The organism is Peribacillus sp. NPDC094092, assembly GCF_050279365.1.
In the GTDB taxonomy this organism is placed as follows: domain Bacteria; phylum Bacillota; class Bacilli; order Bacillales; family DSM-1321; genus Peribacillus.
Map to the genome: position 1 here is coordinate 170657 of NZ_JBNNUC010000004.1, position 57671 is coordinate 228327.

The window sequence follows — 57671 nt, forward strand, 5'->3', positions numbered from 1 at the left end:
CATAATGATCGCTAAAAGTCCTGAAATGAATTCACCTGTTAAAAAATCCAACACTATTTCCTCCTTTATACAAAAATAAAGAGACCTCTGCCAAAAATGGCAAAGGTCTCGCTAAGCACTAAATGAATTTAGGCCAATAAAGCCGGTGGGATCTCCACGTAATGACGACTTTATTTCAGGTTATCCCTGACGCTACTCCCCTTCACGGGAATAAAGAATATGTAACTCTTTTAATATATTTCCGTTAGGAAACTACCAAGAAAAAATATTACTAATTCAGTATACCAAAAATACAAATAAAATAAAGAAAAAAATGAGAGATAGGCAGGAGATTCATGAACTTTGCTTGCCCATATCCTTTCAACGGAATAGTTCAGTCAACCATCCCTTCTAAATATTGGCATATTTCGTTACCTAGGTTCGGGATTTCACCCAAATCCTTCCCCCATAGATATTGATTCTTTAAGGTGGCCTCTATCAATTGTCTAAGAGGGATTTCTTGCTTATCATAACGAAGCCATTGTTCCTTGAAAAATTCAATTGTCTTTATATCATCTTTAACGAGATAGGCTTTACCCGCAAAGCTTTTACCAATATAACTCCCCTTCACTTCGCGAACCTTATAAAATCGGATCAAGCCTGAAAAACCTCGAACGATACAGGCAGGCAGCCTGCCTTGCGCCTTATGATATTCCTCTAAGGTAGGCAGGAGACGGACCTTGAACTTGGATATGCTGTTCAGCGAAATATCGGCCAGTTGGTGATGTACAAAAGGATTCTTAAATCGCTCAAGAACACTTTCCCCATACAGCATCATCTCATTATGATCAAAAGGTAATGAAGGTATTATTTCCTTCTCGATGGCATTGCTCAGGAATTGGTTGAATTCCGGATCGTCGACTGCCTGTTTTACTTCTTCCAATCCAGTTAAAATGCCTAAAGGAGCCAACAAGGTATGTGAACCATTAAGAATCCGGACCTTCCTCATTTGATAAGGTGTTAAATCTTTTACCCATCGAACATTTAAGCCGGATTGTTGTAAAGGAAGACGTTCATCTATAGTAGGATCTCCTTCAATGGCCCATAAATGGTAGGGTTCTGCCGTATTCAGTAAAGTATCCTTATATCCCCATTCCGTAAAAAGTTTTTCCGACTCACTGGCTGGGAATCCTGTAACGATACGGTCAACAAGCGAGTTTAAGAATAGGTTGGCGCGGTCCACCCACTCCATGAATGGCTTTGGTAAATCCCAATCCCTGCTATGCTTAAGAACGCATTGCTTCAATGAATCACCATTTCTCTCTAAAAGCTCACATGGCAGCATGATCAGTCCTTTTTTCTCATCTCCGTTGAAATGCTGATAACGATGATACAAAAATGCAGTCAGTTTTCCTGGAAAGGATTCAATTGGCACTCCTTCTTCCAAAGGAATCGGCTGGTATTTGAGACCTGCTTCAGTCGTGTTGGAAACTACAAATTCCAATTCAGGATTTTCTGATAGAGCTAAAAATCCCCCCCATTCTTCATATGGATCAATTACCTTCGAAAAAACGGAAATGATCTCTGTTTGTTCCACTTTCTCCCCTTGGTGAAAGCCACGTAACATTAATGTATACAGCCCATCTTGGCGCTTCACTTCCTCTATTTTCACTTTTCCTGCGCGGCGAGGCTGGGTAACTGCAATACTTCCCATGAAATGACCTTGTTTATTACATTCATGAATCATCCAATCAAAGAAGCCTCGAAGAAAATTCCCCTCCCCAATCTGCAATACTTTTATGGGAAAATCCATCATATGTGAATATTGGTGAGCTTTTGTATCTTTACTCAGGCTCGTTAGCTGACACTTATTTATGTTCATGATCAAAGAACTCCTTTCTTATTGAATTATCGAATTCGGAGTGCGCTTTAAGAGGTTGCCCATGCGAAAGCATACCTGATGCTTAAATCTCGACGATAGCCTTGATCACTTTAGCTTCAGGAGTTAACCACCCTTCAAACTGATCGATCATTTCTTCCAATTGTGTGCGGTGTGTAATATACTGGTCCATATCCAGCTTGTCATTCTTCAGCGTATTCACGACATAATCAAAGTCATCCCTTGTTGCATTACGGCTTCCCATTAATGTAAGCTCTTTACTGTGGAATTCAGGATCATTAAAGGAAATATCCGCTTTTACTAAACCTACATATATCAATCTTCCGCCGTGAGCAGGATATTTAAATGAATCCATCATTGACTTGGCATTACCTGTCGCATCAAATACCACGCTTGGCATATCTCCATTCGTCAATTGGGCCAATTCCTCCATTGGATTCTCCAAAACATTCAAAGTATGATCGACATTTGCCCATTTACTTGCAAACGCAAGGCGTTCATCATTTACATCCATTGCGATCACCTTTGCACCCTGTTCTTTAGCGAATGCCATGACTCCCAAGCCAATTGGACCAGCACCAATTACCAGTGCAAATTCCCCTTTATTAATAGCAGCGCGCCTAACTGCGTGAGCCCCTATACTTAAAGGCTCTATCATTGCGGATTGGTCAAGTGTAAGACCCTCTGTCCTAACCAAATGATCATAAGGAACAGTAATCCACTCACTCATGCCGCCTTCAGCATGTACTCCCAAAACTCTCATATCCTTACAGCAGTTCGTTTTTCCACTTCTGCAAGCCAGGCATTTTCCACATTCCATATAGGGGATGATCGATACTTGATCCCCGACATTCAGCCCCGATTCATTCTCCGGTATGGATTCAATATAACCGGATAATTCATGTCCAAGTATTCGAGGATAGCTAAAAAAGGGTTGATTACCACCATAGGCATGAATATCCGTACCGCAAATTCCTATTCGCCGCACACGAACCAAAGCTTCGCCAGAATTTGGAACCGGCTTATCCGACTCGATCAGCTTAAATTCAAAAGGTTGTTCACAAACAATACTTTTCACTGACTAACACTCCTTTTTAATATTTTAATAGATATGTACACCTGTTAGAGAATGACGCCTTCTTTAAAGATGCTTATCTCCCTATAACCGAATTTTTCATTATTCGTTTTCTGTTTACCTGATGAAAGTTCAAGAATGTATTGGAATAAATCATCCTTTAATTCATCGATCTTTTGACCTTCAATCAACTGCCCTGCGTTATAATCAATCCAGTGTTTTTTACGCTCGGCTAAATCTGAATTTGTTGCTATTTTCAAAGTTGGCACAGGTCCGCCAAATGGTGTTCCCCTTCCAGTAGTGAATAGAACGATATGTGCACCCGCTGCAGCCAAAGCCGTCACCGAAATCAAGTCATTTCCAGGGGAATTGATTAAATTCAAACCATGCTTCACTACCCTTTCACCATATGGGCTAACATCCACTACAGTGGCATGGCCGCCTTTTTGCGTGCACCCAAGTGATTTTTCCTCCAGCGTACTTATGCCGCCTTCCTTGTTTCCAGGTGAGGGGTTTTCATAAATTTCCTGATCATGGCGGATGAAATACTGTTTGAAATCATTAATAAGGCCAACGATTTTATTAAAGGTTTCTTCATCTCTTGCCCTGTTCATCAATATCGTTTCCGCTCCAAACATTTCAGGGACTTCTGTCAATATCGTGGTCCCGCCATTTTCTACAATAAGATCGGAAACAGCACCAACCAATGGATTAGCGGTAATGCCTGAAAAACCATCTGAACCCCCGCACTTCAAGCCTATTTTCAGCTTTGAAACCGGTACGGGCTTGCGTACGAAACCTTCGGCATATTCCACTAATTCCCCCATTAAACGTAGTCCGCTCTCCAATTCATCTTGAACCTCCTGGGCTTTTAAAAATTTTATGCGATTTGGAGGAAATGCGCCTATGACTTCTTTAAATGCTTCGATTTGGTTGTTCTCACATCCTAACCCTACAACTAAAACCCCTGCTGCATTCGGATGTTGAGCCAAGGCAGCCAAAAGTTTCTGTGTATGTGTCAAATCATCACCCAATTGAGAACAACCGTATGGGTGGGAAAAGTGATGAACCCCATCGATTTGTCGATCTTTAAACTGTTCATTTCCCAATTTAGCGAGAACTTCACATGTTTTATTGATGCAACCAACCGTGTTGATGATCCAGATTTCATTTCGGATACCCACTTCCCCATTTTCACGGATATATCCTTGGAAGGTATGATTTTGACTTGGCTCTTTTGGATTTTGACTGCTAGGTTGATAGGAATAATCCAATATACCATGCAAACCGGATGCTAGATTATGGGTGTGAACCCAATCTCCAATGGAGATATCCTTTTTAGCTTTTCCGATCGAGTAGCCGAATTTGATTATGTTCTCCCCTTTTTTTACCGGTTTCACTAACATTTTATGCCCTTTAGGAATGTCATCACTTGCCTTTATATGAATCATTCCCCTGTCTTCCGTTTGAATCTGGAGGCTCTGTCCTTTAAGTATCCCCTCCAAGGAAATAACAACATCATCATTTGAATGCAATTGAACAAATTTATTCACTTTGTCCCCTCCTTATCATTAGTGAAGACGTTCAAAACCAAACGTCAATCCATTCGGAAAGCCCTTTCATTTTCAGCTTGAACTTTTCTAATTTTTAAATATATTTTAATTTTAACATCAATTTTTGAAATATAAATTGCGTATTTTGCTATAAATATACTGATTTTTGTTGTATTATACTTTCAGGAGCTGAACGTAATGAAAAAGATTCATAATGCATTAAACCATGATTTACTCTTCCCATTTTCATTTGTCTATCAAGATACGAAAAGTCCACAGAATGAATTGTCCGATCATATGCATGACTATTATGAAATTGTTTATGTTTACAGCGGTAAGGGGACATTTTTTATCGGTGATGTGTTTTATGATATGCAGCAAGGGGATGTATTCCTGATCCCTAATAATACGATTCATAGGGCTTTACCCAATAAGGATGACCCTGTTACCTCCACCATCATCTTTTTCAGTCCCACATTGATATATAAAGATATGGTTGATGATTCTTTTTCATATTTACATTTATTTGACCTGACAAAAAAGAGTAAGAATTATAAAATATCACTGCCGAAAAAGAAACAAGTAAAGATGGAGGAACAGCTACAACTCATCCTGCAAGAAACCACTAGCCAATCAACGGGCTCGAGGCATGCCTGTTTGCTGACCGTTCATCAAATCATACTTGATTTATACCGTACTCGGATAAATGGCAAAGAAGATTTACCAGAGGGCAATAACTATCGTTCAGAATGGATTAAAGATATCTTAATCTATATTAATGAACATATTGATGATGCATTGACTTTGACAGCTCTTGCACAAAAAGCTTTGGTCAGTCCCGCTCATTTCAGCAGAGTTTTTAAGGAAACGACTGGAATTGGCTTAATAGTATATTTAAATACGAAAAGAATCATCAAGGCAAAGGAACTTTTACTGGAGACGAATCACACCATTGCCCATATTGCTGAAATGTGTGGTTTTGAAAGCATGCCCCAATTTTTTCGCACTTTTAAAAAATACAATGAAAAGACTCCAGCAACATTTCGAAAAGAAAATCGGAAGCGTTAAACATGCCTAGTAAACATATGAAAAATATGAATCCAATAAAAAAGGAAGTGTCTTCCCTTGATATTTCCTTTGGGAGACACTTCCATTCTAACAATCTATTACGCAGGCTTTACTATCGGTCTTACAAAACGGATGACTGCAAGCGATGCGACGATGGCCAATCCACCTGCTAGCAAGAATGCAACTGTGTATGTGCCTGAAGTATCAACAATATATCCTGTTAACGTCGGTCCGATGATTCCTGCAGTATTTGCCAAGAAGTGCATAAAACCTCCTACAGATCCAACATTACCAGGGTCGACAACATCGTTGACGATTGCCCAGTAAATGGCACCAGTCAAATATAGGAAGAAAACGGATAGTGCGACAAGCGTTACGGCACTGATCGTTGTGGATACAAGTCCGGCAAAACCGATACATACTGCCGATAAGAACAAACATGTTACAAGCACGAGCTTACGTGAGAATAAAACACCTTTTTGAGCGAATTTTTTAAAGAAGAAATCCGACACGAATCCCCCCAAAGCAAGTCCGATGAATCCAAAAATCCACGGAATCACAGTAATGATGCTCATATTTTCTACACTTAGGCCGCGTGCATCCACCAAATAGCTTGGGAACCAAGTTAAGAAAAAGAAGAGAATATAGTTGTAAGAAAAAAAGGCTAGAGCTGTAAACAAAACCGTTTTTTGTTTTAAATAAAAGGTGAACTTCAACTTCCCTTCCGATGTTGCCGCTACATAAGATTTCCCCGTATGCTTCTGTTCTTTTGTATCTTCTGGTTTTTCTTTCACGAACTTCCACCAGCAAATCGCCCAGATAAGACCAATCACCATTATGGCAATGAAAGAAACCCTCCATCCATATGAGATGGCAATAAATCCAACAATCGGACCTGCTATGGCGCCGCCAAGCGGCGTCCCGCTATTCGTCAAACCAACGACAGATGCCCGTTGATTCGCTGGGAACCAGTTATTCACCATTTTATTGATGGTTGCCGAAAGAGGGCCTTCGCCCATCCCAAACAAGATGCGGATGACTATCATACTGGCAAAACCGACAGCCAGTACAAGTGCACCACTGAATAAAGACCAAACGATCATCGCCACGAATAGCGTAAGTTTTGCACCCCATTTATCGGACGCCATTCCTCCAAGGAAATTAAAAATGGCATAACCAACTGAAAAGCTACTAAAGATAATCCCCATTTGTGTTGCTGTTAAGGATAAATCATCTTGGATGAACGGAGCTGCAATGGACAGTGCAGATCGGTCCAGATAATTTATTACCCCTGCCAAGAACAAGAAAACGATAACCATTCCTCTACCATTTGAAAACATAAAGTACCCCCCTATACGTTCCTATAAATGCAACAGCACTTTGGAAACGTTTCCATTTAATAACCAAGAGTAAAGCCTATATGACCGTTAACTAAATCGGTTTAGAATTCCCTTAAAAAAGCACTTTCTTTTTCACAGGAATTCTTACAACCGGTTCTAGCAAGAATTCCTTGAAAGCAAAGTCGGTTTCAAGCGATGCACGCTTGTATCCTCTTTTCCTGTTTTATTGATTTGACTAAGCAGTAACTCTGCTGCCAAGTTGGCCATTTCAATGGCTGGCTGATTGACCGTTGTGATGGTCGGTGTATAGAAACTGGCATAAGGTACATCATCAATCCCTATGACCGCTATGTCATCAGGTATACTGATTTCATGCTGTTTCATATAACGCAACACTTCATTGAGTACGATATCATTTCCTGCCAAAATGGCTTGAGGCGGCTTTTCCAATTCGAAAAATTCTGAAAGTGCAATCTGAATTTCATCTGCGTTCACTGTTTTAATATATTCAGAATTGAATGGTATCCCATGTGACTCCAGTGAATCCCTGTACCCTTGGATCCGTTCGATACGAGGACTGATATCGCGTATTATTGAAGTGGTTATGATTGCAATGGTTTCATAACCCTTTTCAATAAACCTGTCGATCGCTAACTTGGAAGCAAGGTGATTATCGAGCATGACTGTTGCAATATCCAATTCTTCGATCGTCCTATCCATGAAAACAATCGGGAAATGATCACTCTTCATACGTTGATATAAATCAAGATTGTCCCCTGTGGGAAAAATGATGATCCCATCCACTTGTTTTGCTCTTAGCATTTCAATATAATTCTTTTCCTTTTCAGGATTGTCATCTGCATTGCATACGATAATATGGAACCCTTGTTCATAAAAGTAGTTTTCTATGGCCCTAATAACTTGCGTTGAAAACGTGTGAAGGATATTCGCAACCACCACCCCAACGGTAAAAGTGGATTTTTGTTTTAAACTGCGAGCTATTATATTAGGCTGATAGTTTAATTCTTCTATTGTTTCTTCAATCTTTTTCCTGGTTTTTTCACTCATATATTCGTAACGTTTGTTCAGGTATTGGGAAACTGTGCTTTTTGATACTTTCGCGTGATTGGCGACATCGGTAATTGTAATGGTTTTCAATTCATTCATTCCTGTCGTGTGGTTTCAAATTCTCTAATACCAAAATGACTTAGATTTATAAGGAATATTCTATAATAATAAGGAAAGCTTTACAATCACCTTCTGATGAAGTAAAAAAGTCAATTTCCCATACCGTGAATATAATCTAATCACGTTCACTTGTTTGCCTTTTTATTGGGCCTGACTTCAGACACCTGAGTATGCCATGAAACCACCATCGACTGGCACCGTAATTCCTGTGACAAAGCCCGAATAGGATTCATCAACAAGCCAAAGCAAGGTACCAAGTAAATCTTCAGGCTGCCCAAAGCGCTTCATGGGTGTTGAAGTAATGATTTTATTAGATCTTGCCGTCGGGCTGCCATCTTCATTAAGCAGAAGATCCCGATTTTGCTTCGTCAAAAAGAATCCGGGAGCAATGGCATTCACCCGTAAACCTTCTTCGGCAAAATGAACAGCCATCCACATGGTAAAATTATTTATCGAAGCTTTGGCAGCACTATATGCTGGTACTTTAGTCATTGGAGCGTAGGCGCTCATGGAAGATACATTTACGATAACTGGTGCTTCCACTTTCAATAACTCTTTCCCAAAAACCTGACTGGCCAAAAATGTACCGGTGAAATTACTGGCAAAAACCTGAGAGAAACCATTTTCATCTAAATCAAAAAAGGATTTTCCTTCCGCTTCTTCCCCATATTTCTCTGGAGCTGTTATGGCATCAGGGTGATTGCCTCCCGCACCATTTATTAATAGATCCACTCTTCCGAACGATTCTATTATTTTACCTTTTGCATTTTCCAATGAAGTCCTATCCAAAACGTCAGCAGCGATGGAAATCGCAGTCCCCCCAGTTTGTTCTATGAGTTCGACCACTTCTTGCCCTTTTTCCGCCGTTCTGTTCAATATAGCTATCTTGACACCATGACGGGCCAATTCCACCGCCATTTTGGAACATAAAACACCACTTCCGCCAGTGATCACAGCCACCCTGTTCGATAAGTTTTCATGAATGGGAATCATGACTTTTCACCTAATTTAGTCGCTTCATATGCATCCCATAATCCGAGCAAATACATGATTCCCAATGCTCGGTCATATAAACCGTAACCTGGGCGGCAAACTTCACCCCATATATGGCGACCATGATCCGGTCTGACATAACCAGTATAATTTTGCTTATTCAATTCTTCCACGACGCCCTGAATATTGATCGATCCATCCTGGGTATAATGTGATGTTTCCACAAAGTCTCCGTTTTCATAAATCTTCACATTGCGAATATGGGAGAAAGGCGAACGGTTTGCATACTTTTTAGCCACCTGGACCATATCATTTTCAGGGTTTGCCCCCATCGATCCTGTACATAAGGTAAACGCATTCGATGGTGAATCCGAAATCGAGATCAGTTTTTCATAACTTGACTCTCCGGTGATGATTCTTGGCAAGCCAAAAATGGACCATGGCGGATCATCCGGGTGTATTGCCATTTTTATACCGCAAGCCTCGGCAACAGGTAATATTTCTTTTAGGAATATTTCAAGATTTGCCCATAGCTGCTCTTCGTCCACAGTTTTGTAAGCTTCGAATAATTCAGAGATTCTGTCCATCTTTTCTGGTTCCCAACCTGGTAAAGTTAAATCTGAAGCTTCCGTTACAGTACGAATTAAATCTTGCGGATCTAATGTATCCACTTTCGCTTTTTCATAAAACAGGGCAGTTGAGCCATCTTCCAAAGGATGGAACATTTCCGTCCGGGTCCAATCAAAGATCGGCATGAAATTATAACAAATGACTTTCACTCCAGCTTCCGAAAGATTCCGGATCGTCTCTTTGTATTTCTCTATATATATCGTGCGGTCTTCGTTACCCAATTTAATCGATTCATGGACATTTACACTTTCTACGACATCCGTGTGAAAACCAAATGATTGAATATACTCGATTTCTTCTTTAATTTCTTCTTTTTCCCAAACCTCACCAACAGGTTTTTGGTGAAGTGCCCATACAATCCCTTTCACTCCAGGAATCTGTTTAATGTGATCTAATGTAACGGTATCATTGTCTTTCCCATACCATCTAAATGTAATGTTCATCATGCACCTCCATCATTCTGCAATTTTCCGCATGTATTTTCCGCTTAATTCCACTGCGGCTTCATAGCCGCCATTTTGATAGGCTTTGTTCAAGTCACTGCCGATCCCGATTGCAACCGCGCCCGCATTCACCCATTCCTTCATGTTATCCAAATTTATTCCCCCGGTTGGCATGATCCTTACATTGGGCAGTGGACCATTAACCGACTTGATGAAAGAAGGTTCAAAATGGTTGGCCGGAAATAACTTCAACACATCACAACCGGCTTCCAATGATGTAGCCATTTCTCTAATTGTCATGCATCCAGGCATATAGGGAATGCCGTATCGATTGCAAAGTTCGGCTACGCCATTGACAAAGTAGGGGCTGACGATAAAATTGGCGCCAGCTAAAATCGCATGCCGAGCCGTTTCAGAATCAAGTACCGAGCCTGCTCCTAATAGTGCATCCGTATTTTGCAGTTCTTTGAAAGCATCTTCAATTCCCGGAGTAGTATAGGTCAATTCGATTGCCTGAATACCGCCTTCTACAGCTGCTTTAGAAAGTTGTACCGCCTCCTTTGCATCCTGCCCCCGGATAACAGCCACAACTTTCGTTTCCGTTATTCGACGTATGATTGAATGTTTATCCATAACACCTACCTCCTTAATTAAAAACGATGATCGCTTTTCGAACTTGCTCGGGATGATTTTCAACAAAATTAAATGCTTCCTGGATATCATCTAGCGAAAATGTATGGGTAACTAAACCTTCATGTCTGAGCTTTCCTTCATTTAAAAGTTTAACCACTTTCGGGAACTGATCGGTTTGCAATCTAGACCCTTTCACCGATACTTCCTTTTTTGTGATTGGCAGCTGGGAAACCGATGAAGGACGTTCATCAAAACCGAGTACGACAATCCGCCCCGCCGTTGACACGACATCGAAGGACAATTCGAATGTCATCGGCAAGCATACTGCATCAATGACGACGTTGGCCCCTTGGCCATTCGTCCATTCTTCCACTCGTTTTTGAACATCTTCTTTTCCAGCATGGACGGTGATATCGGCGCCGCTTTCTTTAGCGAATTCCAAACGCTCATCACTTAAATCCGTGATCATTACTGTTGCTCCTTGAAGCTTTGCCATCTTTAGTATGCAAATTCCAATAGGCCCGGCTCCCTGGATAAGGACTGTGTCCCCTTCCTCCACTTCGCCTCTCCAAACGGCCTGTGCGCCGATTGTGTATGGCTCTGCCAACACTATTTCTTCCCATGATAAATCGGAATCCACAACATGTAATTGTTTTTCCGGAAGGACGAACCATTCCCTCATCCCACCATCTTCGTGCACCCCAAAAACGGAAAGTTTTTCACAAACATTTTGGCGGCCTTTACGGCAGGCATAACACTCCCCGCAAAAACTGATGGGCTCAATGACAACGTGGTCCCCCACTTTCATGCCCTTGACACCTTGACCTATCTCCATAACTTCCCCCGCAACTTCATGCCCAACGACTCGCGGCAGTGTAGCAAGAGGATTCGTACCATGATAAATATGCATATCCGATCCGCAAATGCCGACTCTTTTTACTTTCACAAGTACATCCGTCGCGTTTGAAATCCGAGGTTTTTCCACTTCTTGAACGATAAGTTCATGAGCTTTCCGTACTTGAACCGCTTTCATTTTCCCACCTACTTTGTAAGAAATTCATAAACACTAGATGCTATCGTAATACCTTGTTTCAGGTTTTTTTCTTCATTGATTTGTTCAATCTCACCCGGTACATATACACGATCGAACCCTGGAGCAGGTTCAACCTGTTGCAGCTCTTCAATCATTTGATCCATTTGCTCTAAAAATATATCAGTATCCGTAAAGAACGAAGGATTAATTACACAAAAATAATGTCCCAGCTTCCGTTTCTTATCAAGGTCGTCATACATTTTCCCAATGTGCGGGCCAAATGCCGCACCGGCCAATAATCCAGAAAATACATCTACAATTACGGATAGGCCATAGCCTTTCGGACCTCCGAAAGTGGAAAGGGAAACGACTTTATTCGGGTCAGTGACATTTGCTCCATTTTCATCCACACCCCATCCTTCAGGGATTTCCTTTCCTTCTTCGCGTGCCTGGAGGATTTTCCCCAGCGCAACATTGGATGTTGCCATATCAAGAATAAAGGGTTTCTTCGTTTTGGCAGGAACTCCGTAAGCGATTGGGTTGGTACCAAGAAATGATGTTTTTCCTCCGAAAGGGACCACAATTTTATCGGTATGTGACATCGCGATGCCAATCAACTTTGCATCAGCGGCTTTTTGAACGAAATAGCTTAATGCACCGCAATGGCTGCTATTTTGAACCGTCACCATGCCCACGCCGTTTTCTCTAGCCATCTCGATTGCATGGTCCATGGCCACGTCGCTAATCACATGCCCAAATCCATCATCTCCATCAACTACACCTGTAACGGCTCCTGTCTTTTGGAAAGAAATCTGGGCATTCGGATTTATGCCTCCTGCCTGTAAACGGTTCACATAATGCTCTGTTCGCAACACACCATGGGAATTGACATTTCTGAGATCGGCATGAACCAATACTTCCGCGATTTTCCCGGCATTCCCTTCATTTAAACCCACTTTGGTCAGCTGTTGAATGACTAATCGTTTTGCTTCCTCGGCTTGTATCGTTACTGTTGCCATTTTTCCCCCTCATTTCTTTCAGTCATCTATCTTTCTATAACAGCCTCATTCTTTATGAAAGGCTTTACTTCATCCAAATATGGTAATCCTTCATTGTCCCCGGTAACAGTGGTGACAAGAGCACCTACCCCATTTGCGAATGTCAATCTTTCTTCAATGGATAAGCCATGTAGATAACCGTAAATATAACCGGCATCATAACCATCACCCGCACCGACCGTATCTACTGGTATAACCGGGAAGGCTTCTTTTTCATGCCATACACCTTTGGTATATAGTTTTGAACCATGTTTCCCGTCCTTAATAACAAGCTGGTCAATATCATTCACCATTGCGAATTCCGCCAAAGATTCTTTAGAGTCCGTTCCGATGATCAACCTTATTTCATCCAAACCTGTAAGCAAAATATCAACACATGGAAAAATATCACAATATACTGATCTTGCTTCCTCGATGGACCATAGCTTTAGGCGGATATTCGGATCAAAAGAAACTGGTATATTTTTTAGTTTTGCAATATCCATTACCCTCTTGGCAATTACCACATTTTTGGGATCTATAGCCAAAAATACTCCAGTAAGGTGGACTATATCAATCTCTTCAAACATCTTCTCTGTTATATCTCCCGGCTTTAAAGTTAAAATGGGAGATTGATAACGGTAATAAAATGTCTTTCCGGAACCATCTTCCCGGATTTCTTTAAAGTTAAGGGATGTTGGATATCCATTTACATAGGCAACATCACTCATGTCCACGCCTTCCCCGCGAGCGAAATTATATATCACTTTACCGAACTCATCCTTGCCTAAGCGGCTTATCCATTTTGCCCGCATGCCGAGCCTAGCACAGCCAATCGCAAAATTCAGTTCAGCGCCTCCTACTTTTCGCTCAAAACGGTTAACGAATCTTAAAGGTCCTGTCTCTTCCGGATTTAGCGTAATCATGGCGTCGCCAAGCGTTAAAACACCATATTTTGATGACAATACAGTACCTCCTTCTTTCGCAGTCACAAATCAAAACTAAAACATTTGATTCTATCACTTTTTAGCTAAATCGATTTAGTAAATTACTAAACCGGTTTGGTAAATCATAAGGAAATTGTAAATGAAAACCCTATCAAAGACAATAGAAAAGTTTGATAATTTTTAATTTTATTTTTATTTGTTGTTTTCTCATTTTATTTTATAGCCAAATTTTTTCTAAAAAACCTTTTTGCGGTAAAATTGAAAGAATTGTTCATGCTCTTTTTTTTTACTGTTTATGAGTTTCTGATTTTTCATTCTAGGACTTTCTATCAAATTTACTCTTTGCTATTAATTTGGAGAAAGTTGTATAATATATCAATTGTTAAATAAGTTTGAAAGGTTGTTTCGAATGAGTCTTTTGAAAATATACATCTTGCTTACCGGAATAATGATTACATGGGGGTTAAATGTCTCGGTCATTAAAGTTTTGGTTGCGAATACCCAGCCCGTAACCATAACCTCTTTGAGGATTTTTACTGCTTCTCTTATAGTCATTCTTATCCTTTTCTTTTTTGGACTAATACGGTTCCCTAAAAAAAGTGAACTTTTTTACGTTTTTGGAGGAGCACTTTTGAGCGTCGTTTTTCATCATTATTTTTTAGCTGAGGGATTGACGAAGACTTCTGCATCGAATGCTGGACTGATTTTGGGCATGGGGCCAATTTTGACTGTCATCTTGACCATGATATTTTTTCGTAAAAAGCCCACTTTAATCAGGCTGTTTGGATTTATATGCGGTGCCTTGGGTGTAAGTTTTACCGTTATGGCAGGAAGTGGAGGACTTCACTCTATTAATCTGGGGGATGTGGATATTTTACTTTCCATACTTTCACAGGCATTAAGTTTCATACTTATCAATAAAGCCTCAAAAACAATGGATCCTCGATTACTTACCGGCTACATGATGCTGATCGGGTCTTTTATTCTTTTTGCCATCAGCTTATGGAAGGAACCAGAGGGCTTATCTTCACTGGCAACTGCACCGCCCTCCATTTGGGGAGCTTTCATTTTCTCCGCCATTTTTGCCACTGCCCTCGGGCACATGAGCTATAATTATGCCATTGGTAAGGTAGGCGCAGCCGAATCATCCATTTTTCTTAATTTAAACACCTTATTCTCTTTGCTAGGGGCAGCATTTTTCCTTAATGAAGCCATTGTACCTGCACATTTCATTGGACTTATCTTCATTGTTTCGGGAGTATTGCTTGGCTCGGGTGCCATTGAAATATGGATTCTTCAAAGGAAAAATAAACGTATATCTGCCTAGCGGCAACGGCAACCCCTAGATTTCATTACAAGAATAAGAGACCCTATGACACTACCATCCCAATGGCTAGCAGTGTCATAGGGTCTTATTATAAATTGTCCACCCTCCCTTCCTTCTACAGATGATTATAAACCTTCGAAACATTTTTTCAGAATAATAATTTACGATTCATATCCGCTGCAATATACCCCTAAATTCAAATGGACATGTCCATTGAAGTGTGCCCGTTATGATAAGCTTTTTGTCGGCTGTGGCCCTTTTTTTTCTGATAAACCTCCTTGAAGACTTTTTGTTTGATGAATTAATAAATATAAAAGAGACTGTCTATGGATTACAGACAGCCTGAGATTCCGTAAATAATGAAAAAGTAAATCAATTAACCCAGATTGCAAACAATCCTTCTGTTACACCCAATTTGTATATATAATAAAGTCCGAATGCAAAACTTAAAGCTCCCGACAGTTTGATGAAGATTCGGTTTAAAACGAGGTCCTTTCCATTCAAAGCAAACGGTATGCCTAGTAAAGTTGTAAAACACAGCATGCCAATAATCGTACCTGCGCCAAATATAATGATATAGATGGATCCTTCTCCTATACCGTTTACGGTCGACATCGTTAGAATGACCATTGCAGCACTGCCCGCGAGACCATGGACGAATCCAATTAAAGCAGACACCAAAAAAGGACGAAATCCATCTTTGTCGTTCGTGATGTTAGGGCGAGCTTTAAATAAACTTTTGGCCCCTAGCATGACAAGCATAATACCAACGCCGAATTCCAGCGTCATACTTATCGACTCTGGAATTTCCCCTTTCATCCAAATGAATAGCATACCTATAAAAAACAGCGTACATGTATGGCCTATTCCCCAATACACCCCCGTTAGAGTGGATCGCGATAATTTTTTCGTTTTTCCTGCCGTGGTTGCTACTGCAATAACATGGTCCGGCTCTAAAGAATGCTTTATCCCTAATAGGAATCCTAATGTAAGAATCGACACCAAGCTCATTTCTCTATTACCTCCCCAAGACACTTCCATACTTCTTCATACACCCTTTTAAGAGGTATATTGTTCTGAACGGCAATTTTACGGCAATCTTCATATTCAGGTGCCTGCTGTATGGGTTTTCCCTCATGGAACCCTCTCTTTATCTTCACTTGCCCCCATTGTGTATCTACATGTAAAAAATTTCGTTCAAGCCTATGCACGGTTAGAGGATAGTAGCGAATACCGAGAGTAGTCGTTTCAGCAAATAATATCTTCTTGATTTTCGAAATCACCTGCTGTGAACATAGAAGTTGCAATAACACCCCCGGTCGATTTTTTTTCATGAAGATTGGCGTATAAAATACATCATTGGCCCCTGATTCAAACAACAAATCCATGACATGACCAAGCCATTCACCGGAAATATCATCTAGATTCACTTCCATTTTTACCATTTGATCATCAAGATGCTCATGATCTTGTGGGCGATTCATTGGCACTCCCCTATAATGATGCGAAGGACGTTCGGATGATTTTCAAATGTTTTTGTCCCCGCACCATAGCCAATCGATTCGACAGTCATGGCTGGAAACGAGCCGAATTTTTCGGCTAAAACCGCAGCGATGGCAGCACCGGTGGGCGTTGCTAATTCAGAACGAATACCGTTTGAGGCAATCGGTACCCCCTTTAATATTTCAAGTGTGGCAGGTGCAGGAACCGGGTATATTCCGTGATCGATATGTATATGTCCAGATCCCGTTGGAATGGCTGATGACTGAACTGATTCAATGCCTAGCTGATCGATTAAAATTGCAGTACCGATTATATCTATTATTGAATCTACCGCTCCTACCTCATGAAAGTGAACTTTATCAAGCGGAAGCCCGTGTATATGCCCTTCCGCTTCCCCAATCTTCTTAAATATGGCGAGTGACATGTTTGTTACCGATTCATTAAGGTTCGCCTCATTAATAGCTTCTACAATCTGTTTGTAGGTACGGCTACCATGATGATTGTGATGTACATGGCTATGGTTGTGTTCGATTTCATGACTGTGGCTGTGTTTATGTCCATGACTGTGGCTGTGTTCATGTGGTTGTTCGGAATGACTGGTAAGAATGACATCAAATTTAGTACTTGTAATGCCATTTTTGACGACCTTCCCCCATGACAGAGTATATTCTTCATCTATATTCAGCTTTTTTAACTCTACTTCCATTTGTAATGGGTCTGCACCTGCATCGATCAACGCACCAATAACCATATCTCCGCTTATGCCGGAAAAGCAGTCAAAATACAATGTCTTCATCATCATTGATCTCCTTTTTATGTACAAGTTTGTATATAATCGCTGCATTGTAGGCTGCACCAAACCCATTATCGATGTTCACCACACTTACACCGGATGCGCATGAATTAAGCATTGATAAAAGGGCCGATAAACCGTTAAAATTGGCCCCGTAACCGATACTTGTCGGAACAGCAATAATTGGATTCGTGACAAGGCCTCCTAACACACTTGGAAGTGCCCCTTCCATCCCCGCTACACAAACTGATACGGTAGCCCCTCGTATCTCGTCTATATTATCAAGGAGGCGGTGCAGCCCTGCAACGCCAACATCGTATATACGCCTGACTGGAATACCTAGTGTTTCGGCCGTCACGGCAGCTTCTTCAGCAACGGATAAATCTGATGTCCCGGCGCATACAATTGCAATATATGAACTCTCGGATTTGGGCTTTACTTTAACCCAAGCAAGTGTCCGGGCCATATCGTTATACTCAAATTCACTACATTCTTTTTGTACAAAAACTGCCTTTTCCCGAGAAATTCGAGTCACTAGCACAGAATCATTCCTTGTACGCAGTGATTGTACAATCGTTAATATTTGCTCAGCTGTTTTCCCTTCTCCAAACACAATTTCGGGAAAGCCTTGTCTCCTTTTACGATGATGATCAATTTTTACAAACCCTAAATTTTCATATGATGCAAGTTTTTCCTTTGCCTCAGCTGCTGTCAATGAACCCTTTTGAACCTGCTCTAAAATATCATCAATCATATCTTTTCTTCCTTTTTAAGTGCTATATTCATACTTCCGCTTGTATAACCCGTGAGATCCATTGATACATACTTATAACCAAATTGCTTCAGTCGTTTCGTGATCGCCACATGGTATTGGAGCACTCGTTGCATATCAACGGGTTCAACTTCAATTCGGGCTGTATCCTCATGCGTCCTGACCCTTACCTGATGAATATCCAATGATTTTAAGTAAGCTTCTGATTTATCCACTTTCGTCAATTTTTCCTTCGTTATGATATCGCCATATGCAATACGTGAAGATAGGCAAGCGAATGATGGTTTATTCCAGGTCGGCAAACCGGCTTGCTTGGACAACACTCTTATTTCTTCCTTGAATAAACCGGCTTCCAGAAGTGGTCCCCTGATTCCTTTTTCTTTAGCTGCTTTCATGCCCGGACGAAATTCGTTGGCATCATCAGCGATGACTCCATAAATTATATTATTGAATTCGTATTCTTCAAGAATAGGAAGCAGGTGGTCAAATAAACTACTTTTACAAAAGTAACAGCGATTCTGATTATTTTCTGAATATCCAGGAATGGCCAACTCCGAAGTTTGAATGACCCGATGGTTGGCACCAATCCATTTTGATAGCATAATGGCTTCTTTCAGCTCACTCGACGGATAAGTTTCCGAGTCTGCTGTAATGGCTAACACATTATCAGGACCCAAAGTATCAATAGCAACATTTAACAAAAAAGTGCTATCCACCCCTCCTGAAAAAGCGACTACAACCGACTCCATTTTTCGGAGAATCCCTTGAAGATTTCTATACTTTTCTAGTAACATAGCACTTTTCCCCTTTCTGGCTTGTCTGAATTTATCTACTGTCCACCAGCAATAACACCCTTGATGGACTGCTAAAAGATTGAACGAGATACATCAAATCGGTAAGAAAGGAGGAAATTAACACAATCATACTTTCATTCCCGGCACTTGTTGAACCGAAATTGATATTAGCGACGGATTGCTTTAGCTTTTTGTACGATAGCTGAAAATTTTTTTGCCGTTTCTGTCAGCCTGGTGTAATCTTCACCTGTAATCAATTTCGCAGGATTGATCAATGAACCACCAAGTCCAGCCGCGATGGCACCTGCCTTGAAAAAGGATGCGAGGTTGTCAAGGTTGACTCCTCCAGTTGGCATAAGTGGAATGTGAGGAAGCGGTCCTTTAAGATTGCTAAAGTAGTTAACACCCAGTGCATCTGCCGGGAAAACTTTAATTATGTCAGCTCCATGCTCATAAGCGGTCAATATTTCGGTTGGTGTGAGCGCTCCAGGGATACTAATAACGCCATAGCGCTTCGCCATTTTAATCGTTTTGACATTGACGGTTGGAGAAAAGATAAATTCCGCCCCTGCCATGATGACCGCACGGGCCGTTTCAGGATCCAAAACTGTACCGGCACCCGCAATGATTTCATCACCGAACTCCTCTTTCACACTTTCAATTAAATGGCACACTTTAGGAGTTTCCACTGTTATTTCTAGTGTTCGGATGCCCCCTTCTTTCAGGGCCCGGGCAATTGGTATAATTTGTTCTGGGCGTGCACCGCGAATGACGGCTACCAGCTTCCCATGTTTAAGCTTTTCCAGTTTGGTCATTTTTTCCACCTTTCTATCTCGACACATCATCAGCGGCGCCACTCATGAACAAAGCGAGGTCGGCACGGACCGGCAAACCTTCAACATCGCCACTTACCATCGTTGCCATTGCTCCCATTGCATTTCCACGCCTTGCAGCTTCAACTAGCGGCAGTCCATCAAGCAGGCCGGAAAGTACACCGGATGCAAAAGCATCACCAGCACCGATGGGATCCACGACCCGTTCCACATAGAATCCAGGAACGAATGTTTTCGGTACAGACGGGGCTGAAATTAAAGAGCCCTCTTTGCCCAATTTAAGTAAAACCGTTTCGACACCGAGTTCATGAAAATGATCGGCTAACAACTCAGGAGTATGGGGACCGAATAAAAATTCTGCTTCTGCCACCCCAGGCATGACGATATCACTTTTTGAGGCGTACTTTGTTATGATGTGACGTGCTTCATTTTCATCCGACCATATTTTCAAACGAATATTTGGATCAAAGACGATTTTTGTTCCATTTTCTTTAGCAATCCGGATCGCCTTATCCAAGAGCGACTGACACGAATTCCCTAGTGCGGGGGTAATCCCGGTAATATGGAGATAAGCTGCGTCTTGGATGGCAAGATCAGTTAGTAATTCCGCCGTCATTTTACTAGCTGCCGAATCTTTCCGGTAATAGTAAACTCTAGTATCATTCAGCCGTCTGAATTCTTTAAAAAAGACTCCGGTAGGCGCATCAGGGTCTCTTGTTACATAAGAAACATCAACGCCTTCCCCGCGAATGAACGATTGCATGGCGTCGCCAAATTCATCCTCGCCGAGACGGCTTATCCAGCGTGACCTATGACCGAGTCGGCTTAAGCCGATCGCGACATTGGATTCCGCACCGCCAAACTTCATTGAAAAAGATCGGGCGTGGCGAAGTGGACCTTCTTCATTCGGGGTAAACATTGTCATTGTTTCTCCGATGGTTACAACATCCATGTCATCACCTTCTTTCTCTTGTCATGCTATTACGTGATTAGAAAGCGTACCGATCTTCTCAATACTGACGTTCATCCGGTCACCGTTTTTCAACCAGATTTTCGGATTCCTTCCCATTCCAACGCCTGGTGGCGTGCCAGTTGCAATCAAATCACCTGGCATTAGTGTCATGGTCTGCGATAAAAATGATAAGATTTTCGGAACCGTAAAAATGAGGTTGCTCGTATTCGAATCCTGCATAATTTCACCGTTTAATTCAAGCGAAATCGCTAGATTGTGGGGATCACCCACTTCATCTTGTGTCACGATAAAAGGACCAAATGGCGCAAATGTGTCCGCCGTTTTGCCTCTCGACCACTGGCCATCCTGAAATTGCAAGTCTCGGGCACTAATATCATTCATAATTGTATAGCCAAAGATGTAGTCATTCGCCTCTTCTTCTGACACATGTTTTGCTTCTCTTCCAATGACAAACGCAAGTTCTGCTTCAAAGTCGACCGCGGTTGAATTAATTGGAATTTCAATCGCATCATGATGTCCGGTAATGGCATTTGCATATTTTGAAAAAATGACCGGTGATTCAGGAGGCTCCATCCCCGTTTCCTTGCAATGATCAAAATAGTTAAGTCCTACGCAAATGATTTTTTCCGGCTTTGAGATTGGCGGCAGGATTTTTACTTCTGACAAATTGAATATTGCTTCGTCATTAACCCGTTGCTCAATTAACTTTTCAGCACGTATTTGCAATTTGCTGCTTCGTTCTATGAATTTTTTCATGCAAGCTGGAAATTCTTCTGGAGCAAGAGCCGTTAAACTAATAATTTGATCATTTTTCACAACACCGATGTGTTGTTCGGTATTTACGGAAAAAGTCGCTATTTTCATATTTTTTCCCCTTTCTTAAGTCAAAGCGTATGGTGTTAATTCTCCTTTTAAGACCTGAACGATATTTCTCGCTGCCTTTTGACGAAGTTCAACCATTGCTTCCTCTGAATACCAGGCGCTGTGCGGCGTAATGATGACATTGTCCATTGTAAGTAGCGGGCTATTGGTGCTGACCGGCTCATTCTCTGTCACATCAAGCGCTGCACCTGCAATTATCCCTTTTTCAAGTGCATCAGAAAGTGCTTTTTCATCGATTATCGGTCCACGTGCTGTATTAATGATTACCGCATTTCTCTTCATTTGTTTAAGGCGCTCCTCATTGATCAGATGGTATGTATCATCAATTAAGGGCACATGGATCGACAAATAATCTGCTTCGGCTATAATTTCGTCGAGCTCCATTTTTTGAACCCCAACCGCAGCCATGTCTGCTGCCGATACGAAAGGATCGTAAGCAGCAGTTTTAAAGCCGAGCGGTTTCACTTTTTCAATGAAACGGCGCGGAATCCGTCCAAACCCTAGAACCCCAACAGTTTGCTCATTAAAGCGATGAATCGGGACACACACCTTAAAGTCCCAGTTACCTTTTTTCACTTCCTTGTTTAACAGTGTCACTTTCCGGGCCGAAGAAAGTAAAAGTGCCAATGCATGATTCGATACTTCTTCCATGCCATAATCCGGTACATTTGCGACAGTAATCCCCTTTTCTTTAGCCGCTTTGAGATCAATAGTATTGACGCCAACACCGTAACGGGAAATGATTTTCGTGTTTTCAAGCGAATCAATAACTCGGCGTGAGATAGGAGCATATTGATTTAAAATTGCATCCACTTCTTTCGCTTGGTCCATTACTTCTTCTTCAGTTTTGCATTGCGCTTTGATGAAATCGATTTCAAGACCGCTTTCTTTAAAAATCTCTTCTTCATATTTCAAATGTTCAAATTCATAATCCGTTAATAAAATTTTAAAGGACATTTGGGCTCAGCTCCTTTTTAGTAATAAATACGTGAATATCAGAGGGGATCCTTTACATTACTATCATTATTTCACTGCTGCCTTTTCAATTTTCGCAATTCCGAGCCCTTTCGCACCGAGTTTCGATGTTTTTGCTTCTGGATAGTATCGTTCAATCATTTGAATACCAATTGCGGCACGGCGTACACGTTCCTTTGTGAGTGAAATGTTCGTACTTTCCCATTGTTTCCCTGATGGGTATACATCTGGGTGATTTCGAAGACCGAATTTGATGTAGACTGGCGCCAATACACGGATTATTTCCGGTATTTCATAATAGCGAAGAAAGCCGCCGAAGGTATCAGGAACTTCAACGTATAAATCAATTGGAATGTCTATTGATTGTCGGATTGCTGCAAGTTTAGACAGCGTTAATGCAGGTGGCACGTTGTAGGTATCCGCACCGATGTCTTCCATTAATTTGACAGATACTGGATTGGCTGAACCCATTTGAACCGATACTTTAACAACAAAGTCTTCCGGAAGCTGTCCGTATTTTTTCATTTCTTTCGTTAAAAGAAGGAGTCCTTCATCCGCAACTAACGCACCGCGAAGACCTAGTGCCGCCCCTCTTTTCAGGTCTTCCATGGCATAAACAAGCTGATCGGAGCCCTCATGGCGAATTCCTTGAGATTTTCCTCCTGGCGTAAGCGGTGCCGCACTGACATCCCATGAACCCCTGGGGCCGACAAACAAACTCAGCTCCATGCCTCGCTCTGCTGTCATTTTGCACATTTCTATAATTTCTTCATCCGTTTGAAGCATGATACCGCTCCCTTGAGATATTCGGTGAATAGTCAAACCGAGCCGGTCAATTTCTTTCAATGTTTCTTTTAGGGCTATTGGACCTTCTACGCTTGGAAGTTCAATCCGGTATTGAGCACCGTCAGGAAATGTTTTGGTTGATGTAGGAAGTTCTTTAAGATCGGTTGATGGGTATCCTAATTGTTCAAGCAAGTCTCGTGATTCTTTCATTTTTGGACGCCTTCTTTCATATTTATATTTTTTAAAAGAACAGCTACTTTGTCACTCAATTCAGCAGGGTATACATCACAGGGTGCACGGTGTCCAGCCGCAACGTCAAACCAGCGCTGATGAACCGCTTCTTTCATGGCAGTAAAAAATGTCGGACCGTAATTATATACATCCATCAGTTTTGAAATCACTTGATGATTTTTCTGTGCTTCAGCAAGGTCACCTTTATGATACGATTGATATAAATCAACGGAAATTTCTGGTGCAAAGACAGCGCTTCCGTTAATGCTTCCCGCTGCACCAATCATTTGTGCCGGAAGCAAATGCTCGTCAAAAGCGGAGAAGACCCGGAAATCACTGCGAACTTTCTTCACTTCCGTCAGAACTTGACGAAGGTGTCCGAAATCACTGACCGTCTCTTTAATACCAGCAATGTTCGAATGATCTTCAGCTAACTTTTTAATCAATTCGATTGATAAATTTTGACCTGTCAGGAGCGGGATATTATAAATGAAAACTGGCAGATTAGTATGGTTCGCTACACTGGAAAAATATCTGTATAATTGCTCGTCAGAAAACTTCCAGTAATATGGGTTGACTACGAGAACGCCATTCGCCCCATGCTCTTCTGCATAAGAAGTCAGCTCCTGCACCTCTTTTAATGCGGTATGCCCGACTCCAACCATGACAGGCACTCGTCCGTTAATATCCTTTATCATTTCGCGTACATATAATTTTCTTTCTTCTGTTGTAAGAGATGAGAACTCACCTGAACTTCCCATCAATAAAATACCGTCTATGTTCCGTGAGATTAATAGGTCGATATAGCTTCTGTTCAGCGCCATATCTAAGTTCCCCGTTTCATCAAACAAGGTGACTACCGGTGGAATGATGCCATGAAAGTCCATTATTTTTCCTCCTTTTATTACCATTCAGCGATACTTCCGTCTTCATTACGCCAAATGGGGTTTTTCCAATCATGTCCGGTTTCTGCTGCCTGCTTCACTTTTTCCTCATCGATTTCCACCCCAAGACCCGGTTTATCCGGAATGTTCACATAACCTTTTTCATAGTCGAATAATTCTGGATTTTTCATATAGTCGAGAATGTCCATGCCTTCGTTGTAATGAATGCCAAGGCTTTGCTCTTGAATAATGAAATTCGGTGTCGTTGCGTCCAAATGAATTGATGAAGCGAGAGTCATCGGACCGAGCGGGCAGTGCGGAGCGATCGCTACATCATAGGCTTCTGCCATTGCGGCAATTTTTTTTCCTTCTAAAATACCGCCCGCATGAGATAGATCCGGCTGAATAATATCTACATAGCCATCTTGAAGAAGCTGCTTAAAGCCCCAGCGTGTATACATCCTTTCACCCGTCGCAATCGGACACGTAGTATGCCAGGCAATCTCACGAAGTGCTTCATTATTTTCCGGTAGCACCGGCTCCTCAATGAACATTGGATGGTACGGTTCAAGTTCTTTCACAATCGTTTTTGCCATCGTTTTATGAATCCTTCCATGAAAATCCACACCAATGCCAAAGTCTTTGCCAACCGCTTCCCTAATTGAAGCAACGCGTTCGATGACCGCTTCCACTTTCGAAAAACTATCAATGTAATTCATTTCTTCTGATGCGTTCATTTTGACAGCAAGGAAGCCCTCTTTCTGTTTTTCGATCGCAGCTGCCACGACATCCACTGGTCGATCTCCTCCGACCCATGAGTACACTTTAATTTTTTCGCGTGCTTTGCCGCCAAGCATTTGATATACAGGAATATTGAAGTATTTTCCTTTTATATCCCATAATGCCTGCTCAATGCCAGAAATGGCACTCATTAAAATTGGCCCCCCACGGTAAAATCCACCTCGATAAAGTGTTTGCCAGATGTCTTCAATGTCGTTCGGATTTCTCCCGATCAAATAGTCGGACAATTCATTAACTGCTGCTTTAACCGTTTCCGCACGCCCTTCAACGACAGGCTCTCCCCAGCCGGAAATGCCTTCATCTGTATCGATTTTTAAAAACAGCCAGCGGGGTGGAACTTTATATAAAGAAATTTTTATGATTTTCATCAAGCACCTCGCATTGTTTTTTGGAAGAAAGAGAGGTTTTCTAATATGGAAACCTCTCTTTCTTTTATTATGAACCTTTAATAAAAACCGTTTTTATGGCTGTATAAAATTCTTTTGCCGCTTCACCTTGCTCTCGCGAACCCGTGCTCGATGCTTTCATGCCTCCGAATGGGGCTTGCAATTCAACGCCCGCGCTTTCTGCATTAATACGGACCAGCCCTGCCTCAATTTCATCGATGAAATCCAGAATCGAGCTAATATTTGATGTGAAGATTGATGCACTCAATCCGTATTTCGTATTATTTGCCATGTCAATCGCTTCCGTAAGATCGTTCGCTTTCATAAGCGCGATAACTGGACCAAAAATTTCTGCCTGCGCTATCTCCATATCCGTCGTCACGCCTTCAAAAATCGCTGGTGTTATGAAAAAGCCCCCATCATAGTCTCCTCCAGTTAATATTTCCCCGCCATGTATGAGTTTTGCTCCCTCCTGCTTGCCTTTTTCAATGTACTCTTTCACTGTATTGAACTGGCTTTCGCTTGCACATGGTCCCATCCAAATTCCCTCTTGAAGGCCGTTGCCAACCGTTATTTTCGCTGTTGCTTCTACCAGTTTTTGTTTAAATTCATCATAGACCGTTGATTCAACAACTACTCGGCTTGAAGCTGTGCATTTTTGGCCGGATGAACGAAATCCACCATTGATGACCGCCTCGACTGCTTGGTCGATATTTGCATCATTCGCCACGATGACTGGATTCTTGCCTCCCATTTCAAGCTGATATTTTATCCCTCGGGCGGAAGCTGATTTTGCGACGCTCTGACCGACACCTTCAGAACCGGTAAATGTGATTGCATTTAAAAGCGGATGATCGATTAGGCCTTGGCCAATGATCGATCCTTTACCGGTAATAAAATTCACAACCCCCTCAGGGAAGCCTGCTTTTGTAAAACATTCCATCACTTTCGCTGCTGTTACGGCTCCTTCCGTAGCGGGTTTCCATACGATCGTATTGCCATATACAAGAGCTGGAGCCATTTTCCAGATGGGAATTGCAACCGGGAAGTTCCATGGCGTGATTATCCCGACAACACCAAGTGGGGAGCGTTTTGTAAACATTAGGGCATCTTTATCGGATGATGGTATAACATCGCCTTCTTTCCGCATCCCTTCACCAGCATAGTAACGGAGGATTGCAACACCTCGTGCAGTTTCCCCTTTTGCTTCAGGTAACGTTTTACCCATTTCGCGAGTCATGGTTTCTGCAATTTCATCTAGATTTTCTTCCAAAATATTGGCCGTTTTGAAAAGGATTTGTCCACGAGCAGACTGCCCGAGCCTGCGCCACTCCCTCTTTGCCTTATGCGCAGAGGCGACTGCTTTGTTTAAGTCATCTCCGGTTGAGCTTTGAACGTAGCCAACCGGTTCTTTGTCCGCAGGATTAATGCTTTCGATTGTATTTCCAGAAGATGCATCCACCCACTCATTATTAATGAAATTTTTATATGTCTTCGTTGCAAATGTAGTTGATATCATAATCTTTAGCCCCTTTTTCAATTTAGAATGTCGGTCCAATTCTCCAAATACCAAAGTCATGTTGCTTTAAGATCTCCGCTTTTGTTAGTTTTCCGTTTGAAACATGTTGAATTTCTTCCATGATGCGGCTTCCCACTTCATCAACGGTTTCTAAACCATCAACAATCGTACCTGCATTTAAATCCATATTTTCATTCATCCGGTCAAACATTGGTGTATTAGTCGAGATTTTTATGACGGGTGTTATAGGAGAACCTGTTGGCGTCCCTCTTCCACTTGTAAAGAGAACGATTTGCGCACCGCCTGCAACCATACCCGTCAATTGCTCAATGTCGTGGCCAGGCGTATCCATCCATACGAGACCTTTCTTTGTGGGAACATGGGCATAATCAATGACTTCTTCCAGCCTGGTTGTGCCTGATTTTGTCGCTGCCCCCAGTGATTTTTCTTCGATTGAGCTGAGACCTCCCTCAATGTTTCCCGGACTAGGATTTCCGGTTCGGATGTCAACGCCCATTTGAATCGAGCGGTCTTCCATCATTTTAATAACCGCATAAGCTTTTTTTGCTACCTGGTCGTTTGCCGCCCGGTTAGCAATCAAATGCTCTGCACCGATGAGTTCAGTCGTTTCCGCCAAGATTGCGGTTCCCCCCTGCTGGACAATCAAATCGCTTGTACGCCCGACTGCCGGGTTAGCCGATAAGCCTGAGCATGCATCCGACCCACCGCATTCCGTGCCTACAATCAGCTCGCTAAAATCACATAATTCCCGTTGCACCATCGAGGCATCCTGAACCATTTTGACCGCAATTTTAGCTACTTCGGCAATGGTTTGAAGAGTCCCGCCATGTTCCTGAATCGATACAGTTTCCACTGGTTTACCGCATTTAGCAATTTCATCTCCAATACGGTGCGCCTGATGTGTTTCACAGCCAAGGCCGAGTACTATGACACCATATACATTTGGATTCATCCCCATTCCCGCATAGGTTCTGGCCGTTTGATCAAAATCAGAGCCCACTTGCGCACAGCCATGCTGATGAATGAATGTGACGGTTCCGCTCACCAATTCTGTAACACGCTGGGCAGTTTGTGTTGCGCATGTTATCGTTGGCAAAATCAGTACATGATTCCGGACTCCGACGCGGCCATCCGGACGTCGGTAGCCCCAAAACTGCATTTTTTCATTCAGCAATTTTGTCACCCCTTCCTCTTTTTCCTTCTAAATTGTGTACATGAACATGTGCACCAGCGGGAATGAAAGCTGAGGCTGCCCCTATGACTTCCCCATATTTAATTATGTCTGATCCTTGTTCGATGGCTTTGACAGCGAACTTATGTCCAAAACGAATCGGTTCAAGAATGGGTACGACAAGTTCTTCAAGATCTGTCTTCACAACTACTGATGTGTTTGCAGGGATTTCGGATAAAGCGACAGCTACACTGTCTTTCGCACTTAAGTAAAGTGTTTTATACTCGCCCATTTTGTCACCCCTTAGATTGTTTGAACTGCTTTACTTTGAATAACCGGGTTGTTTAATACACCAATCCCTGGTATTTCAATTTCGATTCGGTCATCGCCTTTCAATGTAAATTCATTTGGCGGAACCACGCATGTACCTGTAAGTAATACTGATCCGTCAAAAACAGTGTTATCTAAGACTAAATAGTCGACAAGCTCTTCCAATTTTCGTTTCAGTTGATTTACTTTCGCTTCACCTTCAAATACTTTTTCTTCATTTCGATAAATACGGCACATGATTTTAAGCTCATATGGATCCGGAACAGCCTCTTTTAACAAGATGGCCGGTCCAATGGAGCAAGAGTTCTTCCATACTTTTGCCTGTGGAAGATAAAGCGGATTTTCACCTTCTATATCACGGCAGCTCATGTCATTACCTGCAATATATCCGAGTACCGTTCCCTCTTTATCGATGACAAGACCAAGCTCCGGCTCCGGAATCTGCCAATTTGAATCAGAACGCAAGTATACCGGATCATTCGGGCCCACGGTTCTTGCTGCAGTCGATTTAATGAAAATCTCAGGACGCACTGCATCATAAACTTTGTCATAGAAAGTTTGGCGGTCCAGTTTTCCTTGTGTCGCTTCGTAGTTACGTGCTTCCTTGCTTTTCTTATATGTAACGCCAGATGCCCATACTTCCGGTGCATCGATAGGCGTTGTTAATTGAAGACCTTCCAATGGCTGCTTTTCCCCTTGTGCGGTAATTTGTTTTATAATATCAAATGCAGTTCTGTTATCTTGGCGTGCCGCTGTAATCAACGACATAAAATCCGTAAATGGAAGGTCCACCACATAATTTTCGTTTGTCACGGCAGCTAGTTGTTTCTTATTTTCTTTTACATAGCGAATAATTCTCATTTTCTATTTCCTCCTAAATGGCAGGTCTCATTTATATTTTTTGATATTCATAACCGAGCTCCTGCGAAATTTTACTGCTGCATTCCTTTAAGAGACGTACATAATACTCATGTGTTTCTTCATTTACTTTCGAAGCGGGCATCGATACACTCATTGCAGCGATTACCTTTCCTGAATAATCTTTTATCGGTACAGCAAGACAGTAAATGCCCGGTTCGTTTTCTTCATTATCCATTGAATAGCCATTAATGCGAGCTTTTTCGATTTCCGCTAAGAACTGCTCCTTGGATCTAATCGATCTTTCGGTCGGTCCCGTATAATCATAGCCGTCCAAGAGCAAATCCAGTTCACTATCCGTTTTTGTTGCCACAAGAGATTTGCCAACTGCACTCGTATGAATCGGAACACGTCGGCCAATACGGGAATAGAGAACCGTTACCCCAGTGCCCTCCACTTTATCGACATAGACACCTTCCTGCCCGTCTAATATGACAAGGTGCAGTGTTAAATTCGTTGTTACTGAAAGCCATTCAAGATGTTTTCTTGCTACGTTGCGCAAATCGAGATGGGTCACAACGACGCTTCCCCTCTCCAATAGCTTTAATCCTAGCGAGTATTTTCCATTTTCTTCACCTTGTGAAATATAGTGATGCTCCTGTAAGGTTTTTAATAGTGAATGAACCGTACTCTTATGTAAACTCATTCGCTTGCTTATCTCTGTGATAGTTAGTTCGCGCTCACGCTCATCAAATAAATCCAATATTTTCAAGGCACGCTCCACCGATTGGATGATAGGCATCGTTCCTCACTCCTTTTATAATTCTGTCTACCTTTATCTTATCGGATTTATGACGAGCATTCCTCATTTTATTTCAACTTTTTTTTCTTGGAGTACTATATCCTGTTCATAATCAAGTACCGCATCCTCAGTTACAGCGATTGGAACAACACCATTTGCTGCATCTGTATGTCCAAACATCCTGTTGCTGGCCGCAACCATTTTTTGTCTAACTTTCATTCGTTGCTTGCGTTCAACTGCCAATGATTGTCTTTCTTCTTTAAAATGATCCGCAAAATCATGAACAACCTTTCCTGAATGAAGTTGAACTGCATCTACAAAATCAATCCGTCGATCACGAAGCTGAAGGTGTATGACGTCCCCTGTTTTAAGTAAACCAATGCCGCCGCCTTCAAACGATTCCGGTGTCATATGTCCGATAGCAGCACCATAGGTGACTCCTGAATAGCGGCCGTCGCTAATGATTGTAGCGATTTTTTTCATAACACGATTTGCATTGATGTGTTGCATTGGTGTAAACATTTCCGGCATTCCGAATGCTACTGGCCCCTGCCCTGAGATAATGATCGCAATTTTTAATATGCCTTCTTCAACCATCCTGTCAAATAACTCCCCATAGGAAGCATTTTTTAGAAGAGACCATACCGGCTCATTGTTGTATTTAAGAGTTTCTAGCAATAGATTATGTTCAAAAAGCTTTTGCTCTTTTATTTTTGAAAGCAGATTAGAATCGAGCAGGCTTTTATTTGCATCATCTTCATTTTCGTAATAAAGGACAAAAGCTAGCTTATCATCGAATTGGTCAAGCTGAGGTGTCGGCATTCCGCTGATTTTAACAACGGCGCTTTCAAAGAAGTTTCCTTTTAATACATCAACACCGCTGAATCCACGGCGAGGATTGGACAAAATGACCTGATTTTTCTTTACATTAACCGCTTTTAGGCTACTTGTAATCGCAAGTCGTTCTTTCCAGGTTTTTGCTGCGACAGTCGGAGCATCTTGATCCATTGGTACGCCATTCTCGATTAGTTCATAAAAAAGTGTTTCCATTCCCCTGCTTGTCCCGCTGCAACACTGCATCGCAAGTGAATAAATGTCCCTTCCTTCTGTCAAACTGTAATCAAATAAGTCAGGAATTGGATGTGAATGATGTATGCGGTCAAGGTCCCATAAGCTGAATTTGAATCCTGCATAAAGCATGCCTGCGACAATATGCATCATTAAGTTAGTAGAACCGCCAGAAGCGCTGTGAATACGGATTGCATTTTTTATGTTCGCAGCGACAATGTTGGACACGCCGTAGCGATCTTCGTTTATCATGACTGCAAAGCTATCCAGCACCGAGTTAATCTGGCGTTGTGTTGGTGGATCGGTTAACAGCTCCACGGCTGGATGAACAAGACCCATGCCTGCCACTAAATGACGTGAACTATTCCCCGTACCATTGAAGGCACATACACCTCCCTGTCCGTCACAAGTTGCGACAGCAAGTCTCATTTCAAAATATTTATGCTGTTCCTTCGTCAATATTCCTCGCTCATAAGCCCGTTCAAACACGCCCTGAAATGCAGTATTCGATGAACATTGCAATATATATGCCATCGTATCCCGTAAATCAACGGCTACATCAGTAGCTCCTTTACTTTCCGCTTTTTTCGCGAGAGTTTCCAATTCCTCGAACACGTCAGCTGGAATCGAACCGCCTTCTAACACGTGAGCAGGTGCGAATGTTGCGAAAAAGGGGGCTTCACCACGGTTTCGGCGAACACGATCAACATGTGCGAGTGCACTTACTACACCAAGAGGCTGCTTATCACACCCTTGAATGACGAATGCACCATGATAACTGTGAGCTTCCAGCTGGTTGACAACCATTTGTGCAACCGCGTTTCGGCTCTGGAGAGAGTAACTCATTCCTTGATTGTTTTGCGCTGTTCCATCACACATTACCGGTGTCGAGAAATGAAACGGCACGCCGCCGTTTTGCCAGATGCGGATTGCTGCCCGTGCCGACGTTTGATAATCCATTATGTGGGCAGGATGATCGGACGAACCACCGATAATTGCGATACGCGGGGCATTCCTCTCTAGCCGCATATAAATTTCCTCAAGCGTCCAATCGGGTTTCCCCCCTTCATATGTGGGGCCAAGCGTCAGCTTCGAACGGTCCAACAGACCCGCAACCGTAATGGGTTCATTTGCTTTTCCCTGTACATTATCGCGGTAAGGGTTAATTTCGTTATCAATTAGCGGATATAGGTGTGTCATTTCAGCACTCCTTTTCGGATTACAAATGAATTCTTCCATTCTCTAAAAATATTAACGAAGGTTTTCAGTCTAGTGCCAATTCTTCTGGTTCTGAAAGGAGCTCTAAATTTTTGTTTTTTAAAGCTTCTTCCATCATGCTTTCTGAAATCCAAATTTCACCGATTTCAAGAGTGTTTTTTATTCTTACCACTCTCACTTTATTCAAATCGAAGGCATTGCATGTTTTTATAGCAGCTTTAACGGCTAATTCCTGAGTATCTAAAAACATCGGGAGCTTTACTACATCTGTCACGGTGCTTGTGAGTGCATTGGCATAGCCTTTTTCCCATTCGATTTCATTCATGACGGCCTTCGTCGTCATATCAGCCATGCCGATGCCATTTGCATTTCCATGAGTTTTTTCAGTAAGTCCGAGTACAACGGTCCGTTTAACCTCCGGCCCCCCGGTAGCATATGGAGTGGCGAAGTTACCCGTAATATTCGGATCCATTCCATCTCCCGAAATATCCTTACCGAGTTCATTTACAATAAGTACGTCGATCGAATCGAAATGTATTTTTGGCATCAATGATTTTGCTTCAAGCAATAGTCCCGGCTCCACTTCCTCCAGTTCCTCTGCTGGGACTGCGACGATTTTCGCTGGTTTATCATAGGCATTTTCAATCATCGCAAGACCAAATATTATAGGAGCTTTTGCTAAGGAAATTTTCGCCATTTCAGGAACATGCTCTGCCATATACTTAAAGCTGTATGCATGTGCAGCTTCGGCTCCCTTTTGCTTGCCTAAACCGATTGTAATCATTTTCATTAGTCCGCTTTCAACCGGTCCACGAAATGCCGTATGTGGTTTTATCCGATTAATGACTATGATTTTATCTGATTCATATGCAAGCTTATCAATATAGACAGGGAGCCCGTTTGGCAATTCATCCAGTTTAATAACTTCCATCGATGACAGTATTGGCGCTCCAACCGATTCTTCTGAAATACCCAGCTGAAGCAACACATCGATTTGTCCATCCGCTGTAGCACCACCATGACTTCCCATTGCAGGGACTATAAAGGGATTTCCGCCAGCCTCCTTAACCGCAGCCACAGTTTCTCTTACTAGAGTAGGAAGGTCCGCTACCCCTCTGCTTCCTACTGCAATTGCCACCCTGTCATCTTCATTTATTCTTGATAAGACACCTGCTACTTTTATCGCCTTCTTCACCTCACCAGCAACATCGGCGATTTGAGGTGTACGAAATTTTTGTCTCACTTTGACCATTTTCGGTAAATGGATTTCACGTAAAAGGTCAGAGATAATATCCATTTTCTTTCCTCCAAACAGTCTGGATTATTTACCACGAACTTTTTCAACTTCGCTCATCATTTCCTCTACAAGATCCGGCCCGAATTTTTGTGCATATTCGTCCGTCACTGGTTGGATGACTTTCTTCATTTTTTCAATTTCTTCAGGCTCTACTTCATTTATTTTCATTCCTTCTTCTTTTAGATACTTAAGTGCTTTTTCATTTTCTTTTTGGTTAACTTCCCGTTGATATTTTCCAGCCTCTTGTGCGGCCTCACTCATGATTTCTTGCTCTTGTTCTGATAGGTCATCCCAGAACTTTTTGCTTACAAGGAATACAAATGGTGTATAAACATGATTTGTAAGACTTAAGTATTCTTGGACTTCATTATATTTTTGCGTTTGAATTGTTGCGAGTGGATTCTCCTGACCATCAACAGTGCCTGTTTCCAGTGCAGTAAACACTTCTGAGAAAGCCATCGGCGATGGATTCGCCCCTAACTTTGAAAATGCATCTAAATGCACTTCATTTTGCATGGTACGAAGTTTTAGCCCTTTGAAGTCAGCAGCCGTTTTAACAGGGTGTTTACTATTCGTTAAGTTTCGAAAACCATTTTCCCAGTATCCCAAACCTACTAAATCATGTTCCGGCAATTTATCCAAAAGTTTTTGGCCTACTGCACCATCAAGGACTGTATAAGCTTCTTCTTCATTATTAAAGACAAATGGGAAATCATAAATTCCGAATTCCTTAATCATACCAACAAGTGGTGAGGTTGAAGGAACAGTTACTTCCTGTAAGCCACCTTGAAGAGCTTCTGTCATTTTTTGATCATCTCCGAGAGTGGCATCAAAAAAGTTTTGGACTTTCATTTTCCCCCCGCTTTTTTCTTCAACCAGCTCTTTAAATTTCTCCATTCCTTTTCCTTGTGGATGCATTTTACTATTTCCGATCCCTGCTTTGATTGTTCTTTTCTGAATACCGTCAGCTGAAGCACTCTCATTTTGTCCGCCTCCGCAAGCACTTAATAGCAGTACTGCGGGCAGTAAAACTCCAACCGCCAAACGTTTGAACAAATTATTCATTATCATTTTCCTCCCATTAAATAAGATGAATATCAGCATACAGACCAATTACATGAAAAATTCCTTTAGGAGGTAAACCATTCTAGAGGTACAAGAACTAAGGAAGGAAACAAAATCAACAAAATCAATACAATCACTTCAACGAGCAAGAAAGGCCATATCCCCTTCATGATATCTTCCATACTGATCTTACTGATGCCGCACATGACATTTAAAACGGTTCCGACTGGTGGTGTAAGTAAACCGATGGCGTTATTCAGGATAAACAGGACGCCAAAGTAAACTGGATCAATACCTGCAGCGACCACCAATGGCATCAAGACAGGTGTCAGAATAAGGATTGTCGGCGTCATATCCATAGCAGTTCCAACTATGATAACCAATAGGTTTATCATGATTAATAGAAGGAATGGATGATCCATAAATGGCTCCAGCAATCCAATTACCTGACCAGGTAAATCGGCTACGGTTATCAGCCAGGATGAAACGAGTGCCGCAGCGACCAGAAACATGACAACACTCGTCATTTTTCCTGCATGAACAAATACCTCATACAAATCTTTCACTTTCATTTCACGATAGATTACAAGACCGACAAATATTGCATACACTGCAGCCACCACCGCCGCTTCAGTCGGTGTAAATAAACCGAATTTCAATCCACCAATGATAATGATGGGCAAGAACAGAGCCCAAATGCCCTGACGAAGAGAAGTAAGTATTTCTTTTGCTGAAGCTCGGGGGTTGACGGCGACTTTATCTTTCCGTGCAACAATGGCCCAGGTAACCGTAAGTCCAACCGCAAGTAAAATACCTGGAACGATTCCTGCCATGAACAGCTTTGTAATGGACACACCACTCGCGACACCGAAAATGATAAAGCCAATGCTTGGCGGAATGATCGGGGCAATGATACCCCCTGATGCGATCAACCCACTTGACCGCTTCACATCATACCCGGACTTCACCATCATTGGAATTAATATAGCTCCAAGCGCTGCCGTATCGGCTACAGCAGATCCCGATAAACTCGCAAACAATACACTCGCAATAATTGCAACATAGCCAAGGCCCCCTTTGATATGGCCAACCAAATTCATTGCCATCTCAACGATACGCCGTGATAAACCGCCCCGATTCATCGCCTCTCCTGCCAGCATAAAGAACGGTATGGCCATTAAAGGAAAGTTATCAGCGCCACTGATTAGGTTTTGTGCGATAATTTGACTATCAAAAATACCGAGAAAGTACATAAGCACTACGCTACTAACAAGTAAGGCAAATGCAATAGGTATTCCAAGTCCCATGGCGCCCAGTAAAGATCCGACAAATACACCTATCATCCCTGCTTCTCCTCCTTAACTATCCTAATATCTGGCTCAAACTCATCAGCATGGAGGGAAATCAGCTCTTCTGACTCACTTATCATCACTAATTCTTCGTCTTTAATTTTATTGAAGAAAATCCGATACAAATTGAAGAGAATCATGCTGCCCATTGAAACACTTACAAGAATACCTGTCCCATATACAAATGCCAGTGGCATTCCAGTGGCCGGTGCAGCACTATCAATGTTTATCATTGTCATTTTCCAGCTTCCATCCAGGATTAAAAGAAGAACGAATAACATCATCAAATCACTAATAACCAGTACCACTTTTTTCATCTTATTCGAAAGCCGTTTAATGACCATGTCGACACCTAAGTGTTCTTTGTTTTTGAAAGCTCCGATGGCGCCGAGGAACGTCAACCAAATAAAGAGATACCTTGACATTTCTTCTGACCAAGTAATCCCTGAATTAAAGAAATAACGAAGAACTACATTACCAAACACGAGTACGACCATTATTGCTAAAGCAGCTGCCATAATAATGTTTAACGAATTTTCCAAGATTCTGGGTATTTTATTCACCTATACATCTCCCCCTTCCTATCTGGAGCGCCTGCTTCATTCTGCTTTTATTTTTCCGACGAGCTCCTCCGCCCAGTCATTTTCCTCAAAGACTTCATCATAAACAGGTTGGGATGCTTTTAACATTTTTTCTGAAAAGTCTTCGTCAGGAGTAGTGAATTTGATTCCATTATCCTTAAGATAAGCTTTGTCATCTTCATAACTTTTTTCCATCAATTCAAACTCATACGCTGCCGACTCTTTTGCGGCTTTTTGAATGATTTTTTGTTGCTCCTTTGTTAGTCCTTTATAGAATTTGCTATTGATAATGTAAATATTGGGGCTGAACATATGCTTGGATTCCAGTACATCACTTTGAACTTCATTCCACCCCGAGGATCTCAGCGTGGCAATGGGATTATCTTGAGCATCAACTACCTTTTGTTCAAGTGCGGTAAAAACTTCTGAAATAGGTAATGGGCTAACGTTCGCCCCCAATGATTCACCTAGTTTTATGTAATTCGGGATGTTCGGCATTCTGAGTCGAAGTCCATCAAAATCTTTCATACTCTTAATTGGACGATTACTCGAAAACATCCTAAATCCGTTTGCACTCCATGCAAGCGGTGTCACTCCATGTTTTGGATCAAGCTCTTCTGTCAATTCCTCTCCGATGGGTCCATTCAATACCTTCTTTACATGATCGTAATCCCTGAATAGGAAGGGCCATTCCGGAACACCCATTTTAGGAATGTCCGCCTGCATAATTAGTCCTGGCACCCCCATTTCGATCGTCCCATTTCTGACGCCGTCATAAAATTCTTTTTCTGCCCCTAATGTACTGTTCGCATAAATCCGGACCTCTAGTTCACCATTACTCTCCTTCTCAACCATTTTTTTGAATTTTTGTTTCAAGGCAATGTTTTGAGGATGATTTTCAGCAAAATAATGTGCCACTTTAATCGTTTTCTTTTCAACTCCAGATCCACTGGTCTTTTCTCCCTCGCCACCACCGCATCCTGATAACAAGAATGCCATTGCTAGAGTTAAGCTTGTGGATAATACAGAAAGCTTTCTTTTTTTCAATAAAAACCCTCCCCAAAGTTTTTTGTAAGCGTTATCATTTATGACAAATTCCAATAACTTCTCCTCACCCTTGTATAAGCCAAAACTAGTTTGTTCTATAATATAAAACTCCGTTTTTGTTTTATTCGGAGTAAGGAAAACGCTCTACCTCTAATTACGTATTTCAAGTCGCTTCATGATTTTTTAAACATTACTTTTAAAAAATAGGGTTAATTTGTTCTATAATATAAAACTCAGTTTTCAAATTTGGAATCCTACGTTGATTATAAGCTTCCATTTTTACTTATGTCAAACCATTTTTTGAATTTTATAACAATTTAACAAACCCTCGATTATCCTAATGAATATTTAGATGTTCAACAATAATAATTTCATCCATTCCAGTCAAGATTTATTGAATCAGAAAGGAAAAGATGATTCTTTTTTTCTATACTAGGATAGAATATCATCCAAAATCAGGTTTTCTTAAAAATGCATTACTCTACTCTTTTTCTGTCGAGAATTTTGTATTTCCTTCAAAAAGATATTTTCCTTTTTTAAAGTTTATATCTTTTTCTATGAAAAATTATAATCCATTAATAACATTGAAATCATTTCATTACGAACCTCTATTACAACAGGTTAAAGACTTAGGGAATAAAAATCCCACCCGAAGGTTTTAATAGGTTCATTAAATATATTTAATTATTACCGATATATAAAACATGGTTAATATATAACACGGGGAAGGAATAAACAAAGATGAATAAACTTAGTACAAAAATAGGTTTTGTTCTATTAACAGGCATGACAATTGCATTAATTGGAAGTTTACTGTTGATGTATAAAAGTACAAATGATACGGTTGAGAAAACAATCGCTATGAGCAGCTTAGATATAGCAAGCAACATCTCTCAAGGAATAGATCCGACATCTTATGCTGATTTTTTGGGTAATCAATCCGAAACCTCTACATATTGGGAGATACGCAAACAGTTAGACGATTATAGACAAAAAACAGGAGCATTGTATGTATATACATTGGGGATTAACGAAAGTAGCGAAAAAGTTCATATACTTATAGATGGTCTGGGTAAGGGAGATGAAAAAGCATCTCCCATTTTAACACCCGCAACCGCAACTTCATATCAAGATGTAGAAAGTGTCATGAAAGGAAACGTCTCTACCACTTCCATCGTTCATGATCCTGAATATGGTGACTATTTATCCGTTTTTGTTCCCATAAAGAAAGGGGACGAGATCATTGGAATACTTGGGGTTGATATTGATGCAAGCAAAGTCGATGCTACGGCCAACAAGGTTCTGGGCGGGATCCTTCCCTTGGCCATAGTAATCAATGTAATTTTAATGGCGATCGCAGTGGGTGCCTTAATATGGTTCTTGACTAGAAAGCTAAGCCCCCTTCTCAAGGTCAGCTTGGCTGCAAAGGAAATTTCAAATGGGAACTTATTAACAGCCAATAAACTGATTAGTAACATAAAAGTAAATGGGAATGACGAAATCAAGGTTTTAGTTAAATCCTTTGAAGAGATGATTACCAATACTATTATGATCGTCAACTCCATGAAAAGCTCATCATTCCGGCTTTTGGAGTCATCCAGTGAAATCGAACACAAAATCAAAGAAATGGATACTAGCACACAATATATCGTTGATGGCATTCAGCAAGTGGCAGGTGCTGCGGAAATACAATTGCACAGAAGTGAAGAATCATCGAAGGTCATTGAGGAAATGACCATCGGTATACAAAGAATTGCAGAAGCTTCTTCAGAAGTCAGCGAACAGACAAATCATGTTTCAACAAGAATGTCCATTGGAAATAAAGATATAAATGAACTCTCAAATCAAATTCTTCAAGTAAAAGATGTGATGCTGCAAACAAGTTCTAAAATAAAGAAATTGGACGAACAAGCAAATGAGATTGTGAATATTGTACATTTAATTACGGGGATTGCCGAGCAAACAAACCTGCTATCCCTAAACGCGGCAATTGAAGCTGCCAGAGCCGGTGAACAGGGTAAAGGTTTTGCAGTGGTATCGAACGAGGTACGAAAATTGGCAGTAGGTACGAAGGAATCTGCAATCAATATACAAGAGTCCCTACTGCATTTTAAGACCATCATAAATGAGTCAGTGAAAATGATGGAAACAGGAACTAACGAGGTAGAGGAAGGAACAAAATTTGTCCTGAATACAAGAGAAACTTTTAAACAGACTATAAAATCTTTTGAGCATGTTAATGATCAGATTCAAGAAATATCAGCCATTACAGAGCAAATGGCAGCAAGTTCTCAGGAAATCAATGCTTCGATAGAAGATTTTGCAGGGTTAACAAAGGAAACTGCAGTGGCTTCAAAACAAGTGGCACAATCCACCGATCAACAAGCGAAATTCATGGAGGATATATCCTTATCAACCTCCTCGATGGTAAAGCTCGCTAAAGACCTGGAAACATCTGTTGAACAGTTTAACGTGTAAGCATCTTGAACCACTCTTCTATTACTATATTAAGAAAGGGATTTTGCTATTCATGCAAAATCCCTTTCTTATATTTTACTTAGTTGATTTTAGTTTCAAATTACCTTCATAAGGTATATATGTTCCACTGTTATCGTTATGTCTTTCCCATCTTTATCTTTACCGATTCGTTTATAAGTTAATTTATTTTCAGTAAGCTCTGTAAGTTCAAGAACTGCGCCATACTTATTTTCACCTTGTGAAAAAGGGCCTTATCTTATTTCCATGAACGACATCGTAAAAGCCGTAAGCACCACGGCTTTAACCGGTTTTACCATCAAAAAATTCATATCTCGATGCTTCAGCATTCGCTAGACTTATAAAGTTTGCGTTTTCCTTTGTTAAGACATCATTATTCTTATCATAAACATTAAACCTTGCCAATTCGTGCCACATTTCCTGTCCTGTAGTTAACTTATTTTCCGTATTTACTCTCTTTAGCAGCTTGTTCATGCTCTGAGCACTTTGATTGTCTTCGGCGTTTGTGTTGCATCCTGTTAAAGCCAATGTAACCCAAGTAGTATAGCTGATGAAATTTATATTTTTTTGTTCATTTTTTTGTCTCCTCTATATATTATGGCTCTCTCTAAACAATTTCTTAAAAAATGATTAACTTATTTATAAACTTTCTTAATGTTTATAAAAAGATCCCGCCACCTTCGTGACGGGTCATAAAACATGCTTTTTAAACATTAAAGCGATACCCTGCTCCCCAAACGGTTTCCAAAAATTTTGGATGTGCAGGATCTCTTTCAATTTTTTCACGTAGTTTCCTGATATGGACGGTGACAGTAGAAACATCTGCAGCCGATTCCAATCCCCAAATATTTTCATAAAGCTGTTCTTTGCTTAATACTTGATTCGGATGCATGACAAAAAACACTAAAGTATCGAATTCCTTTGTTGTAAACGGGACCACTTCCCCATTTATGTGAACTCTGCGAGCTGACTTATCTATAGAAATCCCATGAACATAGATTGAATTAGATTTGGGGTGACTTCCCGCTAAACGTTCATAACGCGCTAAATGCGCTTTCACTCTTGCAACTAGTTCACTTGGACTAAAGGGCTTTGTAATATAATCATCTGCCCCTAAACCAAGTCCCCGAATTTTATCAATATCTTCCTTTTTGGCGGATACAAGCAATATCGGTATATTATGGACTGCACGTATTTGTTTGCATATCTCGAATCCATTCAATCCTGGTAGCATGATGTCTAAAATGATTAAATGATAATTTCCTTGAAGGGCGTGTTGGAGACCTGCATCACCTGTATGTTGAATATCAACACTAAAATCATTAATCTCCAAATAGTCCCTTTGCAATTCAGCAATGCTGACTTCGTCTTCAATAAGTAATATCTTTTTCACATTTCCTCACCTTTCTTCATGGAAAAGTAGACACTTGTACCCTTTCCTATCTCGCTAGTAGCCCAAATATCTCCTCCATGCTCGCCGATAATTTTTTTTGCAATCGCAAGCCCTAAACCACTTCCACCTGTCTGAGAATTTCTAGATTGCTCAGCACGATAAAAGCGGTTGAAAATATAAGGCAAAGCAGAAGATTCTATTCCATATCCATTATCTGTTACTTGCACGACTACATCATATATTCCTTCATGCAGAGAAATGGAAATGTGTTTTTCATCTTTATTCATATACTTTACACAATTACTGATTAGGTTGGCCATTACCCGTTTTAGTTTCTCTCTATCCGCTGTCACGTATATCGGTTTATGCAGCTGTTGAAGTTCAATCTGGATTCCTTGTTGAAGTAAATCCAGCTGAAGTTCATCTACGTAGTCTTTTAAATACTTATCCAGTCTGACCGTTTCAAATGTGAATGGTTCCTTTTTTAGATCCAGCTTGGAAAATAAAAATAATTCATCTATCAATGAATCCATATCTCTTGCTTTTAGGTATACAGTCGATAAATACTTGTCCATTTTCTGCGGGGTGTTTGCTACTCCGTCTTTTATCCCCTCAACATATCCCATAATCGAAGTGATCGGTGTCTTCAAATCATGAGAAATATTGGATAGAAGTTCTTTGCGATTTTCCTCATACTGAAGCTGAAGGTTTACGGACTCTTTTAACTTTTTTCTCATTTCCTCAAATTCCCTATTCAATTGTCCAATTTCATCATTCGAAGTCGCTTTGATTTCAAAGTTTAAATCTCCTGATTTTATACGCTCTGCGCCTTCTTTAAGTATTGAGATAGGTTTGATGATGCTTCTTGAAACTAAATAATTTAAAAGTCCAATAATCATTACAAACAGTAATAACAATAGCGCGAATAAAATGGGAAATGACTCGCGGGTCAGCTCGGCATAGGAGCTTGCCTTTCTCAATACAAAAATACTTCCTTCACTTTCATCAGAAAAATAAAAATCAAACTTCACATATGTGAAAAAAGAGTCTTTCATTTTGATTGTGTCCCGCGTATTGATGTTCGTTTCTTCGAACATGGGAAGTGATTGAACCAAGCCTAGCTTATCAAGTGTGGGGGACTTATACTCAATGTTATTCCCTTTTCTAACGACGATCTTAATATCTCTATGGTCAATCTTCTCCAGCTGTTCTTCGTTCAGAAGCTGATCTGGATTATTTTTTGCCAAAAGCTTTAAATCGAGAAACACACTTTCTTCTACTGCAGTCAAAGGTTTTTGGAGATAGGATTTTTTGTATAAATGTTCTATCGATTTTATATCACCTGTTATTGCAAAAGTAAGTAAAAATCCAGCAGCTAAAAATAAAGTGATGGAAATAAGAATTACGCCAACGTAGGACAACAGAAACCTCATTTTAATTGACAAATATTTCACCCCATATCGATCTTTCGATTACTCTTTTATAGGTTCACCGTTTATCTGAACAATGTTTCCCACGATATTTCTTATGCTTAAAAAAACATATCACACAAATCTTAAAATTTTCTAAAATACATAGAAAAAATTCTACTATTGTCGGTCTACTGTTCTTTAATGATTAAACGTTCCAGTTTTTTCAGAATTCGCACCATTCCCGCCGACTATATGCCAAGCCTCCTCGACGGAAGTTTTCTCTCGAATCTCGCCTGGCTAGTTTTTTGTTAAAATATTGGATTCTTCATCCCACCATTTATAATAATGGAATGGTTTCTAAATTATCCCAGATTTAAATAATGCTGCACTTCAATGGTTTAATTAATAACTATACTTTCATTTTGATGTATTATCTTAACAAAGATACGAAATAAATGAGTGATAAACCATTATAAATAAAGAAAAAGCGAACTTCCCCTTAAGGATAGTCCGCATTTTCTTAATATTTAAGAAGAGTTCACCTGTTCTTCTCATTCATTTGGTGAAACGATCATTTGGTCATCCAATCTAATATCGTCAATCGACCAAAACCAATTATTTTTCGCATTATACATTCTCCATTGTACTGTCATCGAAGAAGCATTTTCAGGAACCTTAATGGATTTAACTTCATACTTATTCAAAACATGTCCATTTTTATTATCGGAAGCAGCTTTATTGTCATAAATGAGAACCTGTTGTTTTTCCCCATTATCAAAGACAGCAGTTACTTCAGCTGTTTGCGTTCCTTCTTGTTTATAATGGGATGCAAATCCTAAATATAGATCTTTTGCACCCTCAACCTTTACGGAAAGTGAAGTCAATGTACTATCAAAAAAACCTTTTGATGATGGTGAACCGTTATCATCCCATTCATCAGGGTCCGCTACAGCTATAACACCTTGACCAAGCTCAAATTTGTTGCGATCTTGGTCTTCTGCTTTTGTCCAAAAGTCCTTTGTAGTGAAACTCCAACCTTGCCACTCCATTGTACCGGCTGGCATATTGGGGCTATTTGTAATCGACCAGCCGATAGGGACTGCATGACTCCAACTGAGAATAGAACTTGGAATGTTTTCATTCACTGCTGGCTTCAATACAGACTCTAATTGATCAAAGCTTTCTCCAAGCAACATGTTCACGAATACATTTATATTGGTGGATCCGATTTTCTGGCCACCCTCGTAAGCAGTAATCGTGAATTGCGATGAACCGGAATTTTCCTTACTAGCTGTAGCTTTAATTGGAAATATTTTTTCTTCAGTTCCTGAAAGTTCATAATCAAGTTCATTGTGTTCCATACTCCAACCTTCAGGTGCATCAACTTTAATTTTCCCTTTCACACTGCCTTTTCCATAATTTTTCATCTTCACTTGGAGCGTAGTCGATTCACCTGCCTTTACTAAAGAAGGAGAAGCTTGTGCAGAGACCATTTCCAGGGCTTTTGTCTGGCCTTCAGCCAGTAACACCTTTTTACTGCTATTGTTAAATGAATCTAGTGCTTGTACCTGAATTTCATAATCCGTACCTGGCTTAAGACCAGCTACAGGGAACTCTAAATTCTTTGGAATAGGATCCATATAGAATTCAGAAAATGCAATGAAGTCCGCGTCTAACTCCCCTGTTTCCTTGTTTTTGGATGTAATGTGGTAAGAATGTACGAGCATGTTATCTTTTGCCTGTGGAAATGTAACATTTAAACTTTTTAGTGTCGATTTTTCTTTTACAATCGAAACCTTGTCTTTAACTGCAAAAACCGGTGGTAACTGATCTCGATCGTCTGTATATGCAAAGTTATTTTTTTTAGAATGATTTTTGATCACCCATGGTTTTCCTGTCCAATCGTCTTTATGAAAGTCACGTTTTTTAATGACAACTTCATTATTATAGACTTCTACAATCATACCTTGACTAATATCCCGATATCCTTCTGGGTGAAACCCTTGAAGTTTGCCCGGCTCTAATTCCAAATAACTTACAGAAGACGTGCCAACAGACGTAAAGTCTTTTTGATGAATCGTTCTAGGGTCTTCAAGTGGATAATGAGAATGGCCTGAAAATGTAATAACTTGTGGATGTTTCTTTAATGTATTATATAAAAGTTCTTTATTTTCCTGAGTTCCCCATAAGTCACTTCCATACACAGTGTCTTTAATGTGTTGATGAAGAAAAACAAAGATTGGTTGGTCCGGATTCTCTTTTTCTGCTGCCGCTAACTTTTCTCCTAACCAGTTAATTTGATTAACGGAATATAAACCATGCGTATTACCATTTTCCGGACTTAACGCAATAAAATCATATCCATTTACTTTTTTATGATAGTAAAGAGAATCCATTCCTGTTTTCTCGAGAAAACGATTTTGTGCATTTTCTACTGAAAGTCCATTCCAATAATCATGGTTTCCCATTGTAAACATGGATTGGACATCGCCTTGTTTCTTCTCATTATAAATGGAGAAGAACTTATCATATTCAGTAGCGTATCCATAGTCCGTTAAATCCCCAACGACGACAAAAGCATCCTGTTTAGGCGCAGCTTTGTTTAATTGATCCATGGCGGTTCTAAACTTATTCATATCAGCAGTTGACCCATCATCTATATGTACATCACTGATTACAGGAAAAACGAGCTCCGGTTTACGTTTATTATCTGAATTTGAAGCTTCCGAGAATGCTTGTACACTTGATAAAGAAGTTGTTAATCCTACCGTTACAATGGTCAACATTGCAGCAAATTTATTTTTCGCTTTCAAAATCAATTCCTCCCATTTATCGTATAGACGCTTTAATTATGTAAGTATTTTGCAAAAAGATAAATATCCTCCTTATTTTTTATTTTTTTATAAATTCTTCCAATAAAATAGTAACTTTACATTATTAATACAATATAGGACCCGTGTAATTTAATTATTAATAAAACAAAAAACAAAAACCTATCGCCAATATTCCTTCCGCTCACTTAAAGTGACTATGAGGGAAAAGTTAAGATAATTTTCCGCTGGTAGAGCACCAAGCAGTTCAATCAGTTTGGTCTTGTTTGGCTTCGGATTTTTCCATTTTCAGCAGCATACTCGCTGGTGAAATTGCCAGTTGCATTGCTATCGAACGCCTCCGGTTTGTTTTCCACTTGCAAGCAATTGCTCCAGTCAGTTTTTATCGGACGATAGATGGGATTGGCTTGAGGCCTTCAATGGCCATCCTTTTCAATTTTTTATGATAGTATAATTGAATCAATGAAGTCCTACTTACATTGAAGCGATTCGTTTTCTTGCTTCCCAAACGTCACGGATTTTCATATCTATTTTTCCTTTATTAGTTTTGTAATTATCATGATGCCCTCCCCAAATTGATCCTTATTCTAAGTTTTCTAATGATAAATACTAATGAACCTATCCATTATAAAACTGACTATAAAAGTATGAAACTATTCATAAAACCGTTTATTGTTGAGATTACATAATTTTTTAAAAGAGGAACCCAGCCCTATCCGTTATCCCGTTCCATTGATTATCCAAGTATTCTAAAAAAATATTTCTAAAATGCCCTTGCAATAATAAGAGATCCTTGTTATATTACAGTCAATTAAATATTTTCTTACTTCATACTTTTTGAAGTGAGGATAGAGGAGCAAAGACCAATAGTACACATTTTGAGGAGAATGAGATCCTATGATTATTGTGGAAAGGGGAATTTGCCGAAGCGGAAAGAATCTCATGTTCTTGAAGCTGGTTCTGCTATTGAATAAATGCAGGACTGTCATATAGGAAACTATATGGAGGGCTATCTTATGCGCGGAAACATTTTATTTGAAAATATTGTTTCTACTGCAGCAGCGAATCCTCGTTGTTGCTTTTTTGCGTTTTTTCCTGATTGGCCCTAACCACCTCTGAATTTTAAAAAAATTATACAAAAGGGTGTGAAGTTATGAATTTTGGCCAAGTATTAACCGCAATGGTTACCCCGTTTAATCATAATGATGAGGTTGATTTTAATGCTACGAAAACTTTAGTTAATTATTTAATTGCCAATGGTTCTGATGGATTGGTAATAGCCGGTACAACTGGAGAGTCTCCTACATTAACTGCAGAAGAGAAAGTAGATTTATTCAAAATGGTTGTAGAGATTGTTGATGGAAGAGTACCAGTCATAGCTGGAACTGGCTCAAATAACACGAAAGCTTCTATCAGCTTAACAAAACAAGCGGAGGCAGCAGGAGTCGACGGAATCATGCTTGTTACCCCATACTATAATAAGCCGTCTCAAGAAGGATTATTCCAGCACTTTAGTGCTATTGCCCATTCAACAACATTACCGGTAATGCTTTATAATATCCCAGGGCGAAGTGGTGTGAACATGTCAGTAGAGACGATTGTCAAGCTCTCGAAAATCAATAATATCGTGGCAGTAAAAGAAGCAAGTGGTGACTTGGATGCCATGGCACAAATCATCAGCAAAACAACTAGCGATTTTACATTATACAGCGGCGATGATGGGTTAACATTACCGGTTTTAGCCATCGGTGGAACAGGTATTGTTTCAGTTGCTTCACACATAATTGGTAATGAAATGCAAGAAATGATCAATAGCTTTAAAAATGGTGATGTCCAAGGTGCTGCAACCGCACATCGCAACCTTCTTCCAATTATGAAAGCATTATTTGCTGCACCAAGCCCAACACCGGTAAAATCAGCATTGAATATGCGGGGGTTAAATGTTGGCGGGGTCCGCTTACCATTGGTCCCTTTAAACCATGAAGAAAAAAGAGCACTACAAACGGCTTTACAAACGAGTAACACAGAAGCAATTTTATTAAGTAAATAAACTTAATGATTCATTAAGTGACTCTTCAATATCGATTTTCTGATTAAAAACCATAATTAACGGACGAAATTTACAAAAGCAGTGCAAACTTCGAATGAAGTGTACTGCTTTTTATACTTTACGGATCAGTACTTAAACTAGTTGAGCAATAGTAATAGCTTTATCGATTAAAATTTTGAACAAACATTATAGTTCACCATAGAATAATGGCCTATGTTCTCTTTTAGCAATGGCTTTTTTTTGACAAGTTTTTTATCCCCCCCCCCTTTTATCTCATGTCCTTAGTTGCTTTCCTTCTATTTTGCTGCAGACTTGTATGGTTCCAAAATTCCATTTTTGTATTCCTTCTTCTACTTTTCACTCCATCACGTTTTATCAAAAAAACGTTCGAAAAGTGTACTTTTACGAACCTACCGCTTTCATAATTAGATAAATAAAGATGATCAATAAAAAGACCTAGTCGTTAATCTAGGCCTTTTTATTGATCATCTAGCAAATCCTTGCTACATCAAGGTTGTATGAAATCCTGAATAAACGATAAAAAACGACTAAGAACCAAACCCCTGATAAACATGGGTTTGGCTTTTCAGTAACTATGTTAACTAGAATCTTCTGCAACGGCATCTGTTACTACAAAATCGGCAAGGATCTACAATTACCGTCACGTCGAACGAATGAATGCTGGTATTTCCAGAAGCATCGGTAGCTTTACAAATGACCGTTGTCGTACAAGGAGGAAAGAAAGAACCAGAAGCTGGTGTACACACAACCGTAACCCCAGGACAGTTATCGCTCACTAAAGGATCAAAGTGAACGATTGCCCCATTTGAACATCGGTCATTACAAACCGTGAAGTCGGCAGGACCTTTAATCACTGGCGGTTCAGTATCTTTTACTGTTACTGTAAACGAACAACGAGCGCTTATATTCCCAGCAGCATCCGTAGCTCTACATATTACCGTAGTTGTTCCAACAGGAAAGAACGATCCAGAAGGTGGGGAACAAACAGATGTTACTCCAGGACAGTTATCATTTACAGTTGGCGGTGGATAGTTTACTATCGCCCCACAAGCACCAGGGTCATTATCCTGAGTGATGTTACCTGAACAGATGATGGTTGGCCGTTCATTATCTATTACTGTTACTCTAAACGAACAAGGAGCGCTTGTATTCCCAGAAGCATCCGTGGCTGTACATGTCACCATAGTTGTTCCAACAGGAAAGAGCGATCCTGAAGGTGGGGAACAAACAGATGTTGCTCCAGGACAGTTATCATTTACAGTTGGCGGTGGATAGTTAACAATAGCTCCGCATACACCCGGGTCATTACCCTGAGTGATGTTACCTGGACAGATGATGGTTGGCGGTTCATTATCTATTACTGTTACTCTAAACGAACAAGGAGCGCTTGTATTCCCAGAAGCATCCGTGGCTGTACATGTCACCATAGTTGTTCCAACAGGAAAGAGCGATCCTGAAGGTGGGGAACAAACAGATGTTGCTCCAGGACAGTTATCATTTACAGTTGGCGGTGGATAGTTAACAATAGCTCCGCATACACCCGGGTCATTACCCTGAGTGATGTTACCTGGACAGATGATGGTTGGCGGTTCGACATCGTTTACTGTGACCGTAAAGGAGCATTCTGCAGTTCCTCCACAGATGTCAGTAGCAGTGCAAGTGACGGTGGTTTCACCCACTGGAAATAGGGATCCAGAAGCAGGGCTGCAGCTAAAATTCACTCCAGGACAGCTAGTACTTACAGTTGGCGGTGGATAGTTAACAATAGCTCCGCATACACCCGGGTCATTATTCTGAGTGATATTACCAGGACAGCTGATGGATGGGATCCGTTCAAGGTCGCTTATGTTTCCAAATATATCTTGACTGTTATTGCTCCGAGTGTCAGTCCAAACTGAGATCAACTTTTCCGGTTCCGGCAAATCTGGAGGAATGAAGGCCGAAAAGATATAATCGCCTATAAATGTGCTCGGATTACCAAAGGTAGGATCGGCGTTAGGGTCAAAAGAAGCGTCTGTTATCCGTGTATTTGTAAATGTGGCTCCACCATTAGTCGAAACTGCTAAAAAAACATCTAGAGAAGTAGATGATTCCCGGTTTGTATAGTAAATCACGGTTACGGTGCCGCTACATGGGGAAACTGCTACAAACGGGAAAAAATTTTGGGTATTCTCAGGACTATTATCAACACGTATTGGGGCTGACCATGTGGCTCCGCCATTATCGGAGAAAGACAAAAGGATATGAGCATTTGTTGTACCGTAAGCCTGCCATACGGCATACACTCTTGCGAAGTTTGCAGAACCAAAACATTCTGATCTATCAACCGCAAGAAAAGAAAAGGTTGGGACACGGAATGCCCATGAAGGAACTTCTGCAGTTAGAGTATTAGGAACTCGTACAATAGCACTGACATCAACAGTGGGACCGAATGTTACCCCGCCATCATCTGATCGGCGAATTCGAAACGTGGCGTTAGTGAAATCTCCCTCAATCCAAGCAACATATACTTCTCCATTCGGACCTACTTGAACATTTGATCCTTGTACAAAGGGGGTAGGTGCTCCTGCAATTACCCCTGAGATTGCAACTGGTGGCAGCCATGTTAATCCACCATCTACAGATCTTTGAAGTAAAATTTGTGAGGTTTGTGGACTATTAGCAAACCTTGTATAGCTAATATAGGCATTCCCTACAAACGGACTTGTTGGTGTCTTGTCGAAGGCAAGATATTCTTTATCATCCAAGAAATTGTTATTTATTCCAGAAACATTAATGGCATTAGAAAAAGTTGCTCCATCGTCAACTGACCGATAAACAATAATGGATGCCCTATCTACTGTTGCTGAAACCGGTTGAACAGCGATGCCAGCTAATAACCACCTATTGTTTAGATCGGCGTCTATGATTGGGTCGCTAGTATTTCTAAATCCTGCTGGGACTGGGAGAAACGAAGTCGTGAATGTGGCACCTCCATTAGTGGATCGATATAACCCAAATTGAGGAAATCCATTTGCAAGCGTATAGGCGTGGGAAGCAGCAATGATTGACGATGGATTATTCGGATTGACCCCTACAGTAGGCTCATTTTCGGGCCGTCCATTTAATGTTGAGATTCGAAAATCTGTTGTGTCCACTTGCTGTATTGATATCAATGAATTATCTTCATTTTCCCCATGTTCTTCATTTGGTTCTATAATTTGTTGTATTGGTGGTGCACTCGATATTTTAATTAAACTTTCTTCCGACATTCAGAATACCACCTTTCTAAAAGTTTTTCGCTCCCAGCAAACTGCGTAGATTCACAAAGGCTGCTAGTTGAATCCGTAACATTACAAGTTGGCATTGGCGAGCATTTATATGTTTGTAAACGTCCTATATCCTATGAAAATATTAAACAAGCTGTTTGTACTTATGAAGGAAGCTTCTAATTTTTTTAAAACTTTTTCAAAAACCTGATATATTGGGTTTCTAAAAGGCTTGGTTCCTATAACATCTGATTATGTGAACTAGCACTTTTTCGTAAGTTGAAGAAGAAAAATCAAAAGCATTGTTTAACTGAGTCTATTTTAAAGAAGTAACAATCAAAAAAGTCCCGTTCGTAAAAGTGTACTTTTACAAACGGGACTTTTTTGCTATATGGGTAAAACTGTTGAATATTTGATTTCTCTGAGAGCTAGGCTTGTCTGAATTCTTGTTATGCCTAGGTTATTTAGCTTTCTAATGAACATTTCTAATTCCTTGCGTTCTTTGTTAGCCACTTTTAAAAGATAATCATACTCACCTGTTAAACAATGGCACTCTAATACTTCTGACATAGATGCTAATGCCTTCTCCAAAACTTCCAGCTTCTCAGCTTGATGTATATTTGTATTAATAAAAATAAAACATAATAAATCAAAACCAAGCTTCTCCTGGTTTAAAATTGCCACTTGTCCATTAATAAATCCTTCATTTTCCAAACGTTTTATCCTGGAATGTATAGCTGGTGGAGATAACTTCACACGCTTTGCAAGCTCAGTATTACTTAACTGTGCATCCTTTTGCAGTAAATCTAAAATTTGAATATCAACATTATCCAGAACCTTACTTATGATAGATTCCACTTAAAGTCACCCCTTTTACGATTATTCCAAAAACGGTATCATCCCAACAGCAAAACTTCATTTAATTCTGTATATCAGTAATATTTTTTAATATTATTTTAAGTTTCTTCTATTATACAAAATAATATATAAAACGACGAACTGAAATGTTAAAATTATTAATAATTAATTATGAAAATTGAAATGTCATTGTGCACAATGGCTTCGATCTTTTTTCACTTAAACTGTGAAAGATGAGGAGCAATAGGATATGCAATATTATTATTTTTCGTTATTACTTTTAACAAGTTTATTATGGGGTGGAAACTTTGTCATAGGAAAATCGCTTGTCGGTCATGCTTCTCCGATGACGTTGACGTGTTTAAGGTGGATCATTGCTATTAGTTGTCTTTTGCCAATTGTATTGTGGAAAGAAAGAAAGTTATTTCCCCCTCGAAATGCAATCCTTCCTTTGTTTTTAATGGGATTTACCGGTGTGGTTCTATTTAATCTATTACAATTTGCTGCATTAGAGAATACCTCCGCCACTAATGTTGGATTAATATCAACATTAAACATGATTTCAATTGCCGTTTTTTCATTTTTCTTTTTAAAAGAAAGAATAAATATTCTCCAAATGTGTTCGATGTTTTTTTCGCTTATTGGCGTAATGCTTGTACTTTCAAAAGGAAATATTGATCTATTTCTTTCATTACGATTTAATGCAGGTGATTTATATATGATGACTGCTGTATGCGTTTGGGGAATATATTCCGTTTGTAGCAAATGGGCAATGATAACAACAACACCCATGATGTCTACATTATATTCCGGTATATTTGGACTAATGGTTCTTCTCCCATTTAATTTTTCTAATTTTACAGTGTCAAATATAAATACTTCTTTCATACAATCTATTTTATATACAGGCGTCATCTCAACTGTAGCGTGTATGGTACTTTGGAACATTGGTGTACAAAAATTAGGTACAACAACATCAGGTATTTTCTTGAATTTTAATCCTATTTTCACTGCAATTTTAGCCTTTCTATTATTAGGTGAAAAAATGACGTGGGTTCAAGGAATTGGTACTGGTATTGTAATTATAGGCTGTTATTTGTTCTCACATTTTAAAGCGAAGGTGATTTTCAAAAAGAATTCTAGACAATCGCAGATTCAAGCTTGAATTTTTTCAAAGTCTATTAACGTAATCTCTCTCGTATATATCATTAAAGCCTGATCCAAGGTGGATACAGGCTCGTTTGTTCAAAAACTTTCCGAATTAGATATCAATAAAAAAGTGCTAATTTTCACATGTTACATACTTGCGATTCGACATCTTTTTGATACTTTCGTAAGCATTTAGAAAACTGCTTTTTTCTTGTCTTCTACTGTACGGGTTGCCTTTGCAGTCTCGACTGCTATATCATGGAGTGGCAAATATGAAGTCCAAACAAGTGTATAGAAAATTATTCACCGGGAATTTCGTTCTTTCTGTAAAATCGTGAATCTTATTTTTAGCAATATCAAGCATATCGGAAATCTACCTTTCTGAAAATTATCTAAAATCTACCAGGGGCAACTCCAGCCAGCTTACATTCATACTTTCACCCAGGCTAATAACACAAATGATGAGCATAATGGGAAAAACAATCATAAAAAAAAACACCCTTCCTCAAGATTGGCTTCAGATTTTAGACAAAAGGCATTCGGAAAAATAAAATCCGAATGCCTTTTATGAATTTACTCGCATACCATCCTTTTTTGGCTCTTCGAAAATACAGTCGCGAGATTAATGGATAATTTTTAAGGGATTACTTAGTTTGAACCAGGACAATTTCGTCAATAATAGGAATCTCTCTTTTTAATAAAGATAAGAGAGTGTCTTCGATTGTATTGTCGATTTCACAAATGGTTATGGCAGCACCATTGATTTTGGATCGCTCATTGGCCATTCGGGCTATATTGAACCCCTTTTGATAAAGAATATCAGATAATTCGGCAATCACCCCTTTTTGGTCGGAATGGCGAATCACAAGTGTTGGCCGTTCTCCTGAAAATTTAAATGGATATTCATCGAATTCCTGAACCTCCACTTTACCACCGCCTAAAGAGCTGGCCAAAACCTTTACTGTACGTGTGGCCCCTGTCAATTCTACAAGGACTGTATTCGGATGATAGCTTCCAAGCACCCTTTTCGTGAATTCATATTGTAAGCCATTTTCTTCAGCAATTTGTTTGGCATTTGGAATGCCATCATCCATCGTAGAAAACCCCAGAACTCCGGCTAATAGTGCCAGGTCTGTTCCATGACCTTGATAGGTTTCGGCGAAGGATCCCATCAGCGAGAACTTTGCATATAATGGATTTTCGTTTAATAGCTGGCGGGCAATATTCCCGATTCGGACAGCACCCGCTGTATGGGAACTCGAAGGGCCAACCATTACCGGTCCGATGATTTCATACGCACTTTGGTATTTTGCAGGCCCGCCGCCACTGTTTTTTCCGCTTAGAATCTGCTTCTTTAATTTTTGTCCAGTCGGTGTTCCAGCGAGTCCGCCTATCCCGGTTTCCCTCAACGATTCGGGCATTTGCTGTCCGACTTCATGCATCACATGAATCACTTCATCCGGTGGAATGACGCTTGCTATTCCAGCTAAAGCCATATCTGCAGCAGCTTGTGCGGTAATTGCATGTAAACCGTTGCGGATGATGCATGGGATTTCCACCAACCCAGCAACCGGATCACATACCAACCCCAGTGAATTTTTCAAAGCAATTCCCACGGCATTTCCAACCTGCATGGGTGTTCCACCGGCAAGCTCTACTAGGGTGCCGGCAGCCATTGCGGTTGCAGAACCGATTTCAGCTTGGCAACCGCCGGCTGCCCCTGATATCGAAGCCTTATTTGCAACAACCAAGCCAAGGGCAGAGGCAGTGAATATTGACTGTACTATTTGCTTTCGGGTAAAATTCCCGCTGTCAAGGGCGTGAACAAGGACAGCTGGCAAGATTCCCGCGGACCCAGCTGTTGGCGTCGCCACAATCCGCCCCATTGCAGCATTTACTTCAGATACCGCAAGCGCATTTGCAGCAGCATTCAATGTTCTGGGATTGACATAGGAATTCCCGTTACTGGCATACTGATAAAGACGGTTTCCATCCCCTCCCGTCAAACCAGTACGCGACATGACAGGACTCATTGTACCTCTGCGGACGGCCTCCTCCATTACAGTAAATTGTTCCGACATTTTTTCTGTAATCGTCTCCCTGGAACAACCTTTCTGTTGTACCTCTGTTTTGATCATCAATTCCGAAATCGTTGTATTCTCCTGCTCTGCTAGTTCAATTAACTCTTTCAAATTGGTAAATGACATGTGATCACTCCTTAAGGAAGAAGGTTCCTACGCCGTAAGCATAAGAACCGAACCCTTCTCCCCTTCTTTACTTCTGTCCAAAATATTCTGCAACTACAGCTGCCATTGCTTTTGCTGCGATGATCAGGCTGTCCTCATTAATGACAAACTTAGGATGATGATGAGGATAAACCGGACCATCCTCCGGCTTTGCTCCAACATAAAACATACTGCCAGGAATCTTTTGCAAATAGTAAGCAAAATCCTCCGACCCAGACATTGGCGGTGTTTCCAATAACGCTTTGATTTCAGGAATTCCGGCCTTATTAATTCCACTTACAACCAGTTCCGTCATGGCATCATCATTCACTAAAACAGGGTAATCATGTGAGTATATTAGGTCATAGGTAATATCAAACTCTTGAGCAAGCCCCGCTAAAATTCGCTTGAATTCAGTTTCCACTGTAGAACGAACTTCACTGGACATGGTCCTAACATCTCCCTCAAGTTCCACGCTGTCCTTTATAACATTAAATGATCCCTTTCCATCAAACGAGCCAATCGTTACTGTCGCCATATCAAAAGGATTGATTCGGCGACTGACGATCGTCTGGGCTGCAACAACAAAATGGCTTGCTGCGACAATACTGTCATTGCTTGTATGCGGCATCGAACCATGTCCGCCTTTTCCTTGGATTTTCACCTTGAAATACGAGCGTCCGGCCTGCATTTCTCCAGCACGATAAGAGACTTCCCCTGTCGCCGATAGGGACATAAGGTGAATGCCGAAAATACTATCCACACCTTCCAAGCATCCATCTTCAATCATTGCAATTGCTCCACCAGGAGGCGTTTCTTCTGCGGGCTGATGCAAGATAACAACGTTTCCCCTTAATTGATCTTTTATTTCGATCAATGCTTCGGCTAGGATCATTAAATAGGCAGTATGGCCATCATGACCGCATGCATGCATAACACCTGGATTACTCGATTTAAATGGGACATCTGCCTCTTCCATAATTGGCAGTCCATCAAAATCAGCACGAAGGGCAACCGTTTTACCTGCGAGTCCGCCTTCGATTGTCACAACCACTCCATAACCGCCAACATTTGTCCGTATTATTACATTTTTATCTTTATAAAAATCAGCAATGAATTGAGCCGTTTTTTCTTCTTTAAAAGATAATTCAGGATGTTGATGGAGATATCTGCGAATTTCTATCATTCTTTCTTTTTTCTCTTCAAGTTTTTGCATTAGTTGATCTAACATCATATTCCCCTCCTACTATTTTTCTGTTTTAACGGTAAGTATTACTAGACCGCATATTACAACGGCTATTGCCAAGGTGATGAATACGATAGAAAACGATCCACCGGCCATAGAAATTAAAGCACCGAATGCCATTGGAGCAATAAAGCCCCCAAGCGTTCCACCCGTATTGACGATCCCGATGGATGACCCAATTACTTTCTCAGGTAAAATCTTGTGCGGCCAAGAGAAAATCCCCACAAAGATCGTAGTTAATAAAAATGTAAGCACATATAAGAAAGCAATGGAAAGGGCCAATGAATTTGAAAATACTAAACCAAGAAACAACAAGGATGAAACTACCGAACAGCACAATAGCAGTAACTTTTCCTTACCAGCAAAATACTTTGTCAATAATACCCCTGCAAATATGGAGGCTATCGTTCCACCAATAGCGTTCACTGCCAGGATTATCCCAACCGTACTAATGGATAGTGTAAATTTTGTCTTTAAGAAGGTTGGCAGCCATGACATATTTCCATAAAAAGCTACATTCGCAAGCAGCATAGCAACGAATAAAATAATTACATTTCGATTGGAAATCACTGATTTAAAACTAACTTGTTTCTTTTCCGTTTTCGTTTTGGCAGTTGGATGGCTATTAGGTACCAAAAGGGCAACCAAAAGTAACGA

Annotated in this window: 48 protein-coding genes, 1 pseudogene and 1 riboswitch (2 of these 50 running past the window's edge); of the genes and pseudogenes, 5 read left to right on the forward strand and 44 right to left on the reverse strand. The window is 40.5% G+C overall.

The features are described 5' to 3' along the window. The 4 genes from ACQKNS_RS19275 to ACQKNS_RS19290 all read right to left on the reverse strand — a co-directional run. Positions 1-51 carry the beginning of a TerC family protein gene (locus ACQKNS_RS19275; RefSeq protein WP_427644890.1) on the reverse strand. 654 nt of this gene lie to the left of the window's left edge, so the window shows 51 of its 705 coding nt (coding positions 1-51); it begins with the start codon at positions 49-51; its stop codon lies beyond the left edge, outside the window. Between the two features lie 322 nt (positions 52-373). After that, positions 374-1861 carry a tagaturonate reductase gene (locus ACQKNS_RS19280; RefSeq protein WP_427644891.1) on the reverse strand — a complete coding sequence of 496 codons (1488 nt, stop codon included), beginning with the start codon at positions 1859-1861 and terminating at the stop codon, positions 374-376. An 82-nt stretch (positions 1862-1943) separates the two neighbouring features. Then, the gene (locus ACQKNS_RS19285) at positions 1944-2957 is read right to left on the reverse strand and encodes a zinc-binding alcohol dehydrogenase family protein (protein ID WP_427644892.1); all 1014 of its coding nucleotides are present in this window, start codon (positions 2955-2957) and stop codon (positions 1944-1946) included. 44 nt (positions 2958-3001) lie between these two features. Beyond that, entirely contained in the window at positions 3002-4507 is a 1506-nt protein-coding gene (locus tag ACQKNS_RS19290) for a UxaA family hydrolase (RefSeq protein WP_427644893.1), read from the reverse strand. A 198-nt stretch (positions 4508-4705) separates the two neighbouring features. Here ACQKNS_RS19290 and ACQKNS_RS19295 point away from each other — a divergent pair, with 198 nt between their 5' ends. Further along, complete coding sequence (locus tag ACQKNS_RS19295) at positions 4706-5575, forward strand: AraC family transcriptional regulator (protein WP_427644894.1); 870 nt, start codon at positions 4706-4708, stop codon at positions 5573-5575. Positions 5576-5673: 98 nt separating this feature from the next. Here ACQKNS_RS19295 and ACQKNS_RS19300 read toward each other — a convergent pair whose 3' ends face one another. The 8 genes from ACQKNS_RS19300 to ACQKNS_RS19335 form a co-directional block, all read right to left on the reverse strand. Beyond that, the gene (locus tag ACQKNS_RS19300; RefSeq protein WP_427644895.1) at positions 5674-6915 is read right to left on the reverse strand and encodes an MFS transporter; all 1242 of its coding nucleotides are present in this window, start codon (positions 6913-6915) and stop codon (positions 5674-5676) included. Between the two features lie 156 nt (positions 6916-7071). After that, positions 7072-8073 carry a LacI family DNA-binding transcriptional regulator gene (locus tag ACQKNS_RS19305; RefSeq protein ID WP_427644896.1) on the reverse strand — a complete coding sequence of 334 codons (1002 nt, stop codon included), beginning with the start codon at positions 8071-8073 and terminating at the stop codon, positions 7072-7074. Between the two features lie 186 nt (positions 8074-8259). Next, positions 8260-9096: an SDR family oxidoreductase gene (locus tag ACQKNS_RS19310; RefSeq protein ID WP_427644897.1), complete on the reverse strand. Its 837-nt coding sequence runs from the start codon at positions 9094-9096 to the stop codon at positions 8260-8262. Continuing rightward, a complete protein-coding gene (gene uxuA / locus ACQKNS_RS19315) occupies positions 9093-10169 on the reverse strand; it encodes a mannonate dehydratase (protein ID WP_427644898.1) in 1077 nt (358 codons plus the stop codon). Before uxuA ends, ACQKNS_RS19310 begins: the two co-directional genes overlap by 4 nt. 12 nt (positions 10170-10181) lie before the next feature. After that, positions 10182-10802: a bifunctional 2-keto-4-hydroxyglutarate aldolase/2-keto-3-deoxy-6-phosphogluconate aldolase gene (locus tag ACQKNS_RS19320; protein ID WP_427644899.1), complete on the reverse strand. Its 621-nt coding sequence runs from the start codon at positions 10800-10802 to the stop codon at positions 10182-10184. 13 nt (positions 10803-10815) lie between these two features. Beyond that, entirely contained in the window at positions 10816-11835 is a 1020-nt protein-coding gene (locus tag ACQKNS_RS19325; RefSeq protein ID WP_427644900.1) for a zinc-binding alcohol dehydrogenase family protein, read from the reverse strand. 8 nt (positions 11836-11843) lie between these two features. Then, positions 11844-12854 (reverse strand): ureidoglycolate dehydrogenase, encoded by a 1011-nt coding sequence (gene allD, locus ACQKNS_RS19330; protein ID WP_427644901.1) that lies wholly within the window; start codon positions 12852-12854, stop codon positions 11844-11846. A gap of 26 nt (positions 12855-12880) precedes the next feature. Beyond that, complete coding sequence (locus tag ACQKNS_RS19335; RefSeq protein ID WP_427644902.1) at positions 12881-13837, reverse strand: sugar kinase; 957 nt, start codon at positions 13835-13837, stop codon at positions 12881-12883. 391 nt (positions 13838-14228) lie between these two features. Here ACQKNS_RS19335 and ACQKNS_RS19340 point away from each other — a divergent pair, with 391 nt between their 5' ends. After that, a complete protein-coding gene (locus tag ACQKNS_RS19340) occupies positions 14229-15146 on the forward strand; it encodes a DMT family transporter (protein ID WP_427644903.1) in 918 nt (305 codons plus the stop codon). Between the two features lie 372 nt (positions 15147-15518). Here the strand turns inward: ACQKNS_RS19340 and ACQKNS_RS19345 are convergent, their stop codons facing one another. From ACQKNS_RS19345 to ACQKNS_RS19455, 23 genes are all read right to left on the reverse strand, one after another. Then, complete coding sequence (locus tag ACQKNS_RS19345; protein WP_427644904.1) at positions 15519-16157, reverse strand: urease accessory protein UreH; 639 nt, start codon at positions 16155-16157, stop codon at positions 15519-15521. Continuing rightward, positions 16154-16630: a nickel insertion protein gene (larC, locus tag ACQKNS_RS19350; protein ID WP_427644905.1), complete on the reverse strand. Its 477-nt coding sequence runs from the start codon at positions 16628-16630 to the stop codon at positions 16154-16156. The genes ACQKNS_RS19345 and larC (ACQKNS_RS19350) overlap by 4 nt, the downstream gene beginning before the upstream one ends. Then, positions 16627-17445 carry a nickel pincer cofactor biosynthesis protein LarC gene (gene larC, locus ACQKNS_RS19355; protein ID WP_427645142.1) on the reverse strand — a complete coding sequence of 273 codons (819 nt, stop codon included), beginning with the start codon at positions 17443-17445 and terminating at the stop codon, positions 16627-16629. The genes larC (ACQKNS_RS19350) and larC (ACQKNS_RS19355) overlap by 4 nt, the downstream gene beginning before the upstream one ends. Continuing rightward, complete coding sequence (larB, locus tag ACQKNS_RS19360) at positions 17426-18196, reverse strand: nickel pincer cofactor biosynthesis protein LarB (RefSeq protein ID WP_427644906.1); 771 nt, start codon at positions 18194-18196, stop codon at positions 17426-17428. Before larB ends, larC (ACQKNS_RS19355) begins: the two co-directional genes overlap by 20 nt. Beyond that, the gene (gene larE, locus ACQKNS_RS19365; RefSeq protein ID WP_427644907.1) at positions 18193-19008 is read right to left on the reverse strand and encodes an ATP-dependent sacrificial sulfur transferase LarE; all 816 of its coding nucleotides are present in this window, start codon (positions 19006-19008) and stop codon (positions 18193-18195) included. The genes larB and larE overlap by 4 nt, the downstream gene beginning before the upstream one ends. A gap of 167 nt (positions 19009-19175) precedes the next feature. Then, positions 19176-19823, reverse strand: coding sequence for a bifunctional 4-hydroxy-2-oxoglutarate aldolase/2-dehydro-3-deoxy-phosphogluconate aldolase (locus ACQKNS_RS19370; RefSeq protein ID WP_427644908.1), 648 nt, complete (start codon positions 19821-19823; stop codon positions 19176-19178). A gap of 13 nt (positions 19824-19836) precedes the next feature. After that, the gene (locus ACQKNS_RS19375) at positions 19837-20793 is read right to left on the reverse strand and encodes a sugar kinase (protein ID WP_427644909.1); all 957 of its coding nucleotides are present in this window, start codon (positions 20791-20793) and stop codon (positions 19837-19839) included. 21 nt (positions 20794-20814) lie between these two features. Continuing rightward, a complete protein-coding gene (locus ACQKNS_RS19380) occupies positions 20815-21678 on the reverse strand; it encodes a fumarylacetoacetate hydrolase family protein (protein ID WP_427644910.1) in 864 nt (287 codons plus the stop codon). Positions 21679-21693: 15 nt separating this feature from the next. After that, a complete protein-coding gene (locus tag ACQKNS_RS19385; protein WP_427644911.1) occupies positions 21694-22653 on the reverse strand; it encodes a C-terminal binding protein in 960 nt (319 codons plus the stop codon). Between the two features lie 66 nt (positions 22654-22719). Continuing rightward, positions 22720-23667, reverse strand: coding sequence for a U32 family peptidase (locus ACQKNS_RS19390; protein ID WP_427644912.1), 948 nt, complete (start codon positions 23665-23667; stop codon positions 22720-22722). Continuing rightward, complete coding sequence (locus tag ACQKNS_RS19395) at positions 23664-24575, reverse strand: dihydrodipicolinate synthase family protein (RefSeq protein ID WP_427644913.1); 912 nt, start codon at positions 24573-24575, stop codon at positions 23664-23666. The genes ACQKNS_RS19390 and ACQKNS_RS19395 overlap by 4 nt, the downstream gene beginning before the upstream one ends. 17 nt (positions 24576-24592) lie before the next feature. Continuing rightward, positions 24593-25741 carry a galactonate dehydratase gene (gene dgoD, locus ACQKNS_RS19400; protein ID WP_427644914.1) on the reverse strand — a complete coding sequence of 383 codons (1149 nt, stop codon included), beginning with the start codon at positions 25739-25741 and terminating at the stop codon, positions 24593-24595. A 67-nt stretch (positions 25742-25808) separates the two neighbouring features. Further along, positions 25809-27278 (reverse strand): alpha-ketoglutaric semialdehyde dehydrogenase GucD, encoded by a 1470-nt coding sequence (gene gucD, locus ACQKNS_RS19405; RefSeq protein ID WP_427644915.1) that lies wholly within the window; start codon positions 27276-27278, stop codon positions 25809-25811. A 22-nt stretch (positions 27279-27300) separates the two neighbouring features. After that, complete coding sequence (locus tag ACQKNS_RS19410) at positions 27301-28458, reverse strand: UxaA family hydrolase (RefSeq protein WP_427645143.1); 1158 nt, start codon at positions 28456-28458, stop codon at positions 27301-27303. Positions 28459-28462: 4 nt separating this feature from the next. Continuing rightward, positions 28463-28762 carry a UxaA family hydrolase gene (locus tag ACQKNS_RS19415; protein ID WP_427644916.1) on the reverse strand — a complete coding sequence of 100 codons (300 nt, stop codon included), beginning with the start codon at positions 28760-28762 and terminating at the stop codon, positions 28463-28465. A gap of 11 nt (positions 28763-28773) precedes the next feature. Beyond that, positions 28774-29661, reverse strand: coding sequence for a fumarylacetoacetate hydrolase family protein (locus ACQKNS_RS19420; RefSeq protein WP_427644917.1), 888 nt, complete (start codon positions 29659-29661; stop codon positions 28774-28776). Positions 29662-29692: 31 nt separating this feature from the next. Continuing rightward, positions 29693-30460: an IclR family transcriptional regulator gene (locus ACQKNS_RS19425; RefSeq protein ID WP_427644918.1), complete on the reverse strand. Its 768-nt coding sequence runs from the start codon at positions 30458-30460 to the stop codon at positions 29693-29695. A 63-nt stretch (positions 30461-30523) separates the two neighbouring features. Beyond that, positions 30524-32728, reverse strand: a complete 2205-nt coding sequence (locus ACQKNS_RS19430; RefSeq protein ID WP_427644919.1) for a dihydroxy-acid dehydratase — start codon at positions 32726-32728, stop codon at positions 30524-30526. Between the two features lie 64 nt (positions 32729-32792). Then, positions 32793-34043, reverse strand: a complete 1251-nt coding sequence (locus ACQKNS_RS19435) for a lactate racemase domain-containing protein (RefSeq protein ID WP_427644920.1) — start codon at positions 34041-34043, stop codon at positions 32793-32795. A 24-nt stretch (positions 34044-34067) separates the two neighbouring features. Continuing rightward, positions 34068-35114 carry a TRAP transporter substrate-binding protein gene (locus ACQKNS_RS19440; protein WP_427644921.1) on the reverse strand — a complete coding sequence of 349 codons (1047 nt, stop codon included), beginning with the start codon at positions 35112-35114 and terminating at the stop codon, positions 34068-34070. Positions 35115-35173: 59 nt separating this feature from the next. Then, positions 35174-36451: a TRAP transporter large permease gene (locus tag ACQKNS_RS19445; protein WP_427644922.1), complete on the reverse strand. Its 1278-nt coding sequence runs from the start codon at positions 36449-36451 to the stop codon at positions 35174-35176. Next, positions 36448-37020, reverse strand: coding sequence for a TRAP transporter small permease (locus tag ACQKNS_RS19450; RefSeq protein ID WP_427644923.1), 573 nt, complete (start codon positions 37018-37020; stop codon positions 36448-36450). Before ACQKNS_RS19450 ends, ACQKNS_RS19445 begins: the two co-directional genes overlap by 4 nt. A gap of 36 nt (positions 37021-37056) precedes the next feature. Next, positions 37057-38085, reverse strand: a complete 1029-nt coding sequence (locus tag ACQKNS_RS19455; RefSeq protein WP_427644924.1) for a DctP family TRAP transporter solute-binding subunit — start codon at positions 38083-38085, stop codon at positions 37057-37059. Positions 38086-38826: 741 nt separating this feature from the next. On the opposite strand from ACQKNS_RS19455, the gene ACQKNS_RS19460 reads away from it, so the two are divergent. Beyond that, entirely contained in the window at positions 38827-40563 is a 1737-nt protein-coding gene (locus ACQKNS_RS19460; protein WP_427644925.1) for a methyl-accepting chemotaxis protein, read from the forward strand. 75 nt (positions 40564-40638) lie between these two features. Here ACQKNS_RS19460 and ACQKNS_RS19465 read toward each other — a convergent pair. The 4 genes and pseudogenes from ACQKNS_RS19465 to ACQKNS_RS19480 all read right to left on the reverse strand — a co-directional run. Beyond that, positions 40639-40971: pseudogene (locus tag ACQKNS_RS19465) on the reverse strand (DUF4822 domain-containing protein); the annotation flags it as partial. A 316-nt stretch (positions 40972-41287) separates the two neighbouring features. Beyond that, positions 41288-41974, reverse strand: coding sequence for a response regulator transcription factor (locus tag ACQKNS_RS19470; RefSeq protein ID WP_427644926.1), 687 nt, complete (start codon positions 41972-41974; stop codon positions 41288-41290). Next, positions 41971-43419, reverse strand: a complete 1449-nt coding sequence (locus tag ACQKNS_RS19475; RefSeq protein WP_427644927.1) for an ATP-binding protein — start codon at positions 43417-43419, stop codon at positions 41971-41973. Before ACQKNS_RS19475 ends, ACQKNS_RS19470 begins: the two co-directional genes overlap by 4 nt. Before the next feature lie 518 nt (positions 43420-43937). Further along, positions 43938-46199 carry a metallophosphoesterase gene (locus ACQKNS_RS19480; RefSeq protein ID WP_427644928.1) on the reverse strand — a complete coding sequence of 754 codons (2262 nt, stop codon included), beginning with the start codon at positions 46197-46199 and terminating at the stop codon, positions 43938-43940. An 859-nt stretch (positions 46200-47058) separates the two neighbouring features. Next, positions 47059-47237: riboswitch (Lysine riboswitch) on the forward strand. Positions 47238-47370: 133 nt separating this feature from the next. Between ACQKNS_RS19480 and dapA the strand changes: the two genes are divergently transcribed. Further along, positions 47371-48267 carry a 4-hydroxy-tetrahydrodipicolinate synthase gene (gene dapA, locus ACQKNS_RS19485; protein WP_427644929.1) on the forward strand — a complete coding sequence of 299 codons (897 nt, stop codon included), beginning with the start codon at positions 47371-47373 and terminating at the stop codon, positions 48265-48267. Positions 48268-48869: 602 nt separating this feature from the next. Here dapA and ACQKNS_RS19490 read toward each other — a convergent pair. Together ACQKNS_RS19490 and ACQKNS_RS19495 are read right to left on the reverse strand one after the other, a co-directional pair. Then, positions 48870-51539: an HYR domain-containing protein gene (locus ACQKNS_RS19490; protein ID WP_427644930.1), complete on the reverse strand. Its 2670-nt coding sequence runs from the start codon at positions 51537-51539 to the stop codon at positions 48870-48872. Positions 51540-51923: 384 nt separating this feature from the next. Then, positions 51924-52394 carry an Lrp/AsnC family transcriptional regulator gene (locus tag ACQKNS_RS19495; protein WP_427644931.1) on the reverse strand — a complete coding sequence of 157 codons (471 nt, stop codon included), beginning with the start codon at positions 52392-52394 and terminating at the stop codon, positions 51924-51926. A 250-nt stretch (positions 52395-52644) separates the two neighbouring features. Between ACQKNS_RS19495 and ACQKNS_RS19500 the strand changes: the two genes are divergently transcribed. Then, positions 52645-53559: a DMT family transporter gene (locus ACQKNS_RS19500; protein WP_427644932.1), complete on the forward strand. Its 915-nt coding sequence runs from the start codon at positions 52645-52647 to the stop codon at positions 53557-53559. Positions 53560-54187: 628 nt separating this feature from the next. On the opposite strand, the gene sdaAA is transcribed toward ACQKNS_RS19500, so the two are convergent. The 3 genes from sdaAA to ACQKNS_RS19515 all read right to left on the reverse strand — a co-directional run. Next, entirely contained in the window at positions 54188-55750 is a 1563-nt protein-coding gene (gene sdaAA / locus ACQKNS_RS19505; RefSeq protein WP_427644933.1) for an L-serine ammonia-lyase, iron-sulfur-dependent, subunit alpha, read from the reverse strand. Between the two features lie 67 nt (positions 55751-55817). Beyond that, complete coding sequence (locus ACQKNS_RS19510) at positions 55818-56999, reverse strand: amidohydrolase (RefSeq protein WP_427644934.1); 1182 nt, start codon at positions 56997-56999, stop codon at positions 55818-55820. 15 nt (positions 57000-57014) lie between these two features. Further along, positions 57015-57671, reverse strand: partial view of an MFS transporter gene (locus tag ACQKNS_RS19515; protein WP_427644935.1) — the 3' portion only. Its footprint extends 579 nt past the window's final position; only the last 657 of its 1236 coding nucleotides appear in the window; its start codon lies off the right edge, out of view; its stop codon occupies positions 57015-57017.

Bases quoted from the DNA above. Each gene is read 5' to 3' on its own strand.
- ACQKNS_RS19340 (WP_427644903.1), top strand. From the start codon at position 14,229: ATGAGTCTTTTGAAAATATACATCTTGCTTACCGGAATAATGATTACA.
- ACQKNS_RS19430 (WP_427644919.1), bottom strand. From the start codon at position 32,728: ATGACACACCTATATCCGCTAATTGATAACGAAATTAACCCTTACCGC.
- ACQKNS_RS19375 (WP_427644909.1), bottom strand. From the start codon at position 20,793: ATGGATGTTGTAACCATCGGAGAAACAATGACAATGTTTACCCCGAAT.
- ACQKNS_RS19420 (WP_427644917.1), bottom strand. From the start codon at position 29,661: ATGAGAATTATTCGCTATGTAAAAGAAAATAAGAAACAACTAGCTGCC.
- ACQKNS_RS19280 (WP_427644891.1), bottom strand. From the start codon at position 1,861: ATGAACATAAATAAGTGTCAGCTAACGAGCCTGAGTAAAGATACAAAA.
- ACQKNS_RS19425 (WP_427644918.1), bottom strand. From the start codon at position 30,460: ATGCCTATCATCCAATCGGTGGAGCGTGCCTTGAAAATATTGGATTTA.
- ACQKNS_RS19435 (WP_427644920.1), bottom strand. From the start codon at position 34,043: ATGGATATTATCTCTGACCTTTTACGTGAAATCCATTTACCGAAAATG.
- ACQKNS_RS19385 (WP_427644911.1), bottom strand. From the start codon at position 22,653: ATGTCCTTTAAAATTTTATTAACGGATTATGAATTTGAACATTTGAAA.
- ACQKNS_RS19380 (WP_427644910.1), bottom strand. From the start codon at position 21,678: ATGAAAATAGCGACTTTTTCCGTAAATACCGAACAACACATCGGTGTT.
- ACQKNS_RS19320 (WP_427644899.1), bottom strand. From the start codon at position 10,802: ATGGATAAACATTCAATCATACGTCGAATAACGGAAACGAAAGTTGTG.
- ACQKNS_RS19295 (WP_427644894.1), top strand. From the start codon at position 4,706: ATGAAAAAGATTCATAATGCATTAAACCATGATTTACTCTTCCCATTT.
- dgoD (WP_427644914.1), bottom strand. From the start codon at position 25,741: ATGAAAATCATAAAAATTTCTTTATATAAAGTTCCACCCCGCTGGCTG.
- gucD (WP_427644915.1), bottom strand. From the start codon at position 27,278: ATGATATCAACTACATTTGCAACGAAGACATATAAAAATTTCATTAAT.
- ACQKNS_RS19500 (WP_427644932.1), top strand. From the start codon at position 52,645: ATGCAATATTATTATTTTTCGTTATTACTTTTAACAAGTTTATTATGG.
- uxuA (WP_427644898.1), bottom strand. From the start codon at position 10,169: ATGAACATTACATTTAGATGGTATGGGAAAGACAATGATACCGTTACA.
- ACQKNS_RS19510 (WP_427644934.1), bottom strand. From the start codon at position 56,999: ATGTTAGATCAACTAATGCAAAAACTTGAAGAGAAAAAAGAAAGAATG.
- ACQKNS_RS19410 (WP_427645143.1), bottom strand. From the start codon at position 28,458: ATGCAGTTTTGGGGCTACCGACGTCCGGATGGCCGCGTCGGAGTCCGG.
- sdaAA (WP_427644933.1), bottom strand. From the start codon at position 55,750: ATGTCATTTACCAATTTGAAAGAGTTAATTGAACTAGCAGAGCAGGAG.
- ACQKNS_RS19490 (WP_427644930.1), bottom strand. From the start codon at position 51,539: ATGTCGGAAGAAAGTTTAATTAAAATATCGAGTGCACCACCAATACAA.
- ACQKNS_RS19310 (WP_427644897.1), bottom strand. From the start codon at position 9,096: ATGATTCCCATTCATGAAAACTTATCGAACAGGGTGGCTGTGATCACT.
- ACQKNS_RS19415 (WP_427644916.1), bottom strand. From the start codon at position 28,762: ATGGGCGAGTATAAAACACTTTACTTAAGTGCGAAAGACAGTGTAGCT.
- larC (WP_427645142.1), bottom strand. From the start codon at position 17,445: ATGAAGACATTGTATTTTGACTGCTTTTCCGGCATAAGCGGAGATATG.
- ACQKNS_RS19345 (WP_427644904.1), bottom strand. From the start codon at position 16,157: ATGAGCTTGGTGTCGATTCTTACATTAGGATTCCTATTAGGGATAAAG.
- ACQKNS_RS19440 (WP_427644921.1), bottom strand. From the start codon at position 35,114: ATGATAATGAATAATTTGTTCAAACGTTTGGCGGTTGGAGTTTTACTG.
- larE (WP_427644907.1), bottom strand. From the start codon at position 19,008: ATGTTACTAGAAAAGTATAGAAATCTTCAAGGGATTCTCCGAAAAATG.
- allD (WP_427644901.1), bottom strand. From the start codon at position 12,854: ATGGCAACAGTAACGATACAAGCCGAGGAAGCAAAACGATTAGTCATT.
- ACQKNS_RS19445 (WP_427644922.1), bottom strand. From the start codon at position 36,451: ATGATAGGTGTATTTGTCGGATCTTTACTGGGCGCCATGGGACTTGGA.
- dapA (WP_427644929.1), top strand. From the start codon at position 47,371: ATGAATTTTGGCCAAGTATTAACCGCAATGGTTACCCCGTTTAATCAT.
- ACQKNS_RS19395 (WP_427644913.1), bottom strand. From the start codon at position 24,575: ATGGACTTTCATGGCATCATTCCACCGGTAGTCACCTTGTTTGATGAA.
- ACQKNS_RS19325 (WP_427644900.1), bottom strand. From the start codon at position 11,835: ATGAAAGCGGTTCAAGTACGGAAAGCTCATGAACTTATCGTTCAAGAA.
- larB (WP_427644906.1), bottom strand. From the start codon at position 18,196: ATGATTGATGATATTTTAGAGCAGGTTCAAAAGGGTTCATTGACAGCA.
- ACQKNS_RS19300 (WP_427644895.1), bottom strand. From the start codon at position 6,915: ATGTTTTCAAATGGTAGAGGAATGGTTATCGTTTTCTTGTTCTTGGCA.
- ACQKNS_RS19460 (WP_427644925.1), top strand. From the start codon at position 38,827: ATGAATAAACTTAGTACAAAAATAGGTTTTGTTCTATTAACAGGCATG.
- ACQKNS_RS19390 (WP_427644912.1), bottom strand. From the start codon at position 23,667: ATGAAAGAATCACGAGACTTGCTTGAACAATTAGGATACCCATCAACC.
- ACQKNS_RS19370 (WP_427644908.1), bottom strand. From the start codon at position 19,823: ATGACCAAACTGGAAAAGCTTAAACATGGGAAGCTGGTAGCCGTCATT.
- larC (WP_427644905.1), bottom strand. From the start codon at position 16,630: ATGAATCGCCCACAAGATCATGAGCATCTTGATGATCAAATGGTAAAA.